This is a genomic window from Streptomyces griseofuscus (assembly GCF_014673495.1).
GTDB lineage: Bacteria > Actinomycetota > Actinomycetes > Streptomycetales > Streptomycetaceae > Streptomyces > Streptomyces murinus.
Map to the genome: position 1 here is coordinate 7,918,256 of NZ_CP051006.1, position 56,489 is coordinate 7,974,744.

Below are 56,489 nucleotides of genomic sequence, written 5' to 3' on the forward strand. Positions count from 1 at the left end.
ACGACCCTGACCAAGGGCGGCAATGTGTCGCTGAGCAGACAGGCCCCCGGTCTGACTGCCGTGACGGTCGGGCTGGGCTGGCAGGCGGAGGACGGCTATGAGCCGGACGGCAGCGCGCTGTTGTGCGCCGCCTCGGGCCGGGTGCTCTCCGATGAGCACTTCGTCTTCTTCAACAACCCGAGCAGCCCCGACGGTTCGGTCCGGCACGAAGGCCAGGGCCGCCCCGTCGGCGGGGACGACCAGCGGATCAGGATCGACCTCACCCGGCTGCCGGACGCCGTGGAGAAGGTCGTCTTCCCGGTCTCCCTGTACGACGCGGCGGCCCGCGGGCACACCTTCGGACAGGTGCGGCGCGCCCATATCCGGGTCCTCGACCAGGACGGCGACACCGAACTGGCCCGCTACGAGGTGACCGGCGGCGCCCTCGCCCACGAGACGGCACTGGTCCTCGGCGAGCTGTACCGGCACGGCGCGGAGTGGAAGTTCCGCGCGGTGGGCCAGGGTTACGCCTCCGGGCTCGCGGGCATCGCGAGCGACTACGGGGTGACGGTGCTGGGGGAGGCGGCGGCACCGGAACCGGCGCCGCACAAGCCCCTGGCGCCGCCCGCCCCGCCACCGGCGCCCGTACCGGTCCCGCACGCCCCCGCGTCCGCCGTGTCCCCGCATCCCACCGGGAGTTCCCCCATGACCTGTTTCTTCGACCCCAACCACGGCCCCGGTGTGACGACCGTGACCTGGTCCCCGCAGTGGGGCGTGCCCCGGCCCGTCCAGACCTGCGGCGCCTGCGCCCAGCGGGTGCAGACCACGGTGCCGCCCTTCTACACCCCGCCCCAGCAGGGCTACCCCCAGCCGGTGGCACCGGGCTACCCGCAGCAGGGCTACCCCCAGGGCTATCCCCAGCAGGGCTATCCGCAGCAGGGGTACGGGCAGCCGTACGACGACCGTGGGCACGACTACCACCACGACCACGAAGAGCGCGGCGGCGGCCGCCGGTTCGGCACGGGCGCGCTGATCGGCGCCGGCGCGGCCGGACTCATCGGCGGCGCGCTGCTGAACGAGGCGTTCGACGACGACGAACCGGACGTCGTCAACAACTTCTACGAGGACTGAGGCCCGCCCCGAGCGCCGTGCGCCGCCCGGCGCACGGCGCGCCTTCGGCCCCGGCGGCGGTCCGTTCCCGGCCTCGGACCGCCGCCGGGGCCGGACGCCTACACTGGGTCGGCGCATATGCGTCGGCTGTGCTGAGGGCGGGACGGGAGAGGATCGTGACGGACAACGCCGGGGGGTACGACGATCCGCCCGCCGAGGTGCTGACCGAGGCCGCCGCCGCGTTCGGACTGCTCGCCTCCTCCGCCCGGCTCCATCTGATGTGGGCCCTGTCCCAGGGTGAGAGCGATGTCACGCATCTCGCCGACCGGGTGGGCGGCGCCCTGCCCGCGGTCAGCCAGCATCTGGCCAAGCTGAAGCTCGCCGGACTCGTCCGCTCCCGCCGCGAGGGCAGACGGCAGGTCTACTACATCGACGATCCGGACGTGGTGACCCTGGTACGGGTGATGGTCGGCCAGCTGACCGCCCGCGCCCGGCACACCGCCGCCCCCGTTCGCCGGCTGCACGGGATCGGCGGCTGAGCGTCACCGGTCCTCCCGGCCACCGGGCACCCCGGCCCAGGTAAGAGCGCTCGCCTGTACGCTCCGCTCACAGACGGGGCGCGTAGACTCCGGCTGCCGTACCACCCCACCCAGGGCTCGCCGGTGCGATGAGATGCCTCACCTGTGAATCTCGTGTGCATCCCTGCTGTTCCGAGTCATTTGTTTGTTAGATTGCGCAACTACGCAATCGAGGTGGGGTGGTGTGTCACCGCCTCGTACACCACCGCGCATGCCAGGCCGCAGCGTCGACGGCCCGGCCCGACCGTTCAGGGGAGTGGGAGATGAGCGACCCGTGGGACGGGCCGGCCGGCCAGACCACGCGCCGCCGTGACCGGCGGGTGCCCGGCCAGCGGGCCCCCGAGCCGGGGGCGGCACATGCCGAGGCGGCGCCTTCCGAGGCCCGCCCCCAGGGCGGCCGGGCCGCGGCCCGTGAGGCGGCCCGCTCCCGCGGCGGAAAGCGCGCCCGCAGGGGCAGGGCCCGCCCGGTGCCGCGCGCCAAGCGCGTGCTGAAGATCGCCGCGATATCGCTGTCGACGCTCATCGTGGTCACCGCCGGGGCCGGCTGGTGGTTCTACGACCATCTCAACGGCAACATCCACAGCCTCTCCCTCGACGGCAAGGGCGGCACCGAGAAGCCCGACGCCTTCGGCCGCACCCCGATCAACATCCTGGTGATGGGTTCGGACGGCCGGACCAGCGCGGCGGACTGCAAGCTCGGCGGCGGCTGCTCGCACACCGGCGTGCAGACCGGCAGCAACGCGGACGTGGAGATGGTGGTGCACATATCCGCCGACCGCTCCAACGCCACTGTGATGAGCATCCCGCGCGACACCATGACGCAGGTACCGGCCTGCAAGAACCCCGAGAACGGCCAGTCCACCCCGGGCTACTTCGGCCAGATCAACAGCGCCCTCCAGTACGGGCCCGCCTGCCAGGTGGAGACCGTCCACCAGCTCACCGGCATCACCATCGACCACTTCGTCAAGCTCGACTTCTCCGGCGTGGTCAAGATGTCCGACGCGGTCGGCGGCGTCCCGGTGTGCGTCAGCGACAACGTGTACGACACCTACTCGCATCTGAAGCTGTCCAAGGGCACCCACACCCTCAAGGGCGTCGCGGCCCTGGAGTTCGTGCGCTCCCGGCACGGCTTCGGCGACGGCAGCGACCTGGGCCGCACCATCTCCCAGCACATCTTCCTCAGCTCGATGATCCGCAAGTTCAAGAGCGCGGGCACCCTCACCGACCCCGGCGCGGTCTACGACCTCGCGGACGCCGCCACCAAGGCGCTCACCGTGGACGACGGCCTCGACACGGTGAAGAAGCTGATCGGGCTCGCCTCGGACGTCAACAAGGTCCCCACCAAGCGGATGACCTTCACGACCATGCAGACCGCCGCCGACCCGGCCGACGACAACCGCGTGGTGGTGGGCCCCGGCGCCAAGACGCTCTTCGCCACCATCGCGGACGACCAGTCCCTGACCACCGGGTCCGGCGGCAAGAGCGCGGCGGCCTCCGCCACCAAGAAGGCCACCACCCCGAGCGTGCCCGCCGCGCAGATCGCCGTGACGGTCGAGAACGGCACCGCGGTCACCGGCCGCGCCTCCGCCATCGCCACCGCGCTCACCGACCAGGGCTTCAGCTCCGGTACCACCACGGCCAACGCGTCGAGCCCGTCGGCTACCACCACGCTCACCTACGGCGACGGGCAGAAGGGCGAGGCCCAGACGGTCGCCAAGGCGCTCGGACTGTCCGGCTCGCATCTCAAGCAGGGCACCGGCACCGGCCTGACCCTGGTCATCGGCGGCGACTGGGCCTCCGGCACCACGTTCCCGGGCGGCTCCGCCGGGACCGCCGACACCAAGACCGCGGTCTCCAACGCCCATGCCTCCACGGCCGACCAGGCCAAGGCGTGCGCCAAGGTCAGCCCGTACAAGACCGTCACCCTCAACGGGATCTCCATGACGCCGTCCGAGGCGTACGCGGAGGCCAGGAACAAGCCGGACTCGGACTCCTGACCCCGGACTCCTGGCCCCGGACTCCTGGCCCGCCGTCAGGAGGGCCGCTGCGAGGCCGCCGCGTCGGGGCGCAGCTCGGCGAGGGTGAGCGGATGCGCCGGCGGATCGGGCAGCGCGATACGGGACGTGACACCGAGGTCGCGGCCCACGCGCAGCAGTTCGCCGGGCGCCAGCGGCCGCCAGTGCGCGCTCTCGTCCATGGGCTCGCTGGCCACGACGACCGACGACAGCTCGGCCAGCGCCGCCGAGTGCACCCGCAGCCGCCCGTGCCGCCCGGTGTGGTCCAGATGACGTGACCCGTGATGACCGCCCGCGGGCCGCTCCAGGACGTACAGCTCATGGGTGTCCGGGTAGCGCAGCGCCCACAGTTCGTCGGCCGTGACGAGGATGACGTTCAGCGCGAACAGCGGCAGATTCTCGGCGACCCAGCGGGCCGCCGTCACGAGTCCCGCGGACACGTCACCGCCGTTCGCCTCGGTCTCCCGGGTGACGAGGGCGAAGAACCGTTCGGAGTCGGTGTCCCCGTGCACCAGGGCGCGGTCCTCGCCCAGGTGACGGTCGAGCAGATCGAGCCCCTCGATCACCCCGTTGTGCGCGAACAGCCGCCCGCGCTGCTCGAAGGGGTGCGTGTTGCGCATGTCCAGGCCGCCCGTCGAGGCGTACCGGATGTGCGCGAGGAAGGTGGCCGACTCCGCGTCCCGGGCCTCCTCGGCGAAGGCCCGGTCCTCGTAGGCGGCGATCGGTGCCTTGTGCACCTCGGGCGTGCCGTCGGCCGCGTAGTACCCGAGGCCGGTGCCGTCCGGCTCGCGGTGGCTCTGCGCGCTGAGGCTGTCGGGCGCCTCCAGCAGCCAGAAGGTGGCACGGGTGCGCCGGGGAGCGCTGGTCAGCCCGAACAGACGGCACACGGGATCCTCCGAGGAGACGGCGTCTTCCGAACAAAAGGTCAATCCGTTCATACCCCAAGCAAAAGGAAGATACCGGTAGGAGGGCGCAAGAGTCATGGGAACCTGAAGGAACCGCAATGCATCTCGTTTTCCACCCGGAATCCCCTCGAAGCGCTGCACAGTGTGGGGGTGCGGCCACCCGGCCGCCACCAGCACTACGCACCATGCACAGCACCATGCACAAAGGGGGACCTCTGTGTCCGTTTCTGTTCTCACGACCGTCCGTCGGCTGAGCGCCGCCACCGCCGTGGCGGCGGCCGTCGTCGGCGCAGCGGCGCTGCCCGCCGCGGCCGCAGGCCACCACTCGGGCCGCTCGCACGGCGTGGTGTACATCAGCAATGTGCGGTACGACAGCACGGGCCGGGGGGCCCGTACCAATGTCGCGCTGAACCAGCAGTGGGTGGCCCTCACCAACGACTCGCGCCGGGCGGTGAACCTCAACGGCTGGTCCCTGTCGGACGCCGCCGGGCACACCTTCACCTTCCACCACTACTCCCTCGGCGCCCGCGCCACGGTCCGCGTCCACACCGGCGTCGGCCGTGACACCCGGTCCGACCTGTACCAGGACCGGCGTTCCCAGGTCTGGGACAAGTCGGACACCGCCAAGCTGCGCAACGACCGCGGGCGCCTCGTCGACCAGATCTCCTGGAACCAGCACCGCGCCACGGGCCACCCGCGCCAGGGCGGCGGCCGCCACTGAACCATGGCCGGCTGAGGTGAACCAGGCGGGCGGTGCGCGGCTCCCGGAGCGGCGTACCGCCCGTCGGTGTGACGGCGGTTCAGAGCACGGACGCCAGGGCCTGTTCGAAGGTGGGGTGGCGGAAGGCGAAGCCCGCCTTCGTCAGCGCCGCCGGGACCGCGCGGGTGCTGTAGGTGAGGGTCGTCGCGAACTCCCCGAGCGCGGCGCGCAGCGCGAAGGCGGGGGCGGGGACGACGGCCGGGCGGTGCAGGAGGCGGGCCATCACCCGGGTGACCTCGCGTTCCGGCAGGGGTTCGGGGGCCGTGAAGTTGACCGGCCCCGACAACTCGTGGTTGTCGAGGGCGAATCGCAGCGCCGCGATGTGGTCGGTCAGTGAGATGAACGGCCAGTACTGCTCCCCGGATCCGATCCGCCCGCCCAGTCCCAGCCGGAACAGCGGCATCATCCTCCCGAACGCCCCGCCCTCGCCCGCGACCACCAGTCCGGTCCGCGGATGCACCACGCGGATCCCCGCCTCCCGGGCCGGTTCGGCCGCGGCCTCCCAGTCGGCGCAGACGGACGCCAGGAAGTCGTCCCCGGGTGGCGCGCTCTCGTCCACGATCCGCTCGCCCGTGTCCCCGTAGTACCCGGTCGCGGACGCCGACACGAGCACCCGCGGCGGCGCCTCGGCTCTGGCGCACGCCCGCGCGATCGCCCGGGTCCCCCGCACCCGGCTCTCCCGGATCTCCCGCTTGTACGACGCGCTCCACCGCCGGTCCCCGACCCCGGCCCCCGCCAGATGCACCACCGCGTCCACCCCCGTAAGCCGCGGCCCGTCCCCGGCCGGATCCCAGCTCACCGCCTCGTCGCCGTCCCCCGGACCGCGGTCCGAGCCCGCCCGGACGAGCCTGACGACCTGATGGCCGTCCCCCGAGAGGGAGCGGACGAGGGCGGAACCGATGAGCCCATGGGACCCGGTGATCGCGACGCGCATGGCGTCCTCCTGGGGCGGCGAGATGGTGCGGTGTCTCCCTGGATTCAAACCCGGACCGGCCCGGTTCGCGGCGCACGCCATGGGTTTTCCCGCGCGTGTTCTCGAACCCCGTGTCCCCCTCGCGGCCCCGGAGTCCCGGATTCCCCAACGGCCCGCGTGGACCCGGTGGTAGAGAGGCCGTGGGGTAGGCTACGGATTGGTTTAACGTTCAGCTTGAGGAGGGTCCATGGCTCAGCAGGAGCGAGCTGTGCGGACCCGACGGGCTGTACTGGAGGCCGCCGCCGGGGTGTTCGCCGAGCGCGGTTATGCCGCCGCGACCATCGCCGAGATACTGAACCGGGCCGGTGTCACCAAGGGCGCGCTCTATTTCCATTTCGACTCCAAGGCCGCCCTCGCCCGAGGGGTGCTGGAGGAGCGGATCTCGGCCGAGTACCACGTGCCCCGGGAGCTGAAGCTCCAGGAGTGGGTGGACGCGGGGATGACCTTGGCCGACCGGCTGCCGCGGGAGCCCCTGCTGCTCGCCGCGGTCCGGCTCTCGGCCGACCTCCAGGGGCGGGACGTCTTCGGCAGCGCCTGGCCGGCCTGGGCCGAACTCACCGCGTCCCTGCTGGTGGAGGCCAGGGCCAGGGGCGAGGTGCTGCCGCATGTGGTGCCGGAGGAGACCGCGCAGGTCTTCCTCGGGGCCTGGATGGGGGTGCAGTTCGTCTCGCAGGCCGTCGCCGACTGGGCCGATCTGGACCAGCGGATGTCGGCGCTCTTCGACCATCTGCTCCCCGCCGTCGCCGCCCCGTCCGTCCTCGTCCGCCTCGACACCGCCCCGGATCGCGGTGCGCGGGTGATCGAGGAGGCCCGGCGCCGGTCACGGGCCGCGCTCGCCGGCGCCTCCAGCTGAAACGTCACGGCCCGGTCGCCCGCCGGCCGACCGGCTTCCTCCCCGCATTGCCTCCGGCCCGAGCCGCTTCCTCTGACCCCCTTCACCCCGACCGCCCCCGCAGGAAAGGCCGTCACGTGACCTGGGAGTGGGACGAGACCCTGTTCGCCGGGGCGGCCGAGCACTACGAGCGCGGCAGGCTGCCGTACGCCCCCGGCCTGGTGCCCCTGCTCGCCCGCGAGTTGTCCGCCGGCGGCCGGGGCCGGCTGCTCGACGTGGGCTGCGGTCCGGGCACCGTCACCGTCCCGCTGGCCGCCCTGTTCCGTGAGACCGTCGGCATCGATCCCGACCCCGGGATGATCCGCGCGGCCGAACGCCGGGCCACCGCCGCGGGGACGGCCCGGCGGATCCGCTGGGCACGGCTGCGCGCCGAGGAACTCCCGGCCGGGCTCGGCCAGTTCGACGCCGTGGTCTTCGCGCAGTCCTTCCACTGGACCGACCGCGCCCGGGTCGCCCGCACCGTCCGCGCGATGCTCAGGCCCGGCGGCGCGCTGGTGCACCTCGCCGACCTCAAGGGCGAGCGCCGGACGGCCGGGGGATCGCCGTACCCCGCCGTGCCCCACGAGAGCGTCGTCGCGCTGGTCAAGGAGTACCTCGGGCCCGTCCGGCGCGCCGGACGCGGGCTGCTGCCCCAGGGCACTCCCGCAGGCGAGGCCCGGATCCTGGCGGAGGCGGGATTCCGCGGCCCCGAGCGCCATGTCGTACTCGGTGGCGAGGTGTTGGAGCGCAGCACCGACGACGTCGTCGCCTGGACCTTCTCGCACTCCTTCGCCGCCCCGCACCTCTTCGGGTCCTGCCTGGACTCCTTCGAGACGGACCTGCGCGGGCTGCTCGCGGCGGCCTCCCCGGCGGGGCGTTTCGCCGAGCGGGCGCCCAGTACCGAGATGTTCATCTGGCGGAATTCCGGACCGGTTTGATCCGCTTGTGACGCGCTGCAAGCCACGGGAAATTCGGTGCGAAAAACGTATCGTCGGTCACTACGATGTGATCCCTCAGACAACTATTCGACCGGCCCCTCGGACTGGGCCGGTCGGGGTCGCCGATGCCAGGGACCGCTCCCCGGGCTGCGGTGATCTTCCTGCACAGGAGGACCCTCCCGCATGTTCCGACGTATTGGCGCTGCCGTCGTCCGGCATCCGGTCTGGACGATAGTGGCATGGCTGATCGCCGCGGTGGCGATCGTCGCCACCGCCCCAGGCCTGCCCTCCAACAGCGACGAGAGCAGTTTTCTGCCCAAGAGTTACGAGTCGATCCAAGCCGCGGAACTCCAGCAGAAGGCGTTCCCCAGCGCCTTCACCCCCTCCGCGATCGCGCTCTACCAGCGCACCGACGGCGGCCGGCTGACCGCCGCCGACCAGAAGGACATCGCCCGGATCACCACCGAACTGGGCGAGAAGAAGATCGATCAGGTACAGAAGGTGGTCCCCGGCCCGCCGTCGAAGGACGGCAGGTACTCCCTGACCCTGGTCCAGATGGACAGCAAGAACGCCGGCCAGCCCAAACAGGCCGACGCGGCCAAGACCTTGCGCGCCGACGTCAAGCAACTGGCCAGGGGCACCCATCTCGACGTCCGGCTGGGCGGCTCCGCCGCGCAGGCCCTCGACCAGCAGGACTCCTCCAAACGCGGCCAGGCGCTGATCGGCATCGGCACCTTCGTCATCATCCTGGTGACCCTGCTGATCATCTTCCGGGCACCGATCCTGGCCGTCCTGCCGCTGGTCCTCATCGGCCTGGTCTCGGCCGTCGCCAACGGGCTGATCGCCTACGCCACCAAGCTGTTCGGGCTCCAGGCCAACAGCTCGATCTCGTCCATCCTGATCGTGGTGCTCTTCGGTGTGGGCACGGACTACTTCCTGTTCCTGATGTTCCGCTACCGCGAACGCCTCAGGGCCGGTGACGAGTCCAAGGAGGCCATGATCAACGCGGTCGGCCGGGTCGGCGAGGCCATCGCCTCGGCGGCCGGCGCGGTCATCATCGCCTTCCTCGCGCTGGTCCTGTCCACCCTCGGCTTCCTCAAGCAGATGGGCCCGGCGCTCGCCATCGCGGTCGCCGCCACCCTGGTCGCGGGCCTCACCCTGATCCCGGCCGTGGTCTCCCTGATCGGGCCCAAGGTCTTCTGGCCCTCCAAGTCCTGGCAGAAGGAGCCGGAGAACGCCCGGTTCGCCGCGCTCGGCCGCGCGGTGCGCCGCCGCCCGGCGCTGGCCGCCGTCGCCTCCGGCCTGGTCCTGCTCGCGCTGTCGGCGGGCACGCTCGGCTACAAGGCCACCTTCGACCTGGCCTCGGGCTCCATGCCCAAGACCAAGGAGTCCATGGTCGTCCAGGACCAGATGCAGAAGGCGTACTCCGCGGGCGCCGCCGCGCCCACCGACGTCTACCTCTCCAGCACCGACGGCAAGCCGCTCGACAAGAGCCGATTCACCGGGTACGCGCACAAGCTCGGCACGGTCGACGGGGTCGCGAGTGTCCGGATGAGCCAGCTCGACAAGGACGGCACCACCGCGGACTTCACCGTCACCCTGACGTACGAGGCGTCCACGGACCAGGCGATCGACGCCGTGCAGCGGGTGCGCGACACCGCCCACGCCGACGCGCCCGCCGGCACCGAGGCGCTGGTCGGTGGCATGTCCTCGATCTACAAGGACATCGACACGGCGGTCAACCACGACTACCGCACGGTGTTCCCGGTCGCCGCCCTCCTCATCATGGTCATCCTCGGCCTGCTGCTGCGCAGCGTCGTGGCCCCCTGGTACCTGATGGCCTCGGTGGGCCTCGGCTTCGGCGCCACCCTCGGCGCCACGGTGTGGATCTTCCAGAAGGGGGAGGGGCACTCCGGTCTGATGTTCATGCTCCCGGTGATCATGTATCTCTTCGTGGTCGCCATCGGCACGGACTACAACATCCTCATGATCGCCCGGCTGCGGGAGGAGGCCCGCGAGGGCCGCGATCCGCGCGAGGCCGCGGGTCAGGCCCTGAGGCACGCGGGGCCGACCGTGGCCGCGGCCGGCTTCATCCTGGCGGCGACCTTCGCCACGATGATGCTGGCGGGCAACGCGCTGCTCACCGAGATGGGCTTCGCGGTCTCCTTCGGCATCGCGATCGCCGCGTTCGTCATGGCGATGTTCTTCACGCCGAGCCTCACCGCGCTCATCGGCCACGCGGCCTGGTGGCCGGGCCACGGCGACCGGGCGGCACAGACCCCCGACACCGTCCCCGCGCGGCCCGCGGACGACCGTGACCCGGCGGGCCACGGCCGCTGACACCGGGCACGGGGCACCGGGCTCCGCTCCACGGGGGCACACCAGGGCACCGGCCCGGGTGTGCCCCCGCTGCTCCCGGCGGCCCGCCCGTGGTGCATGATCAAGGGCGCACGCGGGGGGCGTGCGGATCAACTCGACGTACCACAGGGGGAATTGGGATGAGACGAAGATGGGTGAAGGTACTGGCGATCACGGTCGTGGTGCTGGCCGTCCTGTTCACCGTCGCCGACCGGGTCGCCGTGCACTACGCGGACAAGGAGGCCGCCCGGCTCGCCGAGCAGAAGTACGGCTACGGCAACTCCACCGACAGCAGCATCGATGTGTCGATCAAGGGCTTCCCCTTCCTGACCCAGGCGTTCGCCCAGGACTTCGACCATGTCGCCCTGACGGCCGAGAACTTCACCGTCGACACCACGAGCAACGCGCAGGGCGGCTATCTCGGCGTCGAGCGGCTCCGGCTCGACCTGCACGGCGTGACGGTGACCTCGCTGACCGCGCGCAGCGCCGAGGCGAACCTCGTCACCGGCACGCTGACCCTGTCGTACGACCAACTGTCCGGCGTACTCACGCGGTTGGGCGGCACCGGTGGTCCCGTCAACGTGGCGCAGGCACCGGGCTCGGACGGCCAGGCGGCACGGGTCAGGATCAGCGGCACCGTGGGCGGCCGGCAGGCCGACGGCACCGGCACGCTGCTCGCCCAGGGCAACGAGATCTCCCTCAGCACGCCCGGAGCCGAACAGCCCGCGGCCACCTGGCGCGTCGAACTCCCGGAGAACGTCGGCTTCAGCGCCGCCCGCGCCACCCCGGACGGCGTGCAGATCGACATGATCGGCCATCTGGTGAATCTGGGCACCTCGCGCTTCTCCCGCTGACCGGCCCCGGCGGTGTTTCGTACCGTGTCCGCCGCGGTACCCGGAGGCGCATGTTCCGCAGCATCGTGCGCGGCTGCGCTGCCGGGGCCGCCGGAACGACCGCACTGAACGCCCTGTCCTACCTGGACATGGCGCTGCGTGGCCGGCCCTCGAGCAGCGCGCCCGAAGACGTGGTGGAGAAGATCACCGAGAAGGCCGGGCACCCGGTCCCGGAGTCGGACGGCCGGGACAACCGGCTGGCCGGCCTCGGCGCGCTCACGGGCATCGCCGTCGGGGTCGGCACCGGCGCCGCCGTCGCCCTGCTTTACCGGGCCGGTGTCCGCCCGCCCGGCCGGCTGGGCGGCCCCGCCACCGGCGCCCTGGCCATGATCCTGACCGACACCCCGATCGCCGGGCTCGGCATCAGCGACCCCCGCACCTGGTCCCCGGCCGACTGGACCGCGGACGCCCTCCCGCACCTCGGCTACGGCCTGGTCACCTATGGGCTGATCAGCGCGGCCCACCGGCACCACTGACCGCCGACGTTCGAAGGCAGCCGCGCCCTCGGGGGAGCGGCTGCCTTCGAACGAAACGCGACGGACCTCAGAGAAGCAGCAGCAGCGTCACCGCCGCCACCAGCCCCGCGCACACGCCCAGCGTCCAGCCCACGCACCGCCGCCGCAGCTCCCGGTACCTGTTCTCGTACTCGGCGCGCAGCGAGGTGCAGCGGGCGGCGATGCGCTCCAGGTCCTTCCTGGCGCGGCGCAGGGCGTCCTCGACGTAGCTCTGCTCGATCTCCGTGCGCTGGGCGGTCGTCAGCCAGTCCATGGGACGGACGAACTCCCGGGCGCGCTGCTCGGCCTCCGCGATACGGGCCTGCCAGAGCAGGTAGCCCTCCACCTCGTTGCTCAGTTCCCCCTCCGTGGCCCCCTGCCGCACACTCGGGTCGCTCATACCGCGCCCTGCGCCTCGGCCTCCGCCAGCGCGATGTCCGGGTGGTGCAGGTCGAACGCCGGGGCCTCACTGCGGACCCGGGGCAGGGTCAGGAAGTTGTGGCGCGGCGGCGGGCAGGAGGTCGCCCACTCCAGCGAGCGGCCGTAGCCCCAGGGGTCGTCCACGCCGACCGGCACCCCGAACCGCGCCGTCTTCCAGACGTTGTAGAGGAACGGCAGCATCGACAGGCCCAGCAGGAACGAGCCGATCGAGGAGACCGTGTTCAGGGCGGTGAACCCGTCGGCGGCCAGATAGTCGGCGTAACGGCGGGGCATGCCCTCGGCGCCCAGCCAGTGCTGCACCAGGAACGTGGTGTGGAAGCCGATGAACAGCGTCCAGAAGGTGATCTTGCCGAGGCGTTCGTCCAGCATCTTGCCGGTGAACTTGGGCCACCAGAAGTGGAATCCGGCGAACATGGCGAACACGACCGTACCGAAGACCACGTAGTGGAAGTGGGCCACCACGAAGTACGAGTCGGACACATGGAAGTCCATCGGCGGCGAGGCCAGGATGACACCGGTCAGACCGCCGAAGAGGAACGTGACGAGGAAGCCCGCCGACCAGAGCATCGGCGTCTCGAAGGACAGCGAGCCCTTCCACATGGTGCCGATCCAGTTGAAGAACTTCACGCCCGTCGGCACGGCGATCAGGAAGGTCATGAAGGAGAAGAAGGGAAGCAGCACACCGCCGGTGACGTACATGTGGTGCGCCCACACGGTCACGGACAGACCCGCGATGGAGATCGTCGCGGCGATCAGGCCCATGTAACCGAACATCGGCTTGCGGGAGAAGACCGGGATGATCTCGGAGACGATGCCGAAGAACGGCAGCGCGATGATGTACACCTCGGGATGGCCGAAGAACCAGAAGAGGTGCTGCCACAGCAGGGCGCCGCCATTGGCCGGGTCGAAGACATGGGCCCCGAACTTGCGGTCCGCCTCGACGGCGAACAGCGCGGCGGCCAGCACGGGGAAGGCCAGCAGGACCAGCACGGCGGTCAGCAGCACGTTCCACACGAAGATCGGCATACGGAACATCGTCATGCCCGGCGCGCGCATGCAGATGATCGTGGCGATGAAGTTGACCGAGCCGAGGATCGTCCCGAAGCCGGAGAAGGCCAGACCCATGAGCCACAGGTCGGAGCCGACATTGGGCGAGAACACCTCGCTGTGCAGGGGCGCGTAGGAGAACCAGCCGAAGTCGGCCGCGCCGTCCGGAGTGAGGAAGCCGCCCACCGCGATGAGCGAGCCGAGCAGGTACAGCCAGTAGGCGAACATGTTCAGCCGCGGGAAGGCGACATCGGGGGCGCCGATCTGGAGCGGCATGATCCAGTTGGTGAATCCGGCGAACAGCGGTGTCGCGAACATCAGCAGCATCACGGTGCCGTGCATCGTGAACAGCTGGTTGAACTGCTCCTTGGAGACGATCTGGAGCCCCGGGCGGGCCAGCTCGGCGCGCATGATGAGCGCCATGAGGCCGCCGATCAGGAAGAACGCGAACGACGTCGCCAGATACAGCGTGCCGATCGTCTTGTGATCGGTGGTCGTCAGCCACTTCACCACGACATTGCCGGGCTGCTTGCGCCGTACCGGCACCTCGGTGTCGTAGGTGTCGGCCGGCCCCTTGGGCTCGTTCAGAATGCTCACAGCTGGTACGCCTCCCGGCGCTCGCAGGTTCGCCGACGTCAGTCATCCGACATCCTTGCGGCACCACGTCGGCCGCCGGACCCCTCGGCGGCCGGGACACGGCCGAACGGCTGACGCTCGCACCCGAACGGAGCATCCGGACACCCCGATCGGAGCAACGGTGCGGCGGGGCGGAGCGGCGGGCCGGGCGCTCAGGGGGAGTGGTTGGCGAAGGTCGCCAGATATGTGCCGTAGAGCAGCGAGAAGGCGGTGAGGTACCCGCACAGCCTGCGGGTGGCGTCGGGGTCGGTGCGCCACCGGTGGACCAGGGCCTGTGCCGCGGGGATGAGCAGCGGGAACGCCGGCAGCAGGAAGCGCGGCTTGGACTCGAAGGGGCCCGAGACCAGCACGACCGGCAGCAGCAGCGCGGCGGTGTACAGCAGCAGCGCCGGCGGGACGCGCTCCCGGCACAGCCGGACGAACAGATGGACGCCGACCGCCACGACCACCAGCGCCACCGGGTAGATGACGCCGTCGGTGAGCGGCACCGTCGCGAGGAAGCGGAGGGTGCCGAGGCCCCCGTCGAAGCGTGACTCCCAGGCGCTCTGCACCTGGAAGTAGCCGCGCAGCAGGGCGCCCGTGCGATGCCCCACCAGCAGCAGGTACGCCGTCCAGCCGAGCGGGGCGGCCAGGGCTCCGGCCCACAGTCCGAGCGGCACACGCCCCCGGCGCCGTACGACCTCGAGGGCGGCCACGCCGAGGACGGCCGCGGCGGCGGCGTAGCCGTTCGGCCGGGTCAGGCCCGCGAGCGCGGCGAGCGCGCCGGCCGTGAGCCAGCGCTCGTCCAGCAGCGCGTACAGGCACCAGACGGCGAGCGCGATGAACAGGGGCTCGGTGTAGGCGAGGGTGAGCACGACGGAGTGCGGCAGCGCGGCCCACAGGGCGACCATCGCGGTGGCGACCGCGCGGCCGTACAACCGGTGCCCGATCGCGTAGACGCCGACGGCGGCCAGCGCCGTCGCGGTCCAGGCGATCAGCAGCGCCGCCACGCCCGGGGTCAGCAGGGAGATCTGGTCGAGGGCCCGGATGAGTCCCGGGTAGAGGGGGAAGAACGCCCAGTCGGTCTGCACCGCGCCGGAGTTGGTGATGTGCACCCGGGTGCCGTAGCCGTGCGTGGCGATGTGCAGGTACCAGACGGAGTCCCAGGAGTGGGCCAGGCCCTTGAGTATCGAACGGCCGGTGAGCAGGTTCACCACGACGACGAGGACCGCCCCCGCCAGCCGGACGCCGCCGAAGAGGACGAGCGCCCGCTGGACGCCGGGTGGCCAGGTCCGCCGCTCGCGCCCTTCCAGGGGCGGACCGGGCCGTTCGAGGGCGGAGGCAGCGCCGTGTTGCGGGGAGAACGTACTCACCCCCTGACCTTGAGCGGAGCCGCACGTACGTGCAATGGGGCCACGCCGATCAAGCCACTTCTGTCTTGTTTTACCTGCTGGTCAGAGCGTCGTACCGGGGAAAATACAAGACCGTACGCCCCTGTCGATCCCGGTTCGCGCGGGTCATCCTGGAAGGGCGGTTCCACCCGGGGCCGCGCCCCTCGGAAGGAGTTCCTGTGGACGGCTGGTACGTCGACGACCGCTGCACCAACTGCGATGTCGCCCGGCAGCTGGCGCCGGACCTGATCGACGAGGAGAACGGCACGTCCCGGATCGTGCGGCAGCCCGGGACCGAGGAGGAGAACCGGCGCCTGCACGCGGCCGTCTTCGCCTGCCACACCCGCTCGATCCGCCCCACCACCGGACAGCCCGACCAGACGCTCGACCCGTTCCCCCTGGCCCTGGACGACGGGGTGCTGCTGTGCGGCCACAACTCGCCGCGCACCGCGGCCGCCAACGCCTATCTGCTGCGCCGGCCCGACGGCACCCAGATGATGGTCGACACCCCGCGCTGGAGCCGCGCCCTCGCCGACCGTTACACGGCCCTCGGCCGGATCACGGACGTCCTGCTCACCCATCGCGACCACGCCGCCCACGGCCGCCGCTGGGCCGATCACCTCGGCGCCCGGCTGTGGATCCATGAGGGCGACCTCGACGCCGCGCCCGACGCGGACCAGGTGATCCGGGGCCTCGATCCGGTGGAGATCGGCGCGGGCGTCACCGTGCACCCGCTGCCCGGCCACACCCGGGGCAGCGTGCTCTACCTCGCGGACGACCGGTACTGCTTCTCCGGCGACAGCTTCTACTGGTCCCGCTCGCTCGGCGATCTCGCCGTCGCGGACAGCGTGACCTGGTACTCCATCGAGGAGTTGGCCGCCTCCCTGGCGCGTACGGCGGACCGGCTGCGCTTCGAGTGGGTGCTGCCGGGCCACGGCGACCGCAGGCAGCTGCCCGCCGCCGAGATGTCCCGCAGGCTGCGCGCCCTGACCGAGCGCGCGCGGACGCTGCGCCCGCGTCCCGTCGACTTCGCGGCCGTACGGTGGTGAGAGGAGCGGTGTTCGAGAGCGGGAGGTCACCGTGCGACTGGCGGAGTTTCTGACCCGGGTCCAGGACCGCGGGGAGTACCGGAGCCAGGAGGAGGCCGAGCACGTCAGCGAGGCCGTGCTGTGGACGCTGGCCACCCGGATCACCCCGGAGGAGGCCGACGAGCTGGCGGCGCGGCTGCCCGCACCGCTGGACGAGGCCCTGCACCGGGACCGGGGCTGCGCCGAGTCCTTCGGCCGGGAGGAGTTCCTGCGGCGCGTGGCCCAGCAGACCGGCGCCCGGCCGCGCACGGCGGAGTGGGACGCGGGCGCGGTGCTCTCCACCGTCGCCGACTCGGTCTCGGGTGGCGAGCTGGACGGTCTGCTGGCCCGGTTGCCGGCCACCTACGCGGAGCTGTTCGGGAGGCCGGGGCCTGACTGAGTCCAAGGCCGCATCGGGTCCGGGGCCGGGCTGAGTCCAAGGCCGCATCGAGTCCGAGGTGGCTGACTTCGGGACCGCGTCGAGTCAGGGGCCGCCTCACTGCCCGTGCGTCTCCAGGTCCCGCTCCCGCTCCTCCTCTATGGCCCGCAGCCGTTCGTCGCACCACCGCCGGGCCGCGGCGGAGACCTGGGCCAGCGCGCGCGGGTCCTCGAAGAGATGGGTGGCGTCGGGTACGACATGCAGGGCGTGCGGGGCCCGCAGCCGCCGGGCCGCGTCCTGATTGAGCCGCAGGATCTCGTGGTCCCGACCGCCGACGACGAGCAGCACCGGTGCCTGGACCTGCTCGAGCGCGTCGCCCGCCAGATCGGGCCGCCCGTCCCGGGAGACCACGGCCAGGACGCGCTCGGGCCGCTCGGCGGCGGCCGTCAGCGCGGCGGCGGTACCGGTGCTCGCGCCGAACAGCACCACCGGCGTCCCCCGGGTGTCGGGCTGTTCCGCGAGCCAGTCGATCGCCCCCACCAGCCGGTGCGCGAGGAGCGGGATGTCGAAGCGGTGGTCGGCGTTGCGCGCGTCGTGCCGCTCCTCCCGCTCGCTGAGCAGATCGAGCAGCAGCGTGCCGTACCCGGCCGTGCGCAGCTCGGCGGCCACGGTCCGGTTGCGGGTGCTGTGCCGGGAGCTGCCGTTGCCGTGCGCGAAGAGCACCACCGCACGCGAGGGCGCCTGGACCACGAGGTCGCCGTGGAGCGCGGCGTCGTCCATGCGGACGAGAACCATCTCGGAGATCATCGGCCTCAACCCTTCCCGGGGCGCCGTTCCCGCCGAGCGTTACGGCCCGGATGTCCCACCTCCCATGATGCCCACGGGACCCGGCCCCCGGCACCCGCAGGGCCGGGGCCCCGCCGATCACCGTCACCAGCCGGTCAGCAGCAGATGATTGAGGAGCAGCGCGAGCACCGCCTGGGCGGCGAGCCAGAGACGGGGGCGGGGGAGCAGCGCGCAGGCGGGCAACAGCCACAGCGCGAAGGGCAGCCAGATCCGCTCGGTCTCGGCCTTGCTCATGCCGGACAGGTCGGCCACCAGCAGGGCGAGCAGCGCGGCCGACACAAGGAGGGCGAGCCTGGCCCGGGAGCCGGTACGGCGGTGCAGGAGTACGGCGCCGGCGCGGCGCAGGCCCGCCGCCGTGGCCGGGCCGGTGATCAGCGCGGCGCACGCGAGATCGGCCCACACCCAGTAGCCGTACGGGCGGATACCGCCCACGCCTTGGTAGTAGCGGATCGTCAGGAGTTGGTATCCGTGCCACCAGTTGAAACCCGCGAGCGTGAACACCACAGGAAAGACGGCGAGTCCGGCAAGCAGGGGCAGCAACAGGAAGGGCCGGGCGCGTAGCTCGCGGCGGGCGAGGAAGAGCACGGCGGCGCCGACGAGGGCGAAGAGCGTGAGGCCGTACGAGAGATAGCAGGTCAGTCCGAACAGCAGGCCCGAGCCGGCCGCCGCCCACGGGGAGGGGCGGGTCAGGGCGAGGGCGAGCAGGGCCACGGACCAGGCGGCGACCGCCGCGAAGTAGCCGTCGGCGGAGACGCCCTGCCACACCGCGGCCGGAGCCAGCACCGTGAACGGCGCCGCCCGCCGCGCGAGCGCCTCCCCGGCCAGGGCGCGCACCGCGATCAGCACCGCCACGCATCCGCTCGCGCCGACGACCACACAGAACATCCCGGCCCAGCCGCCGCCCCGCAGCCCGATCCGGTCGAGCAGGACGAAGGTCAGCGTGGCCGCCGGGGGGTGCCCCGCGACATGGGCGGGCCACGGGGCCGGGGAGCCGCTGACGATGTGGTGGGTGAAGTCGCGCAGCGCGGCCGGGATGTCATGGAACCGGCCGATCACCCGGAGGTACTCCTCACGGGTGGTCAGCCGGCCCGCGATGCCCCGCTGCCAGCCGTCCACCAGTGCCAGCGACGCGATCCACGCCAGCGCGGTCGCCCAGCCCGCCGTGAGCAGCCCGCGCCAGGGCAGCCGGGCCGCGAGCACGGGCCCGTAGCTCACGGTCGCCGCGGCCACGGCCAGTGCGGCGGGGGTGCCGGGGCCGAGGTGCGGGTCCCAGTCGGCGAACACCGGGGGCCAGTGCACGAACAGCGTGCGATGGGTCTCCTGGATGTGGCGGCCGACCAGGACCGCCGCGGTCACGAGGAGGGCGGCGGCAGCGGCGGCGTACAGATCGCGGCGGGCGGCGCGGGAGGCGCCGGCGGGATCCGCGGAACGGCCGGGGGCGAGGTCTCGGTGGGGAGAACGGGTCACACCAAGACGCTAGGCCGGGCGGGCGGCGCCGTGCCGCCGTCCGGGCCGGACGTCAGGGTTTCGTCACCAGTCGTACCGCCTGTCCCGGACGTCCTCCGGCTTACGGTCAGGACATGCGTGACCAAGACCGCCTCCCCACCTCACCGGGTTTCTGGCGCAGTCCTCTGCGCGGCCCGTGGTTCACCTCGGTGCTCGGCCTCGTCCTCCTCGTCGGCATCACCGTGCTGTTCGTGACCGGCCTGGTGTCGTACGCCGCCTACAACCCGGGTCTGTCCCCGGTCAATGACACGACCCCGGACAAGGGACTCCTGGGCTTCTATCTCTTCGCGTGGCCCACCGACCCGGTGTGGCTGTACCGCCTCACCCAGGGCGTCCATGTCACCCTGGGCATCACCCTGATCCCCGTCCTGCTGGCCAAGCTGTGGTCGGTGGTGCCGAGACTGTTCGCCCTGCCCCCGGCCCGCTCCGTCGCCCACGCGCTGGAACGGATCTCCCTGTTGCTGCTGGTCGGCGGCGGCCTGTTCGAGTTCACCACCGGTGTGCTCAACATCCAGCTGGACTACGTCTTCCCGGGCTCCTTCTACCCGCTGCACTTCTACGGCGCCTGGGTGTTCTTCGCCGCCTTCGTCGCCCATGCCGTACTGAAGACGCCCACCGCGCTGCGCACCGTGCGCCGGCGGCTGCGCGACGAACCCGAGGAGGGTGTCGAGCCCGCGGCGGACACCCTGGTCTCCCCGCGCCCCGATCGGCCCACCGTCTCCCGGCGCGGCGCTTTCGGGCTGGTCGGCGGCGGCTCGCTGCTGCTGTTCCTGACCACGGTCGGACAGAGCCTCGGCGGACCCTTCCGCCGTACCGCCCTGCTCGCACCGCACGGCACGGCCGATCCGAACGGCGGACCCAACGGCTTCCAGATCAACAAGACCGCCGCGTACGCCGGGATCACCGCGGCCGACACCCACGAGGACGCCTGGCGGCTCGTGGTCACCGGCCGTACCGGCACCGTCCGCCTCAGCCGCGCCCAGCTGCTCCAACTCCCCTTGCACAGCTCCTCGTTGCCCATCGCCTGCGTGGAGGGCTGGTCGACCGCCGACCAGTGGTGGCGCGGGGTACGGCTGCGCGACCTCGCCGCGCTGGTCGGCCATGACGGCGATCCGCCGGACGTGCTGGTGGAGTCCCTGCAACGGCACGGGGCCTTCCGTCGTGCGGCCCTGCGCGCCAACCAGGTGGCCGATCCGCGCACCCTGCTCGCCCTGTACGTCAACGGCGAGGAACTCTCCCCCGACCACGGCCACCCGGCGCGTGTCATCGTGCCCGCCGCACCCGGTGTGCTCAACACCAAATGGGTCGGCCGGCTTACCTTCGGAGCCCTGTGATGACGCCCCGACGGCTGCGCGTCGCGCCCGGCAGCCCCTTCCAACTCCTGCTGCTCGCCTGCTCGTTCGCGCTCGCCGCATACGCCGGGATCCGGCTGCTGGCCGGTGACTGGTTCGCGGTGGCGCTGTGGATCGTGGGCGCCGCCCTGCTGCACGACCTCGTGCTGGTGCCCCTGTACGCGGCGGCCGACCGGGCGGTGATCCACGGTCTAGCGGCCGCCGGACAGCGCGCCTGGACCCCCTACGTACGGGTCCCGGCCGCGCTGTCCGCGCTGCTGCTCCTCGTGTGGTTCCCGCTGATCAGCGGGAGGAGCGCCGAGCGCTACCGGTTGGCGACCGGCCTGTCCCCGGACGGCTTCCTCACCCGCTGGCTGCTGATCGCCGCCGTGCTCTTCGGTGGTTCCGCCGCGCTGCTGGCGCTGCGGGTGCGCAGGGCGGCGAAGCAGCGGCCACCGGCGCCCCACTGAGCGACGCGCCGCCACCCGGCCCCGCGCGCCCGGCGCAGCAGGGCCGGGGTACCGAGCCGGGCCCAGGGGAACGTGCCGCCGCGGGCGCCCGGGCCCGCGGTCACGTCGACCACCTCGACCTGGGCGCGTTCATCGACATCGGCGGGCACGGTCTCCGCGATCAGCAGGCCGCCCGGCCGCAGCAGCGCGGCCACCCGCCCCAGCAGCGCGGCCGGGTCGCCGCCGATGCCGATGTTGCCGTCCATGAGCAGCACGGTGTCCCAGCGGCCCTCGCCGGGCAGCGCCTCGAACACCGAGCGGCGCAGCACCGGGCCGCCGAGCCCGGTGGTGTGCTCCACCGCCGCGTCGCTGACATCGATGCCGAGCACGGTACGGCCCCGGCCGGCGAGTTCCGCCACCAGCCGCCCTGGCCCGCAGCCGACGTCCAGGACGGCGCCCTCGCAGCGGTCCAGCACCGCGAGATCCACCGCATCGGCCCGGCCGCACCAGCGCTCCACCTCAAGCGGCAGCAGCCAGCCGTCGGCACGGCGCAGGAACAGCGGGCCCCGGCCGGTGCGCAGCGCGGTGGCGTACGGGTCGGCGGCGGCCCAGGCGACGGAGCCGCTCATCGGGGCAGCCCCGCGGCGCAGCGGGCCAGCTGGGCGGCGAACCGGCCGTCCGGGACCAGCGCGGCGACCGCCCGGGCGTCGGCGGCGACATCGACGTCCCGCAGCCGGGGCAGCTCCCGCACCCGTAGCCCGGCGGCGGTCAGCCGCGCCCGCTGTGCGGCCCCGGTGCCGGGCGTCGACATGGGCACGCCGCGCAGCAGCGCCGGGTCGGGCTCGGCCAGCCCCAGTGCCCAGAACCCGCCGTCCCGCGCCGGGCCCAGCCACGCGTCGCAGTCGGCGAAGTCCACGGTCAGCAGCTCCGGTGTGACCTGCGGGGTGTCCATCCCGATCAGCAGCGCGGGTCCGGCGCAGTGCGCGAACGCGTCCGCCAGCCGCTCGTCCAGGCCGCCCGCGCACTGCGGTACGACCTCGAAGCCCGGCGGCAGCCAGGCCCCCGGCGTCCCGTCCAGCACCAGGACCCGCCGGGACGCGGGGGTCCGCGCCACCGTGTGCAGGGTGTCGGCGAGCGCCGCCTCGGCGAGCTCAGCCGCTTCCCGCGGGGTGAACGGCGGTGTCAGCCGGGTCTTTACCCTGCCGGGGCGGGGTTCCTTGGCGATCACGAGCAAGGTGGTCACTGCGCCGCCCTCTCCCGGGCCGGGGCCGCGGTCAGCACCCGGCGCATGTCCCGCACCGCGTGCCAGGTACCGGCCCAGGTGCCCGTCACCTTGGACGTACCGGTGCGCGGGAGGTACGGCACGTCGTGTTCGGCGACCCGCCAGCCGGCGTCGGCGGCACGCACCACCATCTCCAGCGGGTACCCGCTGCGCCGGTCGGTGAGACCCAGCCCGAGCAGCGCCTCGCGCCGGGCGGCCCGCAGCGGCCCCAGATCGTGCAGCCGCAGACCGGTGCGGTGGCGCAGCATCCGGGCCAGCGCGAGGTTCCCGGCCCGGGCGTGCACCGGCCAGGTGCCCCGGGCCACCGGGCGCCGTCGGCCCAGCACCAGATCGGCCGTCCCCTCCTGGATCCGCTGGACGAAGGGCACGAGCAGCGCCGGGTCCAGCGAGGCGTCGCAGTCGCAGAAGCACACGATGCCGGCCGTGGCGGCGGTCAGCCCGGCATGGCACGCGGCGCCGAAACCGCGCCGCGGCTCGTCCACCACGGTCGCGCCCAGGGCCCGGGCGATCCGGGCCGAGCCGTCGCGGGAGCCGTTGTCGACGACGAGAGCACGCCAGCCCGCCGGGATCCGGCCGAGCACCCAGGGCAGGGCCTCGGCCTCGTCCAGACAGGGCAGCACCACGTCGACGTCCGAAGAAGAGATCGTCATGGCTCTCACCCTACGAACGCGAACCGGGCATAACGGATTTCCGGTCCTTACGAAACGCGGACACCGAACCCGCCGCCCCGCCCGCCGGCCACGGGCGGTGGGAGGCTTGAGGCATGCGATCGCAGTACGAGCCCCACCGGGCCGCCACCACGGACGAGCCGGCACGAGACCGAGACCGGGACGGAGCCCGCGCCCGGGTTCTGGTCGTGGACGACGACCCCACCGTCGCCGAGGTGGTCGCCGGATACCTGGACCGGTCCGGCTACGCGGTCGACCGCGCCGACGACGGCCCCACGGCGCTCGGCCGCGCCCGCGACCGGTGGCCCGACCTCGTCGTGCTCGACCTGATGCTGCCCGGCATGGACGGCCTTGAGGTGTGCCGGCGGCTGCGGGAGCAGGGGCCCGTGCCGGTCATCATGCTGACCGCCCGGGGCGACGAGGAGGACCGCGTCCTCGGCCTGGAGGTCGGCGCGGACGACTACGTCACCAAGCCCTTCAGCCCCCGGGAACTCGTGCTGCGCGTCGAGTCCGTGCTGCGCCGCAGCCGCCCCGCCGCGACCGGCGGCCACCGGCTGGCCGCGGCCGGTCTCTCGGTCGACCCGGACGCCCGCCGCGCCACCAAGAACGGCGGCGAACTGGCGCTCACGCTCAGGGAGTTCGACCTGCTCGCCTTCTTCATGCGCCATCCCGGCCGCGCCTTCGGCCGGGAGGACCTGATGCGGGAGGTGTGGGGCTGGGACTTCGGTGACCTCTCGACGGTCACGGTGCATGTGCGCCGGCTGCGCGGCAAGGTCGAGGACGACCCGGCCCGGCCCCGGCTGATCCAGACGGTGTGGGGTGTCGGCTACCGCTTCGAGCCCGGCGGGGCGGTGGACTGACCGTGCACGCCATGCTCCTCATCGCCCTCTACGCCTTCGCCGGCGCCGCCGCGACCGGTCTCGCCGGAGCCGGTGTCCTGCGGCTGATCCGGCGCCGCTCGCTCACCGCCTCCCTCGCCGTGGTCGCGGCCGTCGGCGTCGTCGCCATGCTCGCCGGGACCCTCGCGGTCGCCTGGGCGATGTTCCTGTCCCCGCACGACCTGTCCGTGGTCACCACCGTCGTCGCCATGGCGGCCGTGGTCTCCCTGGCCACCGCGCTGATGATGGGCCGCTGGGTGGTCGCCCGCAGCCGCGAACTCACCGATGCCGCACGGTCGTTCGGGGACGGCGGCGCCTTCGCCGCGCCCGACGGGCCCGCGACCGCCGAACTGGAGTCCCTCAGCCGGGAGTTGGCCGCGACCAGCGCTCGGCTCGCCGATTCCCGGGAGCGGGAGCGGGCGTTGGAGGCGTCGCGGCGCGAGCTGGTCGCCTGGATCTCGCACGATCTGCGCACCCCGCTGGCCGGACTCCGGGCCATGGCGGAGGCCCTTGAGGACGGGGTAGCCGCCGACCCCGACCGCTATCTGAAGCAGATCCGCGCCGAGGTGGAACGCCTCAACGACATGGTCGGCGACCTCTTCGAACTCTCCCGGATACACGCGGGCACCCTCTCCCTGAGCCTCGCCCGGATCTCCCTGTACGACCTGGTCGGCGACGCGCTCGCCGGGGCCGACCCGCTGGCCAGGGAGCACGGGGTGCGGCTGGTGGGGGAGCGGGTCGAGCCGGTGCCGGTGGAGGTCGACGGCCGGGAGATGAGCCGGGTGCTCGGCAATCTGCTGGTCAACGCCATCCGCCGGACGCCCGCCGACGGCACGGTCGCGATCGCCGCCGAGCGCACCGACGAGGGCGTCGTGCTGTCCGTCACCGACGGCTGCGGCGGCATCCCGGAGGAGGACCTGCCGCGCGTCTTCGACACCGGCTGGCGCGGCACCGACGCCCGGACGCCCCCGGCGGGCGCGGGACTCGGCCTCGCCATCGTCCGGGGCATCGTGGAGGCCCACCGGGGCCGGGCCGCCGTCCGCAACATCCCCGGCGGCTGCCGCTTCGAGGTGACGCTGCCGACCGCGCGCTAACGCGAGGGAGCTGGTTCCTCCCCGAGTCCGGCCCGCGCGAACTCCCTCACCCCGTCCGCGAATTCCACGCGCGGCCGCCATCCCAGCGCGGCCCGCAGCCGGGCGGAGTCGGCGGTGATGTGCCGTACGTCCCCCAGTCGGTACTCCCCGGTGACCACCGGTTCCGGGCCGCCGCACGCCTCGGCGAGCGCCCGCGCCAGTTCGCCGACGGTACGGGGCTCACCGCTGCCGGTGTTGTACGCGGTGAGCGCGCCCGGCGCGGACTGCGCCTCCAGCGCGGCCACGTTCGCCGCGGCCACGTCCCGGACATGCACGAAGTCCCGCCGCTGGCCGCCGTCCTCGAAGACCCGGGGTGCCGCTCCGCGGGCGAGCGCGGAGCGGAAGAAGGAGGCGACCCCGGCATAGGGGGTGTCGCGGGGCATCCGGGGTCCGTACACATTGTGGTAGCGCAGGGAGACCGCCGTCCCGCCCGTGGTCCGGGCCCAGGCGGCGGCCAGGTGCTCCTGGGCGAGCTTGGTCGCCGCGTACACGTTCCGGGGATCGGCCGGGGCGTCCTCCCCGACCAGGCCGGGAGACAGTTCCGCCCCGCACACCGGGCAGCGGGGCTCGAACCGGCCCGCGTCGAGATCGGCCACGGCGCGCGGGCCCGGCCGTACGACACCGTGGCGCGGGCAGGTGTACCGGCCCTCGCCGTAGACGACCATGGACCCGGCGAGCACCAGGCGCCCCACGCCCGCCTGTGCCATCGCCGCGAGCAGCACGGCCGTACCCAGGTCGTTGCGCGAGACGTACTCCGGGGCGTCCGCGACGCCGTTGCCGAGGCCGACCATCGCCGCCTGATGGCATACGGCGTCCACCTCGGCCAGCGCCCGCGCCACCGCCGCAGCGTCCCGCACGTCCGCGCCGGGATCCGTACGGACGTCGTACTCCACCGGCTCATGGCCGCGCGTCCGCAGCGCCTCGACGACATGGGAACCGATGAAACCGGCACCGCCGGTGACCAATACACGCATACGGCCACGCTAGACGCGGCCCGCGCCCCGCCCCCGAAACGCGCGGGTCATGTCACGGCTCCGTAAGACCTGGGAGCTGCTCAGCCGATGCAGAGCACCAGCACGCAGAGCTGTTCCGGCGAGGTCGACGCGCGCGCCGGGGGAGTGCTGGAGGTCGTGCCCTGGTCGGAGCCGCCGGTGGTGGGGGCGGGCGCCGGGGTGGACGACGTGGTGGGGGCGGGGCTGGTGGTGTGGCCGGTCGCCGGGGCCGAGGGGGTGGTGGTGTACGCCCGCTGTGTGCCGGCGGGCCGGGGCCGGGTGACCGGGTCGGCGGGGGCGGCGGAGTCCGGTTGGGTGTTCGAGGGCGCCGTGTGGTGGGTCGCGAGGGTCTGCCGGACGGGGCCCGTGCCGCCCGGTGTCCGGGTCGTGGGGGCGGAGTGGTGGGCCGGACGCGTGCCGGTCGTGGCCGACGGGTCGTGGGCCTGATCGGGTGCCTCGTCCTGCGGTGCGGCGCCCGTGCTCCGGTCGTCGGGCAGCGTGGCCGCCTGCGCCCGGTCGGCGGTGTGCCGGTCCATCGAGGCGAGGGTCAGCCCGCCCCCGACGAGGGCCACGGCGGTGGCGACCACGGCCCGGCGCTGGTTCTTCTTCCAGCGGGCCAGCTGCCGCCGCCGCGCCGCCCGGCCCTCCCGCACCACAGGCGCGTCCTCGACGTCGGCGGAGGCGGTGGCGACACCGGCCGGTTCACCCGGGAACGGCTCCGCGGCCGGCTCGAACTCCCACGGGAACGAGGTCACTTCGGGCCCGGCGGTGCCCGCCGGGGATCCGCCGGTGCCGGGTGGGGCGATGTCCGGGGCGTAGGCGCCGCAGCCGGGGCACACCAGCGCGCCGTTGAGGTGCCGTCGGCACTCGGAGCAGTAGTCCATCTGCGTCTTCCGGTCTTCCCTGTTCGACTGCGCCATCGGCCCGCCCGGGCCACGGCCTGGTCACGTTCGTACGAAGGATCGAGCGGTCAGTCACGCTAACGGGGCTTTCGAAAGGCTGTGTGCAGTCGGTGTGGCGCTCCTGGGCAGATTCTCCGGGAGTCGTGCGCCGGTGCCGAAGCCCGGCGCGCACCCGTGCGCCTCATCGGTGTCGGCCGAGACCGGAACGGCCCCCGGTGCGATGGACGTCCATCGCACCGGGGGCCGTTCGCCGGGCCGGGGGGCCGGTCAGTCGGTCGTCAGCAGGCGTCGTACGACATAACCGGCGGAGTCCACGCCGGAGGTGCCGCCCTCGACGAGGGCGGCGACCGCGATGTGCGCGTTGTAGGCGGTCAGCCAGCCGTTGGTGTGGTCGCCCTCCTCGGCGGTGCCCGTCTTGGCGCCGACACCGGGGAGGCCGCTGAGCCGCGGTGCGGCGGTGCCACCGGTGGCGGTCGCGCGCATCATCGACTGGAGATAGCCCGCGGTGCGGGGCGTGATGGGCCGCGGCGCGCTCGTCTGCGGCTGCCCCGGCAGGATGATGGGCTGCCGGAAGCCACCGCCGCGCACGGTGGCCGCCACGGACGCCATGAACAGCGGTGTGGCGGTGACCTTGCCCTGCCCGATGAACTGGGCCGCCTGGTCGCTGCCCTGGGCGTCCACCGGAATACTCGGGTCGGAGGTGGCGACCCCGCCGCCGATGGACCAGCTGCCCATGCCGAAGACGTTCACCGCCTCGTCGTGCAGGGCCGAGGCGTCACCGTCGTGCACGAGGTAGTGGAAACCGTCCTTGATGAAGGAGGTGTTGCACGAGACGGCGAAGGCCTGCGCGAGATTCGATCCCGGATTCGCCTTCACCCCGGGGTCGTTGTGGAACGACTGGCTGTTGGCCGTCAGGGAGTCGGTGCACGGTGCCGGACTCGCCGGGGTCAGGCCCGCCTTGTCGAACAGGGCCGCCGACGTGATGATCTTCATGGTGGAGCCGGGTGACTTGATGCCGTTGATGGCGATGTCCCCGTCCGCGCCCGTGTGCGCGACCGCCAGGATGTGCCCGTTGCTCCAGTCGACGGCCACCGAACCGGCGGGCCTGCCCCCGAGATGCGGGTCCTTCACCGCCTGCTCGGCCGCCGACTGGAGCCGCGCGTCGATCGTCGTCCTGATGAGCGGCGCGCTGCCCTTCTTGAACGTCTTCAGCGTCTTCACACCGGCCCCGTCGGAGTCGACGACGGCCACGCCGGTGCCGGGACGGCCGCCGGTGGCCTCGCCGTGCTGCCGGATCGTCGCCGCGATGTCCCGCAGCGAGTCGAACCCCGTCAGGTCCGTCTTGCCGTCACTGGCCACCACCTTCGCGTCGCTCGAACCCGCGGGCAGCGTGCCCGCGGTCAGCGACTGGTCGTCCCCGAGACCCGGGTACAGCACCGAGTTGTTCCAGTGCACCGCCGTCGCGCCGTTGTCGCTCTTGCGCACGGCCACCGCACTCGGGTAGCTCCAACTGCCGCCCGCCACCTGCGCGGTGACGGTGAAGGTGACCTTCGTCGCCCCCGGGGTCACATTCGACGGACCGGCCGGGAGAACGTTGTCGAACGCCACCTTCACCAGGTGCAGCCCGTCCTTGTACTGCCGCAGGGCCATGGCGGCCGCGTCCGGCTCGTCGGTCTCGGCGGCCGCACCGCCGACGTTCTGCCCGGACCAGTGGTCCAGGAAGGCACGGGCCGACTTCACCGCCTCGGTTCCGGAGGGCGGCGTGGTCGAGGCCGCCGACGGATCGAATCCCGTGTCCTGCGTCCGGTCCCCGGCCGTGCCGCCGGTCAGCCCGTGCAGGAGGTTGTAGGTGCCTATTCCCCCCAGAACGAGCAGCGCGGTGGACGTACCGGCAATGCCGATCTTCACAGCTCTGTTCATGCGCCGGATCGTATGTACGTTCCATGAAGTGACGAGACGACTACGGCGAGATCGTTACCGGAATGTCAATACGGACCGCTCAAAAATCCGGCACGGGGACTCGCCGACCTCGGCAGTGGCACCGTCCCCCGCCATCGGACGATTAAACCGGCCGATACTGGTGTAAAAGTGAGACTGATGGAACCAGCGCGCAAGAGCGACACCGCAGCCACGTCCATGGGGTCGGCGGACCTCTCCGACGCGTCCACGGACGCGGCCGCGGTGATCTCGCAGGACGGTGCGGTGGTGGGCTGGACCCGCGGCGCCGAGGCACTGCTCGGCTACTCCGCGCCGGAGATGGTCGGCGCCTCCGCCGGGCGGCTGCTCGCCGAGCCCGAGGCCCCCGCCCGGGTCGGCGGCATCGCGGAACGCTGCCGCGCCGGAAACGGCTGGAGCGGCATGATCCGGGTGCGGCACCGCGACGGCCGTACGCTCGATGTCCTGCTGCGGGTCTCGGCCGCTTTCCGCATGGACGGCAGGGAGTGCTTCCTGCTGTCGGCGCGCGAGGAGCGCGGGCGGTGGACCATGGCCCAGTCCGTCCTCGACGGATTCCTGGCCCGCTCCCCGGTCGGCATGGCCGTCCTGGACCGCGATCTGCGCTACGTATGGGTGAACGGCACCCTGGAACAGCTCGGCGGGGTACCCCAGGAGGAGCGGCTCGGCCGGCGCCTGAGCGAACTGCTGCCGGGATTGCAGGGCGAGGCCCTGGAAAAGGTGATGCGCAAGGTGCTGGCCACCGGCGTGCCCGTCACCGACTACGAGTACCACGGCTGGAGCTGGGCCGACCCGCACCGCAGACATGCCTACTCGGCGTCGTTCTTCCCCCTGGTGGACACCGACGACACCGTCACCGGCATCTGCTACATGGTCCTGGACGTCACCGAACGCTGGGCCGCCCGCCGGATCCTGTCCATGGTCAACGAGGCCGGCACCAGCATCGGCACCACCCTCGACGTGCTGCGCACGGCCGAGGAGCTGGCCGACTTCGCCGTCCCGCGCTTCGCCGACTTCGTGGTCGTGGACCTGCTCGAACCGGTGCTCGGCAGCGAGACCCATGAGGCGCTGCTCGACGACGCCGGATCAGCGCCCGCCCGGCCCGCGCTGCGCCGCGCCGCCGTGCGCTCGGTGCGCGAGGGCTGCCCCGAGGCCGTCTACCGGGTCGGCGACCGGGTCGGCTTCCTCGGCCCGCCGTACGACGCCAGGACGCTCATCAAGGGCGACCCGCTGTTCATCCCGGTCCTCGACGCGGACCAGGATCCCTGGGCCGCCTCCGAGCCGCGGCGCCCCGACCGCATCCGCGAGTTCGGCATCCACTCCCTGATCTCCGTCCCCATGCGGGCCCGCAACACCGCGCTCGGCCTCGCCACCTTCGCCCGTACGACCAACCCGGCGCCCTTCGGCTCCGACGATGTGCTGCTGGCCCGGGAACTGGTGGCCAGGGCGGCGGTCTGCCTGGACAACGCCCGCCGCTACACCAGGGAGCACACGGCCGCGCTCACCCTCCAGCGCAGCCTGCTGCCCCCGGCCCTGACCGGCGGCACCGCGCTGGACGTGGCCTCCTCCTACCTCCCGGCCGACTCGGCGGGCGGCGTCGGCGGCGACTGGTTCGATGTGATCCCGCTGTCCGGGGCCCGGGTCGGGCTCGTCATCGGCGATGTGGTGGGGCACGGCATCAGCGCGGCGGCGAGCATGGGCCGGCTGCGCACCGCCGTACAGACCCTCGCCGACATGGAGCTGCCCCCGGACGAGCTCCTCGCCCACCTGGACGACCTCGTGCTGCGGCTGGGCGGCGAGGAGTCCTTCTCCGGCGCCGACGCCCGGGGCACGGCCGCCTTCACCGGCGCGACCTGCCTCTACGCGGTGTACGACCCCGTCACCCGGCGGTGCACCATGGCCCGCGCCGGCCACCCGCCGCCCGTCGTCGTGCCCCCGGACGGGCCCGCCTACTTCCCGGAGATCCCCGTGGGACCCCCGCTCGGCCTGGGCGGCATGGCCTTCGAGGCCACCGAGATCGAGCTGGCCGAGCACAGCCTGTTCGGCCTGTTCACCAACGGCCTCATCCAGGCCTGCGGCGATGTCGAGCGCGGTATGGCCCGGTTCGCCGAGGCCCTCGCCCGTCCCGAGCCGGACCTCGAAAAACTGTGCGGCACCGCCGTACGCGACCTGATCCCCGGGCCGCAGCCCGACGACATCGCACTGCTGCTGACCCGCACCCATGCCCTCGGCGCCGACCACGCCGTCTCCTGGGACGTCCCGGACGACCCCGCAGCCGTCGGCGAGATCCGCACCCTGGCCGCCCGCCAGGTCACCGAATGGGGCCTCGGGGAACTGGCCATGACGACGGAACTCCTGGTCAGCGAGCTGGTCACCAACGCGATCCGCTACGCCGCCCCGCCGATCCGGGTACGGCTGCTCCGCGACTCCCGGCTGACCTGCGAGGTCGCCGACGCAAGCAGCACCGCGCCCCGCCTCCGGCACGCCCGCAGCACCGACGAGGGCGGCCGCGGACTGTTCCTCGTCGCCCAGATGTCGCTGCGCTGGGGCGCCCGCTACACCGGCGAGGGCAAGATCATCTGGGCCGAGCAGAAGATCCCCGCCGAGCAGCGGATCTCCGCCGAGTACCGGATCCCCGGCGAGCGGGAGACTCCCTAGGAGACGGATGGCGGCTCGGCTAGGACGTGTGCGGCTTGTCCACGGCGCGGATCCAGTCGTCGGCGACCAGACACCCCGCGAGGGCCGCCGTGTCGTCCTGGAGGTTGTCGCCGCTGTACTCCAGCAGATCGTGGTGCAGTCGCTCCAGCAGTTCGTGCGGGGGCAGCGGGCCGAAGGAGCGCAGACGCTGCGCCAGGGGGTAGAAGGTGCCGGACGCGTCCCTGGTCTCGGTGACGCCGTCCGTGTACAGCAGCAGCTGCTCGCCGGGCTCGAAGGGGTAGCTGTCGACGTGGTGCGGGTCCGGCAGCAGCACACCGAGGTTCAGCGGGGGGCCCGAGCACCCGTTGTCCAGCTCCAGCACATCGTCGGCGCGGATCAGCAGCGGCGGCGGATGACCGCAGTTGACGACCCGGATGACCCGCCCGTCGGCCGGGATCTCGGCGAAGATCGCGGTCACGAACCGCTCGCCGATCTCGCTGCCGCCCAGGTGCTCGGCCCGGCGCGTCATGCTGCGCTCCATGCGCAGGGCCAGGGCGGCGAGATCGGGCTCGTCGTGCGCGGCCTCGCGGAACGCGCCGAGCAGCGCCGCGGCCGTCTCCACCGCGAGCAGTCCCTTGCCGCGCACATCGCCGATGAGCAACCGTACCCCGAACGCGGTGGGCACGGCCTCGTAGAGGTCGCCGCCGATGCGCGCCTCCGCGGCGGCGGACAGATAGAGGCTCTCCAGGCGCAGATTGCCGATCCGCTGCGGCAGCGGCCGCAGCAGCACGCGCTGCGCGATCTCGGCCACGAACCGTACGTCGGCCAGGGTGCGTTCACGGCGGATGCGGTGCGCCGCGAGGATCGTGCCGAGCGCGCCCACCAGGGCCGTGCACACGTAGTCGGCGACGTAGTGGCGGTCCCACAGATAGCCGACCGGGCGACCCGCGCAGCACGGCGTGCCGGCCAGGACCGCCTCCATGACGACCGCGAAGACCGTGGCGCCCGCGACGGCGTACGGCCCGTGCGCGAACGCGGCCACCAGCGGCAGGGCGACCAGCAGAAAGCTCACGGGCCAGTCGACGGGCGTGATCGGTTCGAGGATCAGTACGGCCGCGACGTAGAACACCGGGAGCCAGCGCATCCAGCCCGGGGGCGCCGGCGCTCCGGTGCGCGTGGCGGCACCGACAACCGGCTGGCGGCGTGGACTTCGCACACGGGACTCCTGTCACACGGGCTGGACAAGGATCCAGCCTGGTGCGCGGGTCCGCGCCGCACCGGTCATTGCTCCACTCAGCGGCATGTTCCGTTCCCCGGGGACCGGCGGACCGGTCCGGGGGAGCGGGTCGGCCGGCCGGGGGAACGGTTCACCAGTAGTGCCGGCGGCCGGCGACCGCGTGTCCCATCGATCCGAGGATCCACAGCACCGCGCCGACCACCAGAAGGATGATCCCGATGGTCCACAGAATGGATATCCCGGTGAGGAATCCGACGATGAGCAAGATGATGCCGAGGGCGATCATGGCCCGCCTCCTGTCGACGAACGTTCCTGGTAGCCGGGTGCCCCGAAGTACGCCGAGTCATCACCCGGGCCGCGAAATTCTCACCGGGTACGTCCGGCGGGGCCATTGCGGGCGCCTCCGGCGTGACCGCTCCCGCTCGGGCCGCGGCTCAGCCCTCGGGCGCGCCCCGGCGCAGGCCGTCCATCACCAGGTCCAGGAGCCGGGTGGCGCGGGGCCGCCAGTCCTCGCGGGGGTCGAGCTGCCACAGGCCGGCGATGGCCAGCAGGAAGTCGTCCGCGGTGACGCCGGGCCGGATGGTGCCGGCCTCCTCGTTGGCCCGCAGCAGGAGCGCGGCCGCGTCGGTCACCGGGGTGTGCGCGGGCTTGGCCGGGCCGCCCGGCGCGCCGGTGACCTGCCGGATCGCGTCGGCCAGACCGGCCTTGGTCATGGCGAACTCGGAGAGCCGGTCCATCCAGGCGCGCAGGGCCTGCGCGGGCGGCCGGGTGTCCAGCAACTGGGCGGCGCTGTCCGCGACATGCCCCATCTCATGGCGGTAGATCTCCAGGACCAGCGCCTCGCGGTTGGGGAAGTTGCGGTAGAACGTCGCCTGCCCGACACCCGCCTTTCGGGCGATGGCGCTCAGCGGGACGTCCGGGCAGCACGACAGCTCGGCGAGGGCCACCTCCAGGATGCGCTCGCGGTTGCGCTGCGCGTCCGAGCGCCGTGGTGAGTCCTTCATGTGTGGCACTCGTCCTCCCCGAGGGTCGTGGCCGAACCTCGCCCTTGCTAAGCGGACAAGTGTCCGTTACGTTTCTGAAGTAACGGACACTTGTCCGGTTGACTCCACGATAGCCGCGGAACAGCCACCGCGGCAGCCATCAGGTTGCCGCACCCCCCTCACGGCGATCCGCATCGGCCCCGGCGCGGCGGTCCCTACCGCCTCCGCACATCATCGCTCCGCATACCGACGGCTCGACATAAAACGGCTCCGCACACCCTGTGTTTCTGGAAACGCGAAAGAAGCTGCCATGGCCTCCCCGACGTCCAGTGTCATCACCCTGCACATCAACGGCGAGAAGTTCACACTGCCCGTCGACCACCGCACCACCCTGCTCGACGCACTGCGTGAACGACTCACCCTGACCGGCACCAAGAAAGGCTGTGATCAAGGGCAATGCGGGGCCTGCACCGTCCTGTTGGACGGACGCAGGACGGTCGCCTGTCTGCAACTGGCCGTGGCGGCCGAGGGGCGGGAGATCACCACGATCGAAGGCGTCGCCGAGGGGGACCGGCTGCATCCCGTGCAGCAGGCGTTCCTCGAACTCGACGGCTACCAGTGCGGCTACTGCACCCCGGGGCAGATCTGTTCGGCGATCGGGGTGCTCAGGGAACACGCGGAGGGAGTGCCGAGCGCCGTCACCGACGACATCCGGCCGGAGGCGGGACCGCCCCCGCTGACACCTGAGGAGATCCGGGAGCGCATGAGCGGCAATCTGTGCCGGTGCGGTGCCTACGTCGCCATCGTCGAGGCCGTCGCCAGGGCGGCGGCGGACGGCGACCGCACGGCTGCCGTGACCGAGTCCGAGGAGGCCGTGGCATGAGGGAGTTCGACTACCGGCGGGCCGGCGATGTCGCGGGCGCCGTCGCCCTGCTCGGCGCCGACCCGGACACCCGCTACCTCGGCGGCGGCACCAACCTCGTGGACCTGATGAAGACCGGCGTAGAACGCCCCACCCGGCTGATCGACATCCGTGAACTCCCGCTGGACCGGGTCGAGTCGACGCGGGACGGCGGTCTGCGCATCGGCGCCACCGTCACCAACGCCGACCTCGCCGCCCACCCCGAGGTCCGCCGCCGCTATCCGGCGCTGGCCCAGGCTGTGCTGGCCGGTGCCTCCGGACAGCTGCGCAACATGGCCACCGTCGGCGGGAATCTGCTCCAGCGCACCCGCTGCGGCTACTTCACGGATGTCACCCAGCCCTGCAACAAGCGGATCCCGGGCAGCGGTTGCCCCGCCGTCGAGGGCGAGCATCACAATCACGCGATCCTCGGCGCCTCCGAGCACTGCGTGGCCGTACACCCCTCGGACATGGCCGTCCCGCTCACCGCCTTCGACGCCGTCGTCCACTACGAAACCGCTGACGGGCCGGGCGAGTTGCCGCTCACCGAGTTCTATCTTCCGGTCGGCGGGACCCCGCATCTGGAGACCGCCCTGCCGGCCGGCGCGCTGATCACCGCTGTCGTCCTGCCGCCCGCGCCGGTCGCCGCCCGCTCCCGCTACCGCAAGGTGCGCGAGCGCGCCTCGTACGCGTTCGCCATCGGCTCCCTCGCGGCCGCGCTCGACATCGGGGACGGCGTCGTGCGCGAGGCGCGCCTCGCCCTCGGCGCGGTCGCCTCCCGGCCCTGGCGGGCCCGGGCCGCCGAAGAGGTGCTGACCGGGGCACCGGCCGTACCCGAGACCTACGCCGCCGCGGCCGAGGCCGAACTGGCCGCCGCCCGGCCGCTGCCGCACAACGGATACAAGGTGGCACTGATGCGCAACCTCGTCGTGGCCGTGCTCACCGAACTCGCCGAGGAGGCCGCCCGATGACCACCGTCACCGCCACCGAGACGGCCACCCGAGCGCCGTCCGTCGGCACCGCCCGCACCCGCGTGGAGGGCGTGGAGAAGGTCACCGGCGCCGCCCGGTACGCGGGCGAGATCCCGTTCACCGACCTCGCCCACGGCTGGCTGGCCCTCTCCACGGTCGCCCGCGGCCGGATCAGCGCTCTCGGCACCGACGCGGTGCTCGCCATGCCCGGTGTCCTCGCGGTCCTCGACCACCGCAACGCGCTGCGCCTGAACACCGACTTCCCCAGTCTGCTGGGCATGCGGCCCGACCCGACCTGCGCCGTCTTCCAGCACGACCAGGTGCCGCACGTGGGCTGGCCGGTGGCGCTCGTCGTGGCCGAGACCTCCGAACAGGCCAGGGAAGCCGCCGAGTCGCTCGTGGTGCACTACGAACCGGAGCCGCACACGACCGACTTCACCGCGGAGACCCCCGACGCCTACGCGCTGGACGGCGTCATGCCGGCGCTGACGGAGAAGGGCGACATCGAGGCCGAACTCGCCGCCTCCGCCGTGGTGTTGGATGCCGAGTACACCACTCCCGAAGAGCACCACAACCCGATGGAGCCGCATGCGGCCACCGCCGTGTGGGACGAGGACCGCCTCGAAGTGGTCGACTCCAACCAGGGTGCCACCTGGGTCGGGGGCGACCTCGCCAACTTCTTCTCGCTCGACCCGGCCGCCGTACGGGTGCGCTCCGAACACGTCGGCGGCGGCTTCGGCAGCAAGGGCGTGCGCGCCCACCAGGTGGCCGCCGCGATGGCCGCGCGCGTGCTGGGGCGGCCGGTGCGCGTGGTCATGACCCGCCGGCAGATGTTCACCCTGGCCGGCCACCGCAGCCCCACCGTCCAGCGGATCAGGCTCGGCGCGGACGCGGAGGGACGGCTGCGCGCCCTGGAGCACCGCGCCCTCAGCCACACCTCCACCGTCCACGAGTTCGTGGAGCCCAGCGCCGGGGTGGCGCGGGTGATGTACGACGCGGACGCCCACCGCACCGAGAACCGCGTGGTACGGCTCGATGTGCCGAGCCCGACCTTCATGCGCGCCCCGGGCGAGGCACCGGGCTCGTTCGCGCTGGAGTCCGCGCTGGACGAACTCGCCGTCGCCTGCGGGCTCGACCCGATCGAACTCCGGCTGCGCAACGACGCCGAGCGGGGGCCGGTCTCGGGCCTGCCGTTCGCCGGCCGACGGCTGGCCGACTGCTTCCGGGAGGGCGCCCGCAGGTTCGGCTGGGCCGACCGCGACCCGCGCCCCGGCACCCGCCGCGACGGCCGCTGGCTGCTGGGCACCGGCACCGCGGCGGCCTCCTTCCAGGCGGGCGCGGCACCCTCCACGGCGACCGCCACCGCCCATCCGGACGGCACCTTCACCGTCCGGATCGCCGCCGCCGACATCGGCACCGGAGCCCGTACGGCCCTCACCCTGGTCGCCGCGGACGCGCTCGGCGTGGCACCCGAGCGGGTCCGGGTCCGTATCGGCGACAGCGCCTTCGGACCGGCGATGATCGCCGGCGGCTCCATGGGCACCCGCTCCTGGTCCTGGGCGGTCACGATCGCGGCCGAGGAGCTGCGCGAGCGGCTCGCCCTCGGCGCCGACATCCCGGCCGAGGGCATCACCGTCCGCTCCGACACCACCGCGGCCATCGGCGCGCTCGCCGCCGCCGAACGGCATTCCTTCGGCGCCCAGTTCGCCGAGGTGGCGGTGGACGTCGGCACCGGCGAGGTGCGGGTGCGCCGGATGCTCGGGATCTTCGCGGCGGGCCGGATCATCAACCCGCTCACCGCGCGCAGCCAGTTCCTCGGCGGCATGACCTGGGGCATCTCCATGGCCCTGCACGAGGAGGCGCTGCGCGACCGCGCCTCGGGCGGCCTCGTCGGCGCCGACCTCGCCGGGTATCACGTCGCGACCCACGCCGACGTGCCGCGCATCGAAGCCGACTGGATCGAGGACCCGGACCCGGACGACCCGGTCGGCATCAAGGGCATCGGCGAGATCGGCATCGTGGGCGCCGCGGCCGCGATCGCCAACGCCGTCTGGCACGCGACCGGCGCCCGCCACCGCGATCTGCCGATCAGTCCGGACCGTGTCCTGACGGCGGGGGCGCCGGATGCTTGATCTGGCGGCCGAGCTGACCCGATGGCTGGCCGAGGGGCGGGAGTTCGCGGTCGCCACGGTGGTGGCGGTCGGCGGCAGCGCCCCGCGCGATCCCGGCGCCGCCCTCGCCGTCGACCGCGCGGGCACCGTCATCGGCTCGGTCTCCGGCGGCTGCGTCGAGGGCGCGGTCTACGACCTGTGCCAGGAGGCGCTGGAGAGCGGCCGGAGCGTCGTCGAGCGGTTCGGGTACAGCGACGAGGACGCCTTCGCCGTGGGCCTGACCTGCGGCGGGGTGATCGACGTCCTGGTCACTCCGGTGGGCGCGCAGGCGCCCGCCCGGCCCGTCCTCGCCGCGGCCCTGGCGCTGGCCGCCGGGGGCGAGCCGGCGGCCCTCGCCCGGGTCGCCCGCGGTCCCGACGACCTGCTGGGCCGGACCCTCCTTGTCCGGCCCGACGGCGCCCATGAGGGCACGCTCGGCGGCCACCCGGACCTCGACCGCACGGCGGTGGCCGAGGCGAGCGCCCTGCTGGAGGCGGGGCGTACCGCCACGGTGGAGATCTCCGCGGACGGCTCCCACTGCCCCGGCGGCCTCACCCTGCTGGTCGAGTCCGACGTGCCGCCCCCGCGCATGATCATCTTCGGCGCGGTGGACTTCGCCTCGGCGCTGGCGCGGGCCGGCAAGTTCCTCGGCCACCATGTGACCGTCTGCGACGCCCGCCCCGTCTTCGCCACCCCGGCCCGCTTCCCCGACGCCGACGAGGTGGTGGTCGACTGGCCGCACCGCTATCTGCGGCGCACCGCGACCGACGCGCGGACCGTGCTGTGCGTGCTCACCCACGACGCGAAGTTCGACGTACCGCTGCTCAAGGTGGCCCTCGGCATGCCGCTGGCGTTCATCGGCGCGATGGGCTCCCGGCGCACCCACGAGGACCGGGCGCGCCGGCTGCGCGCGGAGGGCGTGAGCGAACGCCAGCTGGCCCGGCTGCGCTCGCCGATCGGCCTCGACCTGGGCGCCCGTACGCCCGAGGAGACCGCCCTGTCCATCGCCGCGGAGATCGTCGCCGCCCGGCGGGGCGGCACCGGGGCCCCGCTGACCGGCGGCCGGGCGCCGATCCACCGGGACCGGCCGCCCGCCGTGGCGGCGGGCGTATGAGACGGGGACGGTGGGTAGAGTAGGACCAGGATATTCATTGCTCGATGAATTACTGCTCCGGTGAAGGGCAGGACCGCGATGGACACGGTGGACACGGGTGACTCCGTGGAGCGGACCGCGTGCTGTGTGGTGGGCGGCGGCCCGGCGGGCATGGTGCTCGCCCTGCTGCTCGCCCGCTCCGGCGTCGAGGTGACGGTGCTGGAGAAACACGGCGACTTTTTGCGCGACTTCCGCGGCGACACCGTCCACCCCTCCACTCTGGCGCTGCTGGACGAACTGGGCCTGGCCGAGCGGTTCGCCCGGCTGCCGCAGCGCCGGGTGCGCACCGTACGTCTGCCGGTCGACCCCGGCCGTCCGCAGGTCACCGTCGCCGACCTGGCGGTGCTGCGTGGCCCGTACAACTACGTGGCGATGGTGCCCCAGTGGGACCTCCTCGACCTGCTCGCCGACGAGGCCCGCCGCGAACCCTCCTTCCGTTTGCGGATGAACACGGAGGTCACCGGCTTCCTGACCGAGGCGGGGCGGGTGACCGGGGTGCGCTACCGCACCACCGACGGCCGCACCGGCGAACTGCGCGCCCCGCTCACCGTCGCCTGCGACGGCCGGGGCTCGCTCGCGCGCGCCCGGCGTGAGCTGGGCCCGCGCTCCTTCGACTGTCCGATGGACGCCTGGTGGTTCCGGCTGCCGCGCCGCACGGGCGATCCGAGCGGGCTGGTCGGCGGCGCGGGCGACCGCTTCCTCACCGCGATGATCGACCGCGGCGAGTACTGGCAGTGTGCCGCGCTCATCCCCAAGGGCGCCGACGCCGGCCGCCGCGCCGCCGGACTCGGCCGGTTCCGGGCCCAGTTCACCGCCGCCGTGCCCTGGCTCGCCGACCGCACCGACGCCCTGCGCTCCTGGGACGAGGTCAAGCTCCTCGACGTACGCCTGGACCGGCTGCGCCGCTGGTACCGCCCCGGACTGCTGTGCATCGGCGACGCGGCCCACGCCATGTCCCCGGTCTTCGGCATCGGCATCAACCTGGCGGTCCAGGACGCCGTGGCCGCCGCCCGACATCTCGCCGGACCGCTGCGCCGGGGCGCCGTGAGCGAGCGCGAACTGCGCGGGGTGCAGCGCCGGCGCCGGCCCACGACGGTCGCGACCCAGACACTCCAGCGGCTGGCCCACGCCCGTCTCATCCGCCCCGTGCTGGAGGGCCGGCCGCCGCTCGGCAACGCGGACCGGGCCCGGCGCATCGCCCATCTGCTGGCCGGATCACGGCGGTTGCGCAGGCTGCCCGCCTACTTCATCGCGTACGGCGCCCTGCGTGAGCGGCCACCCGCTGCGGCGGTCCGCAAGGCCGCCCCGGCCGGTGGAGCGGGTCCGGGCGAGGCGTCGTAGCGGCGGAGAGATCTACTGACGGGGTGTCGTCCGGACAGGAAATTCCCAGTGAATGGACAGGTAACCGCGGGTAAGCGGGGTAATCCATAACGATCTTGGCGCAGACCTTGTGCAAGGGACGAACGCCCCTAGCCTCCCCCCATGGCTTTTCTTTCAAGTCGCCGCAGGAGAACCCGTCTGGCTCCCGAGCTGGACGACCAGGAGCTGGGCAGACTTCTCAAGTCCCTACGGGCGACGACCCGGACGGGGACGATCGCGACGACCGACCTGTGCGCGGCGCAGATCACCCGCCTGCTCGACCAGGACCCGGGTGACTGGGACCGCCGCACGCACCGCATCGACGTCCTGGCGGACTTCCTGACGGCGTCACACCTGCCGCGCTCCTGGGCCGCGCGCGAGCCGCGCAGCGCCGACGCGCTGGTGCTGCACGCCTGGACCATGGTCGCCGACGCCCGCGCCCAGGGCCGCCCGGAGGGTGCCTCCGAGGCCACCGACCTCTGTCTGCGGGCCGCCGAGATCGCCCCCGACGACCCCACCCCCTGGGTCGCCCTGCTGGCGGTGGCCCGCCTCCAACGCTGGGCGCAGCCCCAGGCGTTCGGCGTGTGGAACGAGGTGCTCGCCCGCGACCGCTGGAACCGCGAGGCCTACCTCGGCATGCTCGGCTACCTCAGCCCCGAGGAGGGCGGCTCGCGCATCCAGGTCCTGGAGTTCGTGGACACCCTGTGCGCCCGTATGCCGGCGAACGCCCCCTGCGCGGGAATCGAACTCACCGCCCAGGTCCTCCAGTACCACTCCGTCCTCGGCCGCGGCGGGTTCGAGGCCCTGGTGGCCCGCAACCACTGGTCCCACGCCATGGCCGCCCAGGCCCTCGACCGGGTGGCCCACACCTGGCCCCAGCCGGGTTTCCTCCGCCATGCCAGGGCGCTCGCCGACCTCAACCTGCTCGCCTACGCCCTGATGGCCGCCGACCGCCGCCGCGACGCCGCGCCCGTCTTCGAGGCCCTGGGCGGCATCGTCACCTCCTGGCCCTGGGCCCTCGGCGGCGAGGCCCTCGCCGAGTACGACCAGGCGCAGCGCAGGGCCACCGTGGGTCTGTGACGACGGGGTGCGGGGGCCTGTGACGACGGGGCGCGGGGCCTGCCGGTGAGGGCCTGCCGGGGCCGGAATATCCGGGGCCGGGGTCCCGTTGACATGCCCTGATTGGCATGCCCGGAACAGAGCCCGAGAAGGGCGAGGGCGAGCGCCGGGCGGAAAGGTATCCCATGGCACGCAGCACCGCGCGTCCCGTCGTCAGGCTGAGGTCGACGGCCGGGACCGGCGTCACCTACGTGACGCGAAAGAACCGTCTCAACGACCCCGACCGCCTCGTGCTGCGCAAGTACGACCCGGTCGCCGGGGAGCACGTCGCGTTCCGCGAGGAGCGCTGAGTCTCCGGGGGCGACCCCGGGATTCCCGATGACCGACCGGCCCAGGTTCCGCGTGTGGCGGCACCGGGCCGGTCGTCGTCACGGCCACCGAACCGCTGTGACGTCCCCCATACGCCCTTGTCCTGACGGTGAAGGGCTACCTAAGTTCGTATGTATGTCCGCTTATGACCCCACCCCGTCCGCCCAGCCGGTCGAGTTCTCCGTCGACCTCACCGCCCATGAGATGCTCCGGCGCGCCCATGTCATGGACGCCGTCGGCCCCACGTGGGACCCCGTCAAGGCGCTGCGGGACGAGGACGCGGCCCAGGATCTGCTCTACTCCGACCTCGACGAGGAGCAGCAGCGCATCTACGACCAGCTGGTCGCCGCCGGTGTGCTGCCCGAGCGCGGAGACGGCCGTGCTACCGCTTGATCCGCAGGCGGACATCGGCCGCCGCGCCTGGGTGACCTGCCCGAACTGCTCCGACCACCAGGGCTGCGCCACCTGCGAGGAACGCCGCAGATGCACACGGCACTGGCGCTATCTGCTGTCGAACACCGGCAGCATGCTCCACCTCCAGTGCCCGACCTGCACCTATGTCTGGGACCACGAGACGGGCTTCGGCGCGAGCGGCCGACGGAACCGGGCCTCGGACGGCCGCTGACCGCTGCCGTCCGTGCGTCCCGCGCCGTCCGGGCCGGGTCGCCCGGTCTCAGGCCGCGCGGGTGAACAGGGGCAGATAGCCGAGGGACTGCCCGGAGGCGTTCGGGTGGTACGACTCGGTGAGGTCCAGCACCTCGACGCTGCGCAGCCATGGCCCCGCGGAACAGATCTCGTGCCCGTTGAACGCGGTCCGGGCGTCCGCGAACGCGAACCCGTGACCGGTGGCATGCTGGGCGATCACGCCGTCGAGGTGGTCGATGGCCGCGTTGAGCGCCGCCCGCTCCGTGTCCTCGAGCCCTCGCGCGCAGGTGCCGTGGAGCTGGTAGAAGTGCGGATAGCCGAGCACCACGACGCGGGCGCGGGGCGCCTTGCCCCTGATCCCCGAGTAGAGGCGGTCCAGGTTCGCGGGCAGCGTCTTGTCGACGTAGGCGCGCGCGGTGTCGATGGCGTTGAGACACGCCTTGGTGCCGGGCAGCGCGCAGATCCCCATCACCTTGGCCCAGCTCGCGTCACTGCCGCCGGCGGTGACGCTGACCAGGTTGGTACGGCCGCTCAGCGCCCCGAGCTGTTTGTTCAGCACGTCCCCGGTCTTGGCGCCGTTGCAGGCGGCGAAGGCGAAGGACGAGGCGTGCGTCGAGGCCCACAGCGCGGGGTACGCCCGACTGCTGCGCAGACAGCTCGCGCCCTCGGGGAGGTAGTCGCCGGCGCCGACACCGGCCGAGTAGGAGTCCCCGAGAGCCACGTAGTCCAGGGCCGCGCGGTTCGGCGCCGCCGGTGCGCTGGCGGGACCGGCGAGGGTGCAGGCGCCCGCGAGGGACACGGCGGCGGCCCAGGACTGGATGCGGAACGGTCTCATGCCCCGTTTATCGCGGACCCGCGACACCCCCGCCTCGTCACGGTCCGCGACCTTGACAATCCGCTGCGTCAGTGCGCCCGGGGCCGGGTCTCGGAGTGGACGGCATCGTGCGGGATGCCGGTCGGATCACCGCCGCCCCGGCGTTCACCCGAAAGGACGTCACCCGCACGGCCGAACGGAAACAGAAAAGGCAAGGAGTACGTACTCCTTGCCACTCTCAACTTATAGCGGGTGGGGGGCCTTGCGGCAAGGCCCCTGCCATGGCGCACAATCTCCGCTCTGGACGGCGAACCGCAGGTGGACGCCTGCTGTGGGTGAGGACTTTCATGATCGACGTGATGATCGCGGGCGGCGGACCGACCGGTCTGATGCTGGCCGCCGAGCTACGGCTGCACGGCGTGCGCACCGTCGTGCTGGAGAAGGACACGGAGCCCACCCGGATCGTCCGGGCGCTCGGGCTGCACGCGCGCAGCATCGAGGTGCTGGACCAGCGCGGCCTGCTGGAACGCTTCCTCGCCGAGGGCAAGAAGTACCCGCTCGGCGGCTTCTTCGCGGGCATCCGCAAGCCGTCGCCGACGGGCCTGGACACCGCGCACCCGTACGTCCTCGGCATTCCGCAGCCCGTCACCGACCGCCTGCTGGCCGAGCATGCCACGGAGCTGGGCGCCGAGATCCGCCGCGGCGGTGAGGTGGTCGGGCTGAGCCAGGACGAGGACGGCGTGACCGTGGAACTGGCCGACGGGACCCGGCTGCGCTCGCGCTACCTCGTCGGCTGCGACGGCGGCCGCAGTACGGTGCGCAAGCTGCTCGGCGTCGCCTTCCCCGGCGAGTCCTCCCGGGTCGACACGCTGCTCGGCGAGGCCCGGGTGACCGCCTCGCCCGAGGAGGTGGAGGCCGTGGTGACCGAGGTCCGCAAGACCCAGCTGCGGTTCGGCCTCGGCCCTCTCGACGACGGGGTGTACCGCTTCGTCGTACCCGCCGACGGCGTGGCCGAGGACCGCACGGCCCCACCGACCCTGGACGAGGTACGACAGCGACTGCGGGCGATCGCCGGCACCGACTTCGGCATCCACGCGCCGCGCTGGCTGTCTCGCTTCGGCGACGGCACCCGGCAGGCCGAGCGCTACCGGGTCGGCCGCGTTCTGCTGGCCGGCGACGCCGCCCATGTCCACCCGCCGATGGGCGGACAGGGGCTCAACCTCGGCGTCCAGGACGCGTTCAACCTCGGCTGGAAACTGGCCGCCGAGATCGATGGCTGGGCACCCCAGGGGCTGCTCGACACCTACGAGCGCGAACGCCACCCCGTCGCCGCCGACGTGCTCGACAACACCCGGGCCCAGATGGAACTGGTCTCCCTCGAACCGGGGGCCCGGGCGGTACGCCGACTGCTCTCGGAACTCATGGACTTCGAGGAGGTGAACCGGCATCTGACCGAGAAGATCATCGCGACCGGGATCCGCTACGACCTCGGCACCGGCCATGAACTCCTCGGCCGCCGCCTCCCGGACATGCCTCTGAAGCAGGGGCGCCTCTACGAGCTGCTGCACCGGGGCCGCGGCCTGCTCCTCGACCGTACCGGCAGCCTCTCCGTGACCGGCTGGGCCGACCGGATCGACCACGTCGTCGACGGCAGCGACCAACTGGACGCCCCCGCCGTACTTCTGCGACCCGACGGCCATGTGGCCTGGGCGGGCGAGGACCCGTCCGACCTCGCCGAACGACTGCCCAAGTGGTTCGGCGCACCCGGGGCGCCCCGCTAGGGGCCACCGGCCCGGCCGGCACGTGTGCCGGCCGGGGGAGCGGGCTCGGCCCCGGATTCCCGCCTCGCAAAGGAATCCCACGAGGCGAGCCGCCGGGACGCGCACGCCCGGACGCGCGCTCGACCGCGCGCGCCCGGGGGCCGTCCCCCGATGTCAGACGGTGCTGTCCTCGGTGGCCCGGAAGTAGTGGCCCTCCTCCAGGTCGGCGAGGAGGCTCGGCCCGGTCGGGTCCCAGTCGAGCAGGGCACGGGTGGCGGCGTTCGACGCGGGCGCGTCGAGGCCGACGAAGCCGCTCATCCAGCCGAAGTGCCCGGCCAGATCCTCGGCACCCACCGACACCGTCGGCAGCTTCAGCTGACGCCCGATCACCTCGGCGATCTCACGCAGCGGCACACCCTCCTCGGCGGCCCCGTGCAGCACTGTGCCGGCCGGGGCCTTCTCGACCGCGAGCCGGAACAGCCGCGCCGCGTCCAGCCGATGGACGGCCGGCCAGCGGTTGGCGCCCTCCGCGGGGTAGCCGGAGACGCCCTTCTCCCGCGCGATGCCGATCAGGGAGGTCATGAAGCCGTTGTCCCCGTCGCCATGGCAGGTGGGGGAGAGCCGCACCACGGACGACCGCACCCCGCGCTCCGCAGATGCGAGGACGGCCTGCGCGGTGACGGCACGGATCAGGATCGGCGAGTCGCCCTCGATCACCGGCATGTCCTGCTCCGTCGCCACCCGCCCCGGCTTGAGCCCGGCCAGTCCGGAGGCGAGCACGAACGGGCGGTCGCTGCCGACGAGCGCCTCGGTGAGTACGTCGACGGCCCTGCGGTCGGCCTCCGCGGCGCTCTGGAAGCCGCCGGAGAAGGCCACGTCGTGCTTGAAGGCGAGGTGAATCACGCCGTCCGAGTCGGCGGCCGCGGCGCGCAGGACGTCCAGGTCGTCCAGGCTGCCCCGGACGACCTCGGCGCCGGCCGCGGCCAGCGCCTCGGCGGAGGCGTCCGAACGGGCCAGGCCGACGACCTGATGACCCGCTCCGATGAGTTCCGGAACGACGGCCGAACCGATCCAGCCGGACGCCCCGGTCACGAAAACACGCATGAGAGATCCCCAGACACTTTGATGTCAGTTACTGACATCGACGCTAGCACTGATGTCAGTCGCTGTCATCGCGTAGGATGCGAGCCATGGGTAGATGGGAGCCGAACACGCGCGAGCGCCTCGCCAAGGCGGCGTTGGACCTGTACGGCGAGCGCGGGTTCGAGCAGACCACCGTGGCGGAGATCGCCAAGAGCGCGGGACTCACCGAGCGCACGTTCTTCCGGCACTACGCCGACAAGCGCGAGGTGCTGTTCTCCGGCGCCATCGAACTGGAACAGCTGTTCACGCGGGCGGTCGCCGGTGCCCCACCGTCCGCCGCGCCGATCGACGCGATGGCGGCGGGCCTGGACGCGATCTGCGCGGTGTTCGAGGAGCGGCGCGACTTCGCCCGCAAACGCCAGGCCGTGATCTCGGCGACCGCGGAACTCCGTGAACGCGAACTGATCAAACTCGCCTCCCTGGCCGCCGCCCTCACCGACACCCTCCGTGCCCGCGGCGTCCCGCCCTCGGTCGCCGGCCTCACCGCCGAGACCGGTGTCGCCGTCTTCAAGGTGGCCTTCGAGCGCTGGATCGTCGCCGACGAGACCCGCCCGCTGGCCCGGCTGGCGCGGGAATCGCTCGACGAACTCAAGGCCGTGGCCCTGGGTGGAAACGCTCCGATGAGTGAGGTGTGACGGGTGGGGTAGACGCCTCCACCGGACGGTCGAGCCACAAAGTCGGGCAATCCGCTACATGGTGCCCGGGGCTCGTCACCGGCCGTAGTGGAAGGAGACGAACATGATCAAGCTGGCACGGCACGCGGGTACGGTCGGAGCTTCGGCGGCACTGGTCGGTGGGGCCCTGCTCGCCACCGCCGGGACCGCGGCGGCGGCCCCGCAGAGCACCGCGCACCTCCCCGCCCGCACCACCGCGAGCCAGACCGGCAGCCCCAGCTGCTCCGCTCACCGTGGCGGGCACCGGCTCGACCCCTGGATCGAGGGGCAGCTGGCGCGGTTCGACCCCGCGGCCAAGCGCCGGCTGGCCGTGTTCGACCCCTGGGTGAAGGACCAGCTGGCCCAGTACGTGCCCGCCTTCTGCGGCCAGGGCTGACGCAAGCCCCCTGCCCGTCCGCCCCATCGGCGCCCTCAGCCCGCGAACTCCATGGCCGGACATATCGGTGACGGTCTCTCCAACAGTCGTCCGTCCCGGCCGCGCAGCCAGTGGTCTAAGCACGTCGCCCCATGCGCCTCGGTCGTGCGGATCGCCGTAGCCGGAGCGATCGTGCCGAGGCCGCCGGTCAGGACGGACGCCGGTAGCCCCAACGGCGGGAGCAGGGCCTCCGCGCCGGTGGACGAGGCGTGTTCCGAGCCGCGCAGGGTGAGTTGACGCGTCCGGCCCGGGGTGTGGGCCCGGAACGCCCGCCGGCCGGTCCGGTCCCGTCCGCGAGGGCGGCGGCGAGCGGTGCGAGGGTGGTCATCGGTCATGTCCCAAGGGTGACGGACCGCCACGATCCGCACATCGGGGACGAACCCCGGTCTTTTTGCTCGGGGTATCCGTAGGGGATGGCCCCCGGACTCCCTTGGGCCCCCGGGGTCTCCGGCGCCCCGGACTTCCTGTCAGCCCGGGCCCCCGGCCTCCCCGGTGTCACCCCCGCACGCCCCCCGCCTCCGCCGGCGGAGCCCCGGTGGTGGCGGCGTCGTACAGCGCGCGGGTCGCGGAGCCGAAGTACGCGCTGTACGAGACCTGTGCGGTGTTGCCGCCTGTGTGGTAGCCGCCGATCACGCCGATGACCGCCCATCCGTCAAGCTGGGGCACGAGCATGGGACCGCCGCTCGTGCCGCCGACGAAGGCGTCACAGGCGATACGCGGGAACGTCCCCGGATCGGCCGGATCGTCGCTCACCCACCTCGTGGTCCGGCTCCAGCACTCCAGCGGTTTCTCCGCGCCCGCCGGGTAGCCGATCATCCGTACCGGCGCGTGGTGGTAGCCCGTCCCGGTGAGCAGCCGGACCCCGCCGACCGCGTCCTGCAAGGGTGTGCCGTCCTGGTTGGGTTCCGTCACCGCGAAGCCGAAATCGTAGGCGGCGCCCGCGTGTTCGCCCAGGTCGTAGTACTGCTGCGGTACGTAGACGCCGCCTGCTCCGACCGGGAAGACTCCGTAGGGCTTGACCCCGTCGTGGTACTGGGGGACGAAGGCCAGCCGGCGTTGCGGGGCGGTGCCGGAATAGCCCTTCAGACAGTGGCCCGCGCTGAGCACCAGGTCGCGCCGGGGGCCCCGGACGACGGAGCCGCTACAGGTACGGCCGGTGCCCTGGGCGTCGGTCCAGAAGAAGGTGCCGGCCTGCGGGATGCCGTCGAAGCTCCGGCTGGGCGGAATGTACTCGCCCGGCCGGGGACCGTCCACCGCGGGGGAGAGGGCCGGGCCCGTCTCGGAACCCTTCGCCGCGTCGGCGGGCAGGGCGGCCGTCATACGGGCCGCCGTCCAGTAGGAGTCGAGCTGGGCGGCGACCGGATTCGGCCCGGTCGGCTCACCCGCCGTCGCATCCGTCGAACCCGGCGGAGTCGGCGAAGCCGAGGCCGCCGCGGCCGGGCCGCCCGACAGCAGCACGGCGACCGCACAGACGGCGAGGTGACGTAAGCCAGGGATCCTACGCACCATCAGTTCCCTCCGGAGCAGGGGTACATGACGGCTCACCCTAGCCCGGAGCCGACGCGGCGGAAGAACGCACCACGGTGCCGCGCGACCCGCCACGTCGCGTAGCGGTGCTTACGGCGACGGCCTCCACCCCGCTCCGGCCCCGCCCGGTCGCCGAAGTGGGGCAGCGTCAGCGGCGAAGGCATAAGAGATGCAAATGCTATGAAGCGCGGTAAATGGGTACATTCCGTACAGGTGTATCTACGTGGCACGTATGTGTCACAGCCCGCCTCGGGGGCACTGACCAGCATGTTTGCGGGCTCGGCGAGCAAGGGCCTCCGGCCCTGCTGACCATTGGTCGAAGGGATGCCCGGATATGAACGAGGACACGAGGAGCCTGCACCCGGAGCAGCCGCCGCCCGGGGCGGTCCCGCCCACGGGCACCGCGTCCGAGGCGGCTCCGCGCGCGACGGCCTGGGCCGATCCCGCCCCCCTGGGCCTGGCCGGCTTCGCCCTGACGACTCTGCTGCTGTCGATCGTCAACACCAATCTCCTGAAGGAGGCTGCCGGAATCCTGCCCGTCCTGGGTCTCGCCCTGTTCTACGGCGGCCTCGCGCAGTTCGCCGCGGGACTCATGGAGTTCCGCCGGGGCAACACGTTCGGGGCGACCGCGTTCGTCTCCTTCGCCGCGTTCTGGCTGTCCTACTGGTGGATCGCGCCGCGCGTGGCGCTCGCCGGTGACGCGCACAACGCGCTGGGCCTGTTCCTGCTCGGCTGGGCGATCTTCACCGCCTATATGACCATCGGCGCCCTCCGGGTCAGCCTCCCGGTGCTCGCCGTGTTCGTGCTGCTGACCCTGACCTTCCTCTTCCTGGCCATCGGGTCGTTCCAGGGCGGCGCCGGGCACGTCATGACCGAGGTGGGCGGCTGGTTCGGCATTCTCACGGGGCTCGCCGCCTGGTACGCGTCGGCGGCCGGTGTCATCAACGCGGCGCACGGGCGTACCGTGGTGCCGCTCGGCACCCTTCCGGGCCGGACCGAGCCGAGCGAACGGGTACGCCACGACGAGCGATCCGTCTGACGAGGAGCGGCCGCGCCCGCTGTAGTGTCCCGCCGCCACCCACGCCCGCACATCCGGCACCCGGCACCCACGCACCGGCACCCGCTCACCCGGCCCGTGCGTCGTCGTGCCCTCGCGCCCGCGACAATGTCCGCCATGAGCGAGGACATGGACGACGCCGACGGCCGCCTGGCCAGGATCGAACGGCTGTTGCAGAGCGGCGAGCGCGGGCTTCAGCCGGCGTGGCGCCGGGCGACCCGGGGTGAGACGCGATGGGCCGTGACCACCGTCATGCTGGCGGCGGTCGCCCTGCAACTGGTGCTGCCGCACCGGCTCGTGCTGCTGCGTCCGGTCTGGATCCTGCCGGTGCTGGAACTGGCCCTGCTGGCCGCCCTGGTGGCGAGCAACCCCCGGCGGGTGGAGCCCAGCACGGTGTGGTGGCGGTGGCTGGGGCTGCTCCTGATCGGCGTCATCAGCCTGGCCAACGGCTGGTCGGCGGGCCAGCTCGTATGGGATCTGGTGCATGGCATCGGCGGCCAGGACGCGGTGCCGTTGCTGCGGGCCGGCGCCGTCATCTGGTTCACCAATGTCATCGTCTTCGCGCTCTGGTACTGGGAGTCGGACCGCGGCGGCCCGATGGCGCGGGTGCGCGGGCAGCAGCGGTACGCCGACTTCCTGTTCGTCCAGATGCAGAGCCCCGACATGGCGCCCCCTGACTGGGAGCCGGAGTTCCTCGACTACCTGTACCTTTCATTCACCAACGCCACCGCGTTCAGCCCGACCGATGTGATGCCCCTGTCCAGGTGGGCCAAGATGCTGATGATGCTCCAGTCGTCGGTCTCCCTGGTGACCGTCGGGCTCGTGGTGGCCCGCGCCGTCAACGTCCTCAGGTAGGCCGTCGGCGTCCTCGGGCAGCGGGCGGGCAGGTCGACCGGCCTCGGCGGGCTCCGGGTCGGTGGCCAGCCGGGCGTGCGTCTCGACGTCGTGACGCACCCCGTCGTACTCCAGCTTCTGCCGTTGCAGGCCCTCCACCGCGAACCCGGCCGCCCGGGCGACCCGGCAGGACGCCGGGTTGTTGACCCGGTGCCCGAGTTCGAGGCGGAAGAGCCCGGCGTCGTCGAAGGCCCGGCGGGCCAGGGACCGGCAGGCGCCGGAGGCCACTCCGCCGCCCCGGGCGGCCCGGGTGGTCCAGTAGGACACCCAGCCCGTCGAGTGCCGCCGGTCGATCGCGCTCACGGCCACCTGGCCGAGGACCGTGTCCTGCCCGTCCACGACGGCGAACGCGAAGGCCGTTCCCGCCCGCCACCGCCGATGCTGCCCGGCGAGCCGGCGCTCCGCGTCCCCGGGCGAGGCCACCGGCTCCCTGGTCTGCTCGCGCATCAAGGGGTCCGCGAACGCCGTCAGGACCGCCCGCGCGTCCTTCTCCGACCAGCGCCGCAGCCACAGTCCCGGCGATGCCTCCAGATGATCACGCATCGCCGTAGTGTCCCGCACCGACATCCCGTAGATCTCTCTCACCCGATCGGTGGACGGTTCGATGCGCGACGTCCGGGGAGAGTGGGGTGGGGCGCATGATCCGTGCGTGCCCGGCGCGGCCGCCGGACCGGCGGCGCCCGGCATGCGGAGCAAAGCCGCGCAGCCGTGGACGCGGAGGTGAACGCCGTACATCGGCGGAAGACCAGAATTGCATCGTTCGTTTTCTTGAATCCCTCGTGTTTTTGAGAGTAGGTTCGGCCTCATGACCGCCTCCCCGACTCCGACCACCGCCGAGGAGCTCCGCGGTGCCGGCCTGCGCGTGACGGCGGCTCGCGTCGCGCTGCTGGAGACGGTCCGGGACGGCGACCACCTCGGTGTCGAGGCGATCGCCTCCGGGGTCCGTGACCGCGTAGGCCATATATCCCTGCAAGCCGTCTACGAGGCTCTGCACGCGCTCACCGCGGCGGGTCTCGTGCGCCGCATCGAGCCGGCCGGTCATCCGGCCCGGTTCGAGGGGCGCGTCGGCGACAACCACCACCACATCGTGTGCCGGTCGTGCGGGACCGTCGTCGACGTCGACTGCGCCGTCGGCGAAGCGCCCTGCCTGACCGCCGCCGACGACCGGGGCTTCGCCATCGACGAAGCCGAGGTCGTCTACTGGGGCGTTTGCCCCGACTGTTCCACCGGCCGCAGTTCCTGAGCACCTGGTTCCGCTTAGTTCGGAAGGATTGCCATGACTGAGAACCACGACGCGATCGTCACAGACGCGAAGTCGGAGGAGGGGAGCGGTGGCTGCCCCGTCGTTCACGACCGGGCCCTGCACCCGACCCAGGGCGGTGGCAACCGCCAATGGTGGCCGGAGCGGCTCAATCTGAAGATCCTCGCCAAGAACCCGCCCGCGGCCAACCCGCTGGGCGAGGAATTCGACTACGCGGCGGCCTTCCAGAGCCTCGACCTCCCGACGGTGAAACGGGACATCGAGGAGGTGCTCACCACCTCCCAGGACTGGTGGCCCGCCGACTTCGGCCACTACGGCGGTCTGATGATCCGTATGGCCTGGCACTCCGCCGGTACCTACCGCATCAGCGACGGCCGCGGCGGCGCCGGTCACGGCCAGCAGCGCTTCGCCCCGCTGAACAGCTGGCCCGACAACGTCAACCTGGACAAGGCCCGCCGCCTGCTGTGGCCGGTCAAGAAGAAGTACGGCCAGAAGATCTCCTGGGGCGACCTGATGGTCCTCGCGGGCAATGTGGCGCTGGAGTCCATGGGCTTCGAGACCTTCGGCTTCGGCGGCGGCCGCAAGGACGTCTGGGAGCCGGAGGAGGACGTCTACTGGGGTCCCGAGACCGCCTGGCTCGACGACCGCCGCTACACCGGCGACCGCGAGCTGGAGAACCCGCTCGGCGCCGTCCAGATGGGTCTGATCTACGTCAACCCCGAGGGTCCGAACGGCAACCCGGACCCGCTGGCCGCGGCCCGCGACATCCGTGAGACGTTCCGCCGTATGGCGATGAACGACGAGGAGACCGTCGCCCTGATCGCCGGCGGCCACACCTTCGGCAAGACCCACGGCGCCGGGCCCGCCGACCACGTCGGCCTCGACCCCGAGGCCGCCGGCCTGGAGGAGCAGGGCCTGGGCTGGCGGAGCACCTACGCCAGCGGCAAGGGCAGGGACGCCATCGGCTCCGGCCTTGAGGTCACCTGGACCTCCACCCCGACCCGGTGGAGCAACGGCTTCTTCGACAACCTGTTCCGCTACGAGTGGGAGCTGACCGAGTCCCCGGCCGGCGCCAAGCAGTGGGTCGCCAAGGACGCCGAGGCCACGATCCCGGACCCGCAGGACCCGTCCAAGAAGCGTCTGCCCACGATGCTCACCACGGACCTCTCCCTGCGCTTCGACCCGATCTACGAGCCGATCTCCCGCCGCTTCCACGAGAACCCGCAGGAGTTCGCCGACGCCTTCGCCCGCGCCTGGTACAAGCTCACCCACCGCGACATGGGCCCGAAGTCCCTGTACCTCGGCCCCGAGGTCCCGGAGGAGACCCTGATCTGGCAGGACCCGCTGCCGGAGCGCGAGGGCGAGCTGATCGACGAGGCGGACATCGCGGCCCTGAAGACCAAGCTGCTCGGCTCCGGGCTCAGCGTCGGTCAGCTGGTCACCACCGCGTGGGCCTCCGCGTCCACGTTCCGCGGCAGCGACAAGCGCGGCGGCGCCAACGGCGCCCGCATCCGCCTCGCGCCGCAGCGCGGCTGGGAGGTCAACCAGCCCGACGAGCTGGCCCAGGTGCTGCGCACCCTGGAGGGCATCCAGCGGGACTTCAACGCCTCCTCCGGTGCCAAGAAGGTCTCGCTGGCCGACCTGATCGTCCTCGGCGGTGTCGCCGCGGTCGAGAAGGCGGCCAAGGAGGGCGGCTTCGAGGTCCGGGTGCCGTTCACGCCGGGCCGGGTGGACGCCAGTGAGGAGCAGACCGACACCGAGTCCTTCGAGGCGCTGGAGCCGACCGCGGACGGCTTCCGCAACTACCTCGGCAAGGGCAACCGGCTGCCGGGCGAGTACCTGCTGCTCGACCGGGCCAACCTGCTCACCCTCAGCGCCCCCGAGCTGACCGTCCTCATCGGCGGTCTGCGCGTGCTCGGCGCCAACCACGCCCAGGCCCAGCAGCAGGGCGTCCTCACCAAGACGCCCGGCGTCCTCACCAACGACTTCTTCGTCAACCTGCTCGACATGGGCACGACATGGAAGTCGACCTCCGAGGACCAGACCACCTTCGAGGGCCGCGACGCGGTGACGGGCGAGCTGAAGTGGGCCGGCAGCCGTGCCGACCTGGTCTTCGGCTCCAACTCCGAGCTGCGCGCCGTCGCCGAGGTCTACGCGAGCGACGACGCGAAGGAGAAGTTCGTGAAGGACTTCGTCGCCGCCTGGGACAAGGTCATGAACCTGGACCGGTTCGACCTGGCCTGATCCACGACACGATGTCCGGGCCGCCCCTTGGTGGGCGGCCCGGACATCGTCGTCTCATCAGTGCGCTCGGAAGGAGAGGTCACGACGCTCCGGCGCGCCTCAGCCGTCAGCGGTCCAGCGCCGCCGCGCCCGCCCGGGCGTACTTCTCGTCCAGATCGCCGGAGGGCGCGCCCGCGACGCCGATGCCCGCGACCGGGGCGCCCTTGGCGGTCACCGGGGTGCCGCCCGCGAGGAACAGCGTCCCCGGGACGTCCTTCAGGGTCGGCGCCTGCGCCAGCCGCCCGGTCAGCTCCGAGGTGGGGGCGTTCCAGGACACCGCCGTGAACGCCTTGCGCTCGGCGGACTCGTACGACTGCGGGCCCGCGCCGTCCCCGCGCAGCGTGACCAGCGTGTCACCGTTCCGGTCGACCACGGCCACGGACACCTGCCGGCCGTCCTTGACCGCGGCGTCCAGCGCGGCCCGCGCCGCCTTCTCCGCGGCCCGCACGGTGAGATGGGTGCTCCGGGTGAGATCGCCGGGGCGGGCCGCGGCGGTCGCGGCGGCCGGGGCGGCGCCGGTCGAATCGGACGCATGGGCGGCGACGGTGCCGACGGCACCCGCCCCCACGACGGCCAGGGCGGCACCGCCGACGAGGACACGGGTACGGCGGGACGGCTTCCTACGGCTGGACATGACGGGCAACCTTCCGGTGGCGGTCAGGCCGCGGCCGAGATGCGGCCGGGGCCGAGGCGGAATCGCTTCGGTATCGATCCTCGGCCCGTCTTCCGCCGTCTCCCGTCGATGGACCGGTGGTCCCCCGGGTCATCCGATCGGATGACCCCGCGTACTCGGGGCCAGGGCACAATGAATCTTGTTTGCCCAGTTCAGCGCGGTGACACGGGAGGTGGTGGCGGTGCCGGAACCCGCACAGGACGACACCCGCGCCCTCACGATCGTCATGCACACGGCGTTCTTCGTGCTGCTGGGCGCGTCGCTCGCCCGCTACCTCGTACGGCACGGCGAAAGCCCCCACACCCCCTGGATCGTCGCCCTCTCCGCGCTGCTCGCCGTGCTGTACCTCCTCGGCCCCGCCCTCGGCACCCGCCCCACCCCGCGCAGGCTGACCTGGCTCGGCCTGGTCGTGGCGGCCTGGGCGCTGCTCGTCGTCCTGGCCCCGAGCTTCGCCTGGTGCGCGGTGCCGCTCTTCTACACCGGTCTGCGCACCCTGCCGTCGCGCGCCGCGATCCCGCTGGTCGCGCTGCTGACCGCGCTCGCGGTGGCCGCCCAGCTCGAACTCGCCGGCTGGCCCGACCCGAATGTGCTGCTCGCCCCGCCGGCCGTGGCCGCCGTCGCCGCCACCGTCTATGTCGTCATGCACCGCCAGGCCGCCCGGCAGAGCGACCTCATCGACGACCTGGTCCGCACCCGGCGCGAACTCGCCGCAACCGAGCGCCGCGAGGGCACCCTCGCCGAACGCGAACGGCTCGCCCGGGAGATCCACGACACCCTCGCCCAGGGCCTGTCCAGCCAGCGCATGCTGCTCCAGGCCGCCGACCGGCTCTGGGACAGCGCGCCCGGCACCGCCCATGAGCACGTCCGCACCGCCGCGCAGATCGCCGAGCGCGGCCTCGCCGAGGCCCGCCGCTTCGTGCATGATCTGGCCCCGGCCGACCTCGCCGAGGGCGGCGGCCTGCTGCGGGCCCTGCGCGCGGTCGCCGCCCGCGAGACGGCAACCGGGCTCACCGTCCGTGTGCACACCGAGGGCGCCCCGCCCGAGCGGCTGCCCGCGCCCGTCGAGTCCGCCCTGCTGCGCATCGCCCAGGGCGCCCTCGCCAATGTCCGCGAACACGCGGGCGCCACGACCGCCACCCTCACCCTGACCTGCCTGGACGACCAGATCGTCCTGGACGTCATGGACGACGGCCGCGGCTTCGAACCCGCCGAGGACCGCCGCGACGGCACCGGTGGCGAGGGCCGCGGCCACGGTCTGCCCGCGATCCGCGCCCGGCTGCGCCAGCTCGGCGGCACCCTCACCGTCGAGTCGGCGCCGGGCGAGGGTACGGCCCTGTCGGCGGCGATCCCCCTGGAGCGACGATGACCGAACGTCCCGTACGCATCCTGGTCTGCGACGACCATGCCGTCGTACGCGCCGGGCTGCTCGCCCTGCTGCACAGCGCCCCGGACATCGAGGTCGTCGGCGAGGCGGGCAGCGGCGAGGAGGCCCTGGCGCTGGCCCGGAAGACCGCGCCGGACGTCGTCCTGATGGACCTCCAGCTCGGCGCGGGCATCGACGGTGTCGAGACCACCCGGCGGCTGCGCGCCACGAGCCCCGCGCCGCACGTCCTCGTGCTCACCACCTACGACACGGACGCCGATGTCACCCGGGCCGTGGCGGCGGGCGCCACCGGGTATCTGCTCAAGGCCGAGCGCGCCGAGGACCTGTTCACCGCGATCCACGCCGCCGCCCGGGGCCGCCCCGCGCTCTCGCCCCCGGTCGCCGAC

Annotated in this window: 52 protein-coding genes and 2 pseudogenes (2 of these 54 running past the window's edge); 33 read left to right on the forward strand and 21 right to left on the reverse strand. The window is 72.7% G+C overall.

Annotated elements, in window-relative coordinates; all coding sequences use genetic code 11:
- The 3 genes and pseudogenes from HEP81_RS42415 to HEP81_RS35885 form a co-directional block, all read left to right on the forward strand.
- Window positions 1-552: pseudogene (locus tag HEP81_RS42415) on the forward strand (TerD family protein) (its annotated part extends 6 nt beyond the left edge of the window); the annotation flags it as partial.
- A gap of 713 nt (window positions 553-1,265) precedes the next feature.
- Window positions 1,266-1,628: an ArsR/SmtB family transcription factor gene (locus HEP81_RS35880; protein WP_037653875.1), complete on the forward strand. Its 363-nt coding sequence runs from the start codon at window positions 1,266-1,268 to the stop codon at window positions 1,626-1,628.
- Between the two features lie 302 nt (window positions 1,629-1,930).
- On the forward strand, window positions 1,931-3,664 hold the full coding sequence (locus tag HEP81_RS35885; RefSeq protein WP_220511517.1) for an LCP family protein: 1,734 nt from the start codon (window positions 1,931-1,933) through the stop codon (window positions 3,662-3,664).
- Window positions 3,665-3,699: 35 nt separating this feature from the next.
- On the opposite strand, the gene HEP81_RS35890 is transcribed toward HEP81_RS35885, so the two are convergent.
- Window positions 3,700-4,569, reverse strand: a complete 870-nt coding sequence (locus HEP81_RS35890) for a class II glutamine amidotransferase (protein ID WP_037653876.1) — start codon at window positions 4,567-4,569, stop codon at window positions 3,700-3,702.
- A gap of 235 nt (window positions 4,570-4,804) precedes the next feature.
- Between HEP81_RS35890 and HEP81_RS35895 the strand changes: the two genes are divergently transcribed.
- On the forward strand, window positions 4,805-5,308 hold the full coding sequence (locus HEP81_RS35895) for a lamin tail domain-containing protein (protein ID WP_078967268.1): 504 nt from the start codon (window positions 4,805-4,807) through the stop codon (window positions 5,306-5,308).
- Window positions 5,309-5,387: 79 nt separating this feature from the next.
- Here HEP81_RS35895 and HEP81_RS35900 read toward each other — a convergent pair whose 3' ends face one another.
- Entirely contained in the window at window positions 5,388-6,281 is an 894-nt protein-coding gene (locus HEP81_RS35900) for a TIGR01777 family oxidoreductase (protein WP_037653877.1), read from the reverse strand.
- Between the two features lie 226 nt (window positions 6,282-6,507).
- Here HEP81_RS35900 and HEP81_RS40945 point away from each other — a divergent pair, with 226 nt between their 5' ends.
- From HEP81_RS40945 to HEP81_RS35920, 5 genes are all read left to right on the forward strand, one after another.
- On the forward strand, window positions 6,508-7,173 hold the full coding sequence (locus HEP81_RS40945; protein WP_037653879.1) for a ScbR family autoregulator-binding transcription factor: 666 nt from the start codon (window positions 6,508-6,510) through the stop codon (window positions 7,171-7,173).
- 116 nt (window positions 7,174-7,289) lie between these two features.
- Window positions 7,290-8,129, forward strand: coding sequence for a class I SAM-dependent methyltransferase (locus HEP81_RS40950; RefSeq protein ID WP_037653880.1), 840 nt, complete (start codon window positions 7,290-7,292; stop codon window positions 8,127-8,129).
- A gap of 183 nt (window positions 8,130-8,312) precedes the next feature.
- A complete protein-coding gene (locus tag HEP81_RS35910) occupies window positions 8,313-10,469 on the forward strand; it encodes an MMPL family transporter (RefSeq protein WP_037653881.1) in 2,157 nt (718 codons plus the stop codon).
- Between the two features lie 158 nt (window positions 10,470-10,627).
- Entirely contained in the window at window positions 10,628-11,341 is a 714-nt protein-coding gene (locus HEP81_RS35915; protein ID WP_037653882.1) for an LmeA family phospholipid-binding protein, read from the forward strand.
- Window positions 11,342-11,391: 50 nt separating this feature from the next.
- The gene (locus HEP81_RS35920) at window positions 11,392-11,856 is read left to right on the forward strand and encodes a hypothetical protein (protein WP_037653883.1); all 465 of its coding nucleotides are present in this window, start codon (window positions 11,392-11,394) and stop codon (window positions 11,854-11,856) included.
- Window positions 11,857-11,923: 67 nt separating this feature from the next.
- Here the strand turns inward: HEP81_RS35920 and HEP81_RS35925 are convergent, their stop codons facing one another.
- The 3 genes from HEP81_RS35925 to HEP81_RS35935 form a co-directional block, all read right to left on the reverse strand.
- Window positions 11,924-12,274 carry a hypothetical protein gene (locus tag HEP81_RS35925; protein WP_051850052.1) on the reverse strand — a complete coding sequence of 117 codons (351 nt, stop codon included), beginning with the start codon at window positions 12,272-12,274 and terminating at the stop codon, window positions 11,924-11,926.
- Entirely contained in the window at window positions 12,271-13,959 is a 1,689-nt protein-coding gene (gene ctaD, locus HEP81_RS35930; RefSeq protein WP_037653884.1) for an aa3-type cytochrome oxidase subunit I, read from the reverse strand. The genes HEP81_RS35925 and ctaD overlap by 4 nt, the downstream gene beginning before the upstream one ends.
- A 191-nt stretch (window positions 13,960-14,150) precedes the next feature.
- Window positions 14,151-15,350, reverse strand: a complete 1,200-nt coding sequence (locus HEP81_RS35935; RefSeq protein WP_106979885.1) for a glycosyltransferase family protein — start codon at window positions 15,348-15,350, stop codon at window positions 14,151-14,153.
- Between the two features lie 197 nt (window positions 15,351-15,547).
- Between HEP81_RS35935 and HEP81_RS35940 the strand changes: the two genes are divergently transcribed.
- Complete coding sequence (locus HEP81_RS35940; protein ID WP_037653885.1) at window positions 15,548-16,417, forward strand: MBL fold metallo-hydrolase; 870 nt, start codon at window positions 15,548-15,550, stop codon at window positions 16,415-16,417.
- A 31-nt stretch (window positions 16,418-16,448) separates the two neighbouring features.
- Entirely contained in the window at window positions 16,449-16,835 is a 387-nt protein-coding gene (locus tag HEP81_RS35945) for a DUF2267 domain-containing protein (protein WP_037653886.1), read from the forward strand.
- A 96-nt stretch (window positions 16,836-16,931) separates the two neighbouring features.
- Here the strand turns inward: HEP81_RS35945 and HEP81_RS35950 are convergent, their stop codons facing one another.
- Entirely contained in the window at window positions 16,932-17,621 is a 690-nt protein-coding gene (locus tag HEP81_RS35950; RefSeq protein WP_051850053.1) for a dienelactone hydrolase family protein, read from the reverse strand.
- 123 nt (window positions 17,622-17,744) lie between these two features.
- Window positions 17,745-19,127 carry a hypothetical protein gene (locus tag HEP81_RS35955; RefSeq protein WP_375139814.1) on the reverse strand — a complete coding sequence of 461 codons (1,383 nt, stop codon included), beginning with the start codon at window positions 19,125-19,127 and terminating at the stop codon, window positions 17,745-17,747.
- Between the two features lie 113 nt (window positions 19,128-19,240).
- Between HEP81_RS35955 and HEP81_RS35960 the strand changes: the two genes are divergently transcribed.
- Window positions 19,241-20,500: a molybdopterin-dependent oxidoreductase gene (locus HEP81_RS35960; RefSeq protein ID WP_078967269.1), complete on the forward strand. Its 1,260-nt coding sequence runs from the start codon at window positions 19,241-19,243 to the stop codon at window positions 20,498-20,500.
- A gap of 322 nt (window positions 20,501-20,822) precedes the next feature.
- Here the strand turns inward: HEP81_RS35960 and HEP81_RS35965 are convergent, their stop codons facing one another.
- The 3 genes from HEP81_RS35965 to HEP81_RS35975 are packed head-to-tail and all read right to left on the reverse strand — an operon-like array spanning window position 20,823 to window position 22,878.
- Complete coding sequence (locus HEP81_RS35965; protein ID WP_037653888.1) at window positions 20,823-21,575, reverse strand: class I SAM-dependent methyltransferase; 753 nt, start codon at window positions 21,573-21,575, stop codon at window positions 20,823-20,825.
- On the reverse strand, window positions 21,572-22,189 hold the full coding sequence (locus tag HEP81_RS35970; protein ID WP_037653889.1) for a TIGR04282 family arsenosugar biosynthesis glycosyltransferase: 618 nt from the start codon (window positions 22,187-22,189) through the stop codon (window positions 21,572-21,574). The genes HEP81_RS35965 and HEP81_RS35970 overlap by 4 nt, the downstream gene beginning before the upstream one ends.
- Window positions 22,186-22,878, reverse strand: coding sequence for a glycosyltransferase family 2 protein (locus HEP81_RS35975; protein WP_172625097.1), 693 nt, complete (start codon window positions 22,876-22,878; stop codon window positions 22,186-22,188). The genes HEP81_RS35970 and HEP81_RS35975 overlap by 4 nt, the downstream gene beginning before the upstream one ends.
- 113 nt (window positions 22,879-22,991) lie before the next feature.
- Between HEP81_RS35975 and HEP81_RS35980 the strand changes: the two genes are divergently transcribed.
- Both HEP81_RS35980 and HEP81_RS35985 read left to right on the forward strand, forming a co-directional pair.
- Complete coding sequence (locus HEP81_RS35980; RefSeq protein WP_243279696.1) at window positions 22,992-23,756, forward strand: response regulator transcription factor; 765 nt, start codon at window positions 22,992-22,994, stop codon at window positions 23,754-23,756.
- 2 nt (window positions 23,757-23,758) lie between these two features.
- On the forward strand, window positions 23,759-24,868 hold the full coding sequence (locus tag HEP81_RS35985) for a sensor histidine kinase (protein ID WP_037653892.1): 1,110 nt from the start codon (window positions 23,759-23,761) through the stop codon (window positions 24,866-24,868).
- Here the strand turns inward: HEP81_RS35985 and HEP81_RS35990 are convergent.
- From HEP81_RS35990 to HEP81_RS36000, 3 genes are all read right to left on the reverse strand, one after another.
- On the reverse strand, window positions 24,865-25,881 hold the full coding sequence (locus HEP81_RS35990) for an NAD-dependent epimerase/dehydratase family protein (RefSeq protein WP_037653893.1): 1,017 nt from the start codon (window positions 25,879-25,881) through the stop codon (window positions 24,865-24,867). The genes HEP81_RS35985 and HEP81_RS35990 overlap by 4 nt on opposite strands.
- Window positions 25,882-25,961: 80 nt before the next feature.
- Window positions 25,962-26,783, reverse strand: a complete 822-nt coding sequence (locus HEP81_RS35995; protein WP_037653894.1) for an SCO2400 family protein — start codon at window positions 26,781-26,783, stop codon at window positions 25,962-25,964.
- 285 nt (window positions 26,784-27,068) lie between these two features.
- Window positions 27,069-28,721: a penicillin-binding transpeptidase domain-containing protein gene (locus HEP81_RS36000; RefSeq protein ID WP_037653895.1), complete on the reverse strand. Its 1,653-nt coding sequence runs from the start codon at window positions 28,719-28,721 to the stop codon at window positions 27,069-27,071.
- Window positions 28,722-28,898: 177 nt separating this feature from the next.
- On the opposite strand from HEP81_RS36000, the gene HEP81_RS36005 reads away from it, so the two are divergent.
- The gene (locus HEP81_RS36005) at window positions 28,899-31,412 is read left to right on the forward strand and encodes a SpoIIE family protein phosphatase (protein ID WP_051850054.1); all 2,514 of its coding nucleotides are present in this window, start codon (window positions 28,899-28,901) and stop codon (window positions 31,410-31,412) included.
- Window positions 31,413-31,431: 19 nt separating this feature from the next.
- Here HEP81_RS36005 and HEP81_RS36010 read toward each other — a convergent pair whose 3' ends face one another.
- From HEP81_RS36010 to HEP81_RS36020, 3 genes are all read right to left on the reverse strand, one after another.
- On the reverse strand, window positions 31,432-32,607 hold the full coding sequence (locus HEP81_RS36010; protein ID WP_243279699.1) for a PP2C family protein-serine/threonine phosphatase: 1,176 nt from the start codon (window positions 32,605-32,607) through the stop codon (window positions 31,432-31,434).
- Between the two features lie 151 nt (window positions 32,608-32,758).
- Entirely contained in the window at window positions 32,759-32,914 is a 156-nt protein-coding gene (locus HEP81_RS36015) for a DUF6131 family protein (protein ID WP_086807291.1), read from the reverse strand.
- A 148-nt stretch (window positions 32,915-33,062) separates the two neighbouring features.
- The gene (locus HEP81_RS36020; protein WP_202518104.1) at window positions 33,063-33,632 is read right to left on the reverse strand and encodes a TetR/AcrR family transcriptional regulator; all 570 of its coding nucleotides are present in this window, start codon (window positions 33,630-33,632) and stop codon (window positions 33,063-33,065) included.
- A gap of 289 nt (window positions 33,633-33,921) precedes the next feature.
- Here HEP81_RS36020 and HEP81_RS36025 point away from each other — a divergent pair, with 289 nt between their 5' ends.
- The 9 genes from HEP81_RS36025 to HEP81_RS36065 all read left to right on the forward strand — a co-directional run bounded on the left by HEP81_RS36025 (window position 33,922) and on the right by HEP81_RS36065 (window position 42,198).
- Window positions 33,922-34,494, forward strand: a complete 573-nt coding sequence (locus tag HEP81_RS36025; protein ID WP_037653898.1) for a (2Fe-2S)-binding protein — start codon at window positions 33,922-33,924, stop codon at window positions 34,492-34,494.
- On the forward strand, window positions 34,491-35,483 hold the full coding sequence (locus tag HEP81_RS36030; protein ID WP_037653900.1) for an FAD binding domain-containing protein: 993 nt from the start codon (window positions 34,491-34,493) through the stop codon (window positions 35,481-35,483). The genes HEP81_RS36025 and HEP81_RS36030 overlap by 4 nt, the downstream gene beginning before the upstream one ends.
- Entirely contained in the window at window positions 35,480-37,615 is a 2,136-nt protein-coding gene (locus HEP81_RS36035; protein ID WP_037653901.1) for a xanthine dehydrogenase family protein molybdopterin-binding subunit, read from the forward strand. Before HEP81_RS36030 ends, HEP81_RS36035 begins: the two co-directional genes overlap by 4 nt.
- The gene (locus tag HEP81_RS36040) at window positions 37,608-38,747 is read left to right on the forward strand and encodes an XdhC family protein (protein WP_037653902.1); all 1,140 of its coding nucleotides are present in this window, start codon (window positions 37,608-37,610) and stop codon (window positions 38,745-38,747) included. Before HEP81_RS36035 ends, HEP81_RS36040 begins: the two co-directional genes overlap by 8 nt.
- Window positions 38,748-38,852: 105 nt before the next feature.
- Window positions 38,853-40,127, forward strand: coding sequence for an FAD-dependent oxidoreductase (locus HEP81_RS36045; RefSeq protein ID WP_037654042.1), 1,275 nt, complete (start codon window positions 38,853-38,855; stop codon window positions 40,125-40,127).
- A 141-nt stretch (window positions 40,128-40,268) separates the two neighbouring features.
- On the forward strand, window positions 40,269-41,225 hold the full coding sequence (locus tag HEP81_RS36050) for a hypothetical protein (protein ID WP_037653903.1): 957 nt from the start codon (window positions 40,269-40,271) through the stop codon (window positions 41,223-41,225).
- Between the two features lie 164 nt (window positions 41,226-41,389).
- Window positions 41,390-41,554, forward strand: a complete 165-nt coding sequence (gene rpmG, locus HEP81_RS36055; protein WP_037653905.1) for a 50S ribosomal protein L33 — start codon at window positions 41,390-41,392, stop codon at window positions 41,552-41,554.
- A gap of 154 nt (window positions 41,555-41,708) precedes the next feature.
- Window positions 41,709-41,966, forward strand: a complete 258-nt coding sequence (locus tag HEP81_RS36060) for a DUF6400 family protein (protein WP_037653906.1) — start codon at window positions 41,709-41,711, stop codon at window positions 41,964-41,966.
- Window positions 41,953-42,198, forward strand: coding sequence for a hypothetical protein (locus HEP81_RS36065; protein ID WP_037653907.1), 246 nt, complete (start codon window positions 41,953-41,955; stop codon window positions 42,196-42,198). The genes HEP81_RS36060 and HEP81_RS36065 overlap by 14 nt, the downstream gene beginning before the upstream one ends.
- 48 nt (window positions 42,199-42,246) lie before the next feature.
- On the opposite strand, the gene HEP81_RS36070 is transcribed toward HEP81_RS36065, so the two are convergent.
- On the reverse strand, window positions 42,247-43,053 hold the full coding sequence (locus HEP81_RS36070; protein ID WP_078967270.1) for an SGNH/GDSL hydrolase family protein: 807 nt from the start codon (window positions 43,051-43,053) through the stop codon (window positions 42,247-42,249).
- Between the two features lie 326 nt (window positions 43,054-43,379).
- On the opposite strand from HEP81_RS36070, the gene rox reads away from it, so the two are divergent.
- The gene (gene rox, locus HEP81_RS36075; RefSeq protein WP_037653909.1) at window positions 43,380-44,813 is read left to right on the forward strand and encodes a rifampin monooxygenase; all 1,434 of its coding nucleotides are present in this window, start codon (window positions 43,380-43,382) and stop codon (window positions 44,811-44,813) included.
- Between the two features lie 153 nt (window positions 44,814-44,966).
- Here rox and HEP81_RS36080 read toward each other — a convergent pair whose 3' ends face one another.
- Entirely contained in the window at window positions 44,967-45,896 is a 930-nt protein-coding gene (locus HEP81_RS36080) for an SDR family oxidoreductase (protein WP_037653911.1), read from the reverse strand.
- Between the two features lie 86 nt (window positions 45,897-45,982).
- Here HEP81_RS36080 and HEP81_RS36085 point away from each other — a divergent pair, with 86 nt between their 5' ends.
- Window positions 45,983-46,570, forward strand: coding sequence for a TetR family transcriptional regulator (locus tag HEP81_RS36085; protein ID WP_037653912.1), 588 nt, complete (start codon window positions 45,983-45,985; stop codon window positions 46,568-46,570).
- A 103-nt stretch (window positions 46,571-46,673) separates the two neighbouring features.
- Window positions 46,674-46,985: a hypothetical protein gene (locus HEP81_RS36090; protein WP_051850055.1), complete on the forward strand. Its 312-nt coding sequence runs from the start codon at window positions 46,674-46,676 to the stop codon at window positions 46,983-46,985.
- A 534-nt stretch (window positions 46,986-47,519) separates the two neighbouring features.
- Here HEP81_RS36090 and HEP81_RS36095 read toward each other — a convergent pair.
- Complete coding sequence (locus HEP81_RS36095) at window positions 47,520-48,482, reverse strand: trypsin-like serine peptidase (protein ID WP_051850056.1); 963 nt, start codon at window positions 48,480-48,482, stop codon at window positions 47,520-47,522.
- A gap of 403 nt (window positions 48,483-48,885) precedes the next feature.
- Here HEP81_RS36095 and HEP81_RS36100 point away from each other — a divergent pair, with 403 nt between their 5' ends.
- Window positions 48,886-49,590 carry an acetate uptake transporter gene (locus HEP81_RS36100; protein WP_078967271.1) on the forward strand — a complete coding sequence of 235 codons (705 nt, stop codon included), beginning with the start codon at window positions 48,886-48,888 and terminating at the stop codon, window positions 49,588-49,590.
- 135 nt (window positions 49,591-49,725) lie between these two features.
- Window positions 49,726-50,463: a hypothetical protein gene (locus HEP81_RS36105; protein ID WP_037653914.1), complete on the forward strand. Its 738-nt coding sequence runs from the start codon at window positions 49,726-49,728 to the stop codon at window positions 50,461-50,463.
- Window positions 50,464-50,520: 57 nt separating this feature from the next.
- Here HEP81_RS36105 and HEP81_RS42765 read toward each other — a convergent pair.
- Window positions 50,521-51,045 (reverse strand): annotated as a pseudogene (locus tag HEP81_RS42765) (GNAT family N-acetyltransferase); the annotation flags it as partial.
- A 262-nt stretch (window positions 51,046-51,307) separates the two neighbouring features.
- Between HEP81_RS42765 and HEP81_RS36115 the strand changes: the two are divergent.
- Both HEP81_RS36115 and katG read left to right on the forward strand, forming a co-directional pair.
- Window positions 51,308-51,745, forward strand: a complete 438-nt coding sequence (locus HEP81_RS36115; RefSeq protein WP_037653915.1) for a Fur family transcriptional regulator — start codon at window positions 51,308-51,310, stop codon at window positions 51,743-51,745.
- Window positions 51,746-51,778: 33 nt separating this feature from the next.
- Complete coding sequence (gene katG / locus HEP81_RS36120) at window positions 51,779-54,007, forward strand: catalase/peroxidase HPI (RefSeq protein ID WP_037653916.1); 2,229 nt, start codon at window positions 51,779-51,781, stop codon at window positions 54,005-54,007.
- A gap of 106 nt (window positions 54,008-54,113) precedes the next feature.
- Here the strand turns inward: katG and HEP81_RS36125 are convergent, their stop codons facing one another.
- Window positions 54,114-54,680 carry a GlcG/HbpS family heme-binding protein gene (locus HEP81_RS36125; protein ID WP_037653917.1) on the reverse strand — a complete coding sequence of 189 codons (567 nt, stop codon included), beginning with the start codon at window positions 54,678-54,680 and terminating at the stop codon, window positions 54,114-54,116.
- Between the two features lie 211 nt (window positions 54,681-54,891).
- Here HEP81_RS36125 and HEP81_RS36130 point away from each other — a divergent pair, with 211 nt between their 5' ends.
- Window positions 54,892-56,085, forward strand: coding sequence for a sensor histidine kinase (locus tag HEP81_RS36130; RefSeq protein WP_037654051.1), 1,194 nt, complete (start codon window positions 54,892-54,894; stop codon window positions 56,083-56,085).
- Window positions 56,082-56,489, forward strand: the 5' portion of a protein-coding gene (locus HEP81_RS36135; RefSeq protein WP_037653918.1) for a response regulator. The gene runs 225 nt beyond the window's last position; the window shows 408 of its 633 coding nt (coding positions 1-408); the start codon lies at window positions 56,082-56,084; the stop codon falls past the right edge of the window. The genes HEP81_RS36130 and HEP81_RS36135 overlap by 4 nt, the downstream gene beginning before the upstream one ends.

Bases quoted from the DNA above. Each gene is read 5' to 3' on its own strand.
- HEP81_RS35885 (WP_220511517.1), top strand. From the start codon at position 1,931: ATGAGCGACCCGTGGGACGGGCCGGCCGGCCAGACCACGCGCCGCCGT.
- HEP81_RS35900 (WP_037653877.1), bottom strand. From the start codon at position 6,281: ATGCGCGTCGCGATCACCGGGTCCCATGGGCTCATCGGTTCCGCCCTC.
- HEP81_RS40945 (WP_037653879.1), top strand. From the start codon at position 6,508: ATGGCTCAGCAGGAGCGAGCTGTGCGGACCCGACGGGCTGTACTGGAG.
- HEP81_RS35910 (WP_037653881.1), top strand. From the start codon at position 8,313: ATGTTCCGACGTATTGGCGCTGCCGTCGTCCGGCATCCGGTCTGGACG.
- HEP81_RS35915 (WP_037653882.1), top strand. From the start codon at position 10,628: ATGAGACGAAGATGGGTGAAGGTACTGGCGATCACGGTCGTGGTGCTG.
- HEP81_RS35920 (WP_037653883.1), top strand. From the start codon at position 11,392: ATGTTCCGCAGCATCGTGCGCGGCTGCGCTGCCGGGGCCGCCGGAACG.
- HEP81_RS35925 (WP_051850052.1), bottom strand. From the start codon at position 12,274: ATGAGCGACCCGAGTGTGCGGCAGGGGGCCACGGAGGGGGAACTGAGC.
- HEP81_RS35950 (WP_051850053.1), bottom strand. From the start codon at position 17,621: ATGATCTCCGAGATGGTTCTCGTCCGCATGGACGACGCCGCGCTCCAC.
- HEP81_RS35960 (WP_078967269.1), top strand. From the start codon at position 19,241: ATGCGTGACCAAGACCGCCTCCCCACCTCACCGGGTTTCTGGCGCAGT.
- HEP81_RS35965 (WP_037653888.1), bottom strand. From the start codon at position 21,575: ATGAGCGGCTCCGTCGCCTGGGCCGCCGCCGACCCGTACGCCACCGCG.
- HEP81_RS35975 (WP_172625097.1), bottom strand. From the start codon at position 22,878: ATGACGATCTCTTCTTCGGACGTCGACGTGGTGCTGCCCTGTCTGGAC.
- HEP81_RS35980 (WP_243279696.1), top strand. From the start codon at position 22,992: ATGCGATCGCAGTACGAGCCCCACCGGGCCGCCACCACGGACGAGCCG.
- HEP81_RS35990 (WP_037653893.1), bottom strand. From the start codon at position 25,881: ATGCGTGTATTGGTCACCGGCGGTGCCGGTTTCATCGGTTCCCATGTC.
- HEP81_RS35995 (WP_037653894.1), bottom strand. From the start codon at position 26,783: ATGGACTACTGCTCCGAGTGCCGACGGCACCTCAACGGCGCGCTGGTG.
- HEP81_RS36000 (WP_037653895.1), bottom strand. From the start codon at position 28,721: ATGAACAGAGCTGTGAAGATCGGCATTGCCGGTACGTCCACCGCGCTG.
- HEP81_RS36005 (WP_051850054.1), top strand. From the start codon at position 28,899: ATGGAACCAGCGCGCAAGAGCGACACCGCAGCCACGTCCATGGGGTCG.
- HEP81_RS36015 (WP_086807291.1), bottom strand. From the start codon at position 32,914: ATGATCGCCCTCGGCATCATCTTGCTCATCGTCGGATTCCTCACCGGG.
- HEP81_RS36020 (WP_202518104.1), bottom strand. From the start codon at position 33,632: ATGAAGGACTCACCACGGCGCTCGGACGCGCAGCGCAACCGCGAGCGC.
- HEP81_RS36025 (WP_037653898.1), top strand. From the start codon at position 33,922: ATGGCCTCCCCGACGTCCAGTGTCATCACCCTGCACATCAACGGCGAG.
- HEP81_RS36030 (WP_037653900.1), top strand. From the start codon at position 34,491: ATGAGGGAGTTCGACTACCGGCGGGCCGGCGATGTCGCGGGCGCCGTC.
- HEP81_RS36035 (WP_037653901.1), top strand. From the start codon at position 35,480: ATGACCACCGTCACCGCCACCGAGACGGCCACCCGAGCGCCGTCCGTC.
- HEP81_RS36040 (WP_037653902.1), top strand. From the start codon at position 37,608: ATGCTTGATCTGGCGGCCGAGCTGACCCGATGGCTGGCCGAGGGGCGG.
- HEP81_RS36050 (WP_037653903.1), top strand. From the start codon at position 40,269: ATGGCTTTTCTTTCAAGTCGCCGCAGGAGAACCCGTCTGGCTCCCGAG.
- rpmG (WP_037653905.1), top strand. From the start codon at position 41,390: ATGGCACGCAGCACCGCGCGTCCCGTCGTCAGGCTGAGGTCGACGGCC.
- HEP81_RS36060 (WP_037653906.1), top strand. From the start codon at position 41,709: ATGTCCGCTTATGACCCCACCCCGTCCGCCCAGCCGGTCGAGTTCTCC.
- HEP81_RS36070 (WP_078967270.1), bottom strand. From the start codon at position 43,053: ATGAGACCGTTCCGCATCCAGTCCTGGGCCGCCGCCGTGTCCCTCGCG.
- rox (WP_037653909.1), top strand. From the start codon at position 43,380: ATGATCGACGTGATGATCGCGGGCGGCGGACCGACCGGTCTGATGCTG.
- HEP81_RS36080 (WP_037653911.1), bottom strand. From the start codon at position 45,896: ATGCGTGTTTTCGTGACCGGGGCGTCCGGCTGGATCGGTTCGGCCGTC.
- HEP81_RS36085 (WP_037653912.1), top strand. From the start codon at position 45,983: ATGGGTAGATGGGAGCCGAACACGCGCGAGCGCCTCGCCAAGGCGGCG.
- HEP81_RS36090 (WP_051850055.1), top strand. From the start codon at position 46,674: ATGATCAAGCTGGCACGGCACGCGGGTACGGTCGGAGCTTCGGCGGCA.
- HEP81_RS36100 (WP_078967271.1), top strand. From the start codon at position 48,886: ATGAACGAGGACACGAGGAGCCTGCACCCGGAGCAGCCGCCGCCCGGG.
- HEP81_RS36105 (WP_037653914.1), top strand. From the start codon at position 49,726: ATGAGCGAGGACATGGACGACGCCGACGGCCGCCTGGCCAGGATCGAA.
- HEP81_RS36115 (WP_037653915.1), top strand. From the start codon at position 51,308: ATGACCGCCTCCCCGACTCCGACCACCGCCGAGGAGCTCCGCGGTGCC.
- katG (WP_037653916.1), top strand. From the start codon at position 51,779: ATGACTGAGAACCACGACGCGATCGTCACAGACGCGAAGTCGGAGGAG.
- HEP81_RS36125 (WP_037653917.1), bottom strand. From the start codon at position 54,680: ATGTCCAGCCGTAGGAAGCCGTCCCGCCGTACCCGTGTCCTCGTCGGC.